Raw genomic sequence first — 55,713 nt, 5'->3', positions numbered from 1 at the left:
ACTGCCAGCAGCAGTGCCAGCACGGCGGCAATCGACAGCAGGCTGTAGGCGAGCAGGGCGATCACCACATGCAGCTTGATCTGCCAGTCGATCGGGGTGGGCGTCGTCGGCGGCGCCAGGAAGACATCCAGCGCCAGCAGCAGCGCGGCCAGCGGAAACACGATCACGCCAAGTCCGGCGACCGGCCGCGACAGGTTCACCAGCAGGGTCAAGGCAGCAACCACGCAGGCGACCAGCGACAGCGCCGCGAAGAAATGCAGGTCAACCCGACCGCCGTGCGCGCCCAGCAGCACGCCGGCATGCAGCAATACCGCCGCGGTCGCGGTAACGAGGCCGAGACGTCGCGGCGTGCGCGGACAACCCGTCAGGGGCGCCGCCAGCAAGGCGGCGGCACCGACGTACAGCACGATGGCGAGGATGGAAGGCAGGATGAGTGACATGGCGTGGAAGTGTCGCACAGCCCCTGCCCGGCGTGCATGCGAAGCAGGTCGATCCGTCCGCTATAATCGAACACTTTCCCGTTTGCCGGTTCCGTCATGTTCGAGTCGCTCAGCCAACGCCTATCCACCACTGTCAATCGCCTGCGCGGCCGCGGCCGGCTGACCGAGGAAAACATCCGCGAAGCCCTGCGTGAGGTGCGCATCGCGTTGCTGGAGGCGGACGTGGCGCTGCCGGTGGTGCAGGCGCTGATCCAGCGGATCAAGGTGCGTGCGGTCGGTCAGGATGTGCTGAAGAGCCTGTCGCCGGGCCAGGCGCTGGTGAAGGTGGTCAGCGACGAGCTGACCGTGGTGATGGGTACGGCCAACACCGAGCTGAATCTGGCCCAGACGCCACCCGCCGTGGTGCTGATGGCAGGCCTGCAGGGCGCCGGCAAGACCACCACGGTGGCCAAGCTGGCGCGCCTGCTGACCGAGCGCAAGAAGAAAAAGGTGATGGTGGTCAGCTGCGACGTCTATCGTCCGGCAGCGATCGAGCAGTTGCGCACGCTGGCCGAGCAGGTCGGGGTGAAGTTCTTCCCGTCCGAGGCAGGGCAGGATCCGGTGCGCATCGCGAAGGACGCCATCGCGGCCGCGCGGCGCGAAGTGGTCGACGTGCTGATCGTCGACACCGCCGGCCGCCTGCACGTGGACGAGGCGATGATGGCCGAAATCAAGGCCCTGCATGCCGCGATCACGCCGGTCGAAACCCTGTTCGTGGTCGACTCGATGACCGGCCAGGACGCGGCCAACACCGCCAAGGCGTTCAACGAGGCGCTGCCGCTGACCGGCGTGATCCTGACCAAGACCGATGGCGACGCCCGCGGCGGCGCGGCGCTGTCGGTGCGCTACGTCACCGGCAAGCCGATCAAGTTCCTCGGTGCGGGCGAGAAGAGCGACGCGCTGGAACCGTTCCACCCGGATCGCCTGGCCCAGCGCATCCTCGGCATGGGCGATGTGTTGTCGCTGGTCGAGGAAGTCGAGCGCAAGGTCGACCAGGACAAGGCGCAGAAGCTGGCCCAGAAGGTGATGAAGGGCAAGCGCTTCGACCTGAACGACATGAAGGATCAGCTGGAACAGATGAACAGCATGGGCGGCCTGGCCGGCCTGATGGACAAGCTGCCCGGTGTGTCGGGCCTGCCGGACAGCGTCAAGTCGAAGGTCAATGATGGCGAAATGAACAAGATGATCGCGATCATCAATTCGATGACCAAGAAAGAGCGCCGTCACCCGGATCTGCTGAACGGCTCGCGGCGTGCCCGCGTGGCCCGCGGCTCGGGCACCCAGCCGGCCGACGTCAATCGCGTGCTGAAGCAGTACATGCAGATGGAAAAGATGATGTCCAAGCTGGGCAAGGGCGGCAGCAAGGGTTTGATGAGGCAGATGCGTGGCGCCATGAAGGGCATGGGCAGCATGGGCGGTTTGCCGCCGATGCGCTGAATGAGCGAGAAGTGAGGGAAGAGGAGTGAGGAGATAGAGAAAAGCGAAACGCCCTCCCTCACTCCTCACTCCTCTTCCCTCACTTCTGCTTCCCAGCCCTTCCATTTTGACGAAAACCCGCTAAAATGCCCCGTTTACCGCGCACGACTCTCGTGTGCCTGCCGCTCATTCGGCAATTCTGGAGTTCTACCATGGTCAAGATTCGTCTTTCGCGCGGTGGCGCCAAGGGCCGTCCGTTCTACCACGTCGTCGTGACCGATCAGCGCAGCAAGCGCGACGGCCGCAACATCGAGAACGTCGGTTATTACAATCCGGTCGCGTCGGGCAAGGACAAGCGCCTTGAGCTGAACGTGGCGCGCGTGCAGGAGTGGGTGGGCAAGGGTGCCCAGCTGACCGACAAGGTCGCCGCCCTGGTCAAGGAAGCCGGCAAGCAGCAGGCTGCCTGAGTACGGTACTTATGAGTGCCGCTGCAGCCAGTCGGCGCGTCCTGATCGGACGCATCGTCGGGCTGTACGGTGTGCAGGGCTGGCTCAAGATCGAATCCTGGGCCGAGCCGCGCATGCGGATCTTCGACTACCAGCCGTGGCTGCTCGGTGCAGCGCCCGGCGAGGAGAGGGAGATCTCGGGTGTGAAAGGTCGTACGCAGGGCAAGGGCATGGTGGCCCAACTGCCGGGAGTGGACGACCGGGAACAGGCAGCGGCGTTGATCGGTACCGACATCCATGTCGCCCGTGAGCAGTTGCCGCCTCCCGCGAAAGATGAGTATTACTGGGTCGATCTCGAAGGAGTCGAGGTTGTCACCACGGAAGACGTGAAGCTGGGGCGGGTCAGTCACCTGTTCGCCACCGGTGCCAACGACGTCGTGGTAGTGAGGGATGGCGAGCGCGAGCGGCTGATTCCTTTCATCCAGGGTTCGTATGTGCGTTCGGTGGACTTGTCCGCAGGGCGCATGGTGGTGGACTGGGATCCCGAATTCTGACGTTGCATCGCATCGCGACAAAGGGTTGAGGGTTCATGCGCATCGATGTCGTCAGCCTGTTTCCCGACTTCGTGCGTCAGAGTGCTGCCGTTGGTGTCGTGGGACGCGCGCAGCAACGCGAGTTGCTGCAGGTGGAAGCCTGGAATCCGCGCGACTACGCCACCGACAAACACCGCAGCGTGGACAGCAGCTCGTATGGCGGCGGTCCCGGCATGGTGATGATGATTGAACCGTTGCGCACGACCCTGGCGGCCATGCGTGACGCTGCACCGGAACCGGTGCATCTGATTTATCTCAGTCCGCAGGGAGCGCGGCTGACGCAGGGCAGGGTGGAAGCGCTGGCGAAGTTGCCGCGCATTGGCCTGCTTTGCGGACGTTACGAAGGTGTGGACGAGCGTCTGCTGGCGCACGAGGTCGACGAGGAGCTTTCCATCGGCGATTATGTGCTGTCCGGTGGTGAGCTGGCTGCTGCGGTGATCATCGACGCGGTGGGACGCTTGCAGGACGGTGCGTTGAACGACGCGCAGTCGGCCGAGCAGGATTCATTCTCGGATGGCCTGCTGGATTGTCCGCATTATGGAAAACCGGTGCATGACGCGCTGGGTGATGTACCGGAGGTGTTGCTGTCCGGTGACCATGCGGCGATCGCCCGCTGGCGCCTCAAGCAATCGCTGGGACGAACCTGGTTGCGCCGCCCGGAGCTGTTGTCACAGTGTGTACTGGATGCCAGGTCCCGTGCATTGCTGGATGAATTCCGCCGCGAACACATGCGGCAAGACGATGCGGTCGAGTGACGGCCGCAGCCCTTGATAGATAGCAATTTAAGTGAACCGAACAGGTGCGCCATGAACAAGATCATTGAACAGTTCGAATCCGAGCAGATCACCCGCCAGTTGCCGGACTTCGGCCCCGGCGACACCGTGGTGGTCAACGTCAAGGTGAAGGAAGGCAACCGCGAGCGCGTGCAGGCGTTCGAGGGTATCGTCATCGCCAAGCGCAGCCGCGGCCTGCATTCGGCCTTCACGGTGCGCAAGATTTCGCACGGCACCGGCGTGGAGCGCGTGTTCCAGGCGCACAGCCAGGCGATCGATTCGCTGACGGTGAAGCGCAAGGGCAAGGTGCGCGGCGCCAAGCTGTATTACCTGCGTGGCCTGGAAGGCAAGGCCGCCCGCATCAAGGAAGACATCGCCGCCGCTGCGGCCGCCAAGGCGGGCGCGAAGGCTGCCGCCGCCAGCGCCGAGTAAGTCCACTCGGCAGCAAGGTGAAAAAAGCCCGCGGAGCGATCCGCGGGCTTTTTGCTGTTCATTGACGCGAGGGTTCATTCGAGCCGTTGCGGCACCTGCAGGAAGTTGCCCTGCACGAAGTCCACGCCGCAGGCGAACAGCAGCGACGTGCTGGTGGCATCCTCGACCCATTCGGCGATGGTTTGCCGCTTCATGTCGTGCGCCTGCTGGCAGATTTCGGCCACCTTCTTCTGGCTGTCCGGGTGTTGCGGCAGATCGGCCATGTGGCTGCGGTCGATCTTGAGGTAGTCCGCGTTGATGTGATTGAGCAACTGGAACGAGTTCAGGCCGGAGCCGAACTGCTCCAGCGCAAAACTGCCGCCGAGCTTCTTCCACGCGTTGACGAATTCCTGGGCCGGACGCAACAGGGTCATCACCTTGCTCTCGGTCATTTCGAGCACCAGATGGCCATGCTTCAACCTGGCCGCACCCAGCCGTTCGGCCAGCCATGGCACCAGCGTGTCGTCCTGCAGCGAGGCTGCGGTGAGCTTGATGAAGAACGTGGTCGGCTGCGCCTGCGCCTCACGCGCCTTCAGCACGCGGATGGCCTGGTCGATCACCCAGCGGTCGATCGCGCCGGTGAGATTGTGCTTCTCGGCGATCGGCATGAAGAAGCCGGGCAGTACCTCGCCCTGCGGGCCATTCATGCGCAGCAGGATTTCCGAGAACTCGCCTTCGGCATCCTGCAGGCTGATCGTCTGCTGGTGATACAGCACCAGGCCGTCGTTGGCCAATGCCTGCTGCAGCAGGTCCAGCCAGTAGCGGTCACGCTCCTCGTCGGCCTTCTCGCGCGCGGCCGGATCGTGCAGCTCCACCTGGCTGCCGCCAAGATTCTGTGCGCTGCGCAAGGCGTGGCTGGCCTGGTTGAGCAGGGTTTCGGCGTTGGCGTTCTTCTCGCCGAGCAGGCTGCCGCCGACGCTGGCGGTGACCGTGATCGAGCGCGTGCCGGCGTCGAAGATCTCGCTGCCGATGCTGTGCTGGAGTTTGGCGATCCATTCGCGGATCGCCTCGTCGGAGCGCGAATCGAGCACCACGCCCAGCGTGTGTTCGGCGAGCATGCCGGCAAGATCGTCGGCGCCGAGCAACATGCGGATCCGGTCGGCAAAGCCGGCCAGCAAGTCGTCGGCCTTGCCCAGGCCGATGCCGCTGACCAGCGAGGCCCAGTTGTCGGGCTCGATCAGCAGCAACGACTGGCCCTTCTTGCCCTTGGCTGCCGCAGTCACGGCGTCGTCCACGCAGGCCAGCATGTGCTGGCGGTTGTACAGGCCGGTGACCGGGTCGCGCTGCAGCTGTTCCAGCACGGCCGGGTCGATCATCTGTCGGCGGAACACGATCTGCAGGCAGCGTTCGCCTTCGAACGTGGCCGGGGCGAACTCGACGGTGGCGTCGAAGCGGCTCTCGTCGGCGCGCCGTGCACGCAGCGTGAGCTGGGCGGGAAACTTGCCCTGGTGTGCCTGGCCCTTCAGCAAGGTCTTCATTTCGTCGGCATTCGCCGCATCGATCATGTCCAGCAAGGGCAGCCCGAGCAGGTCGTCGAAACTGTCGTAGCCGAAGGTGTCGAGGTAGGCCTGGTTGGCGCGCACGTGCATGCCTTCGTGGACATAGGCGATGGCATCGGTGGAGGAATCGAGCAAGGCATCGCAGCGGCGTTCGGTCTCGCGCAGCGCCGTGTGCAGCCAGCGCACCTGGCGCCGCGTGTGCAGCGACTCGAATTCGCGCTTCAGCACGGCAATCAGCTGTTTCGGGTGGCTGCGTGTGGCGACGCCGCGGGCGCCATGCACGAACAGGTCGGCCACCAGTTCGTTGTCCATGTTGCCGACCAGACCGATCAGGGCGAAATCGCGGCCGTAGGCGTCCAGCACCCTCATCGTCTCGCCCAGGTTGAGGCTGGTGACCGCCGGGTCGAACATCACCACGTCGGGTTCGAGTTCGTTCACCGCTGCCTGCAACTGCTCGAGGTTGGTGGCGCGCGCCGGACGCACGGCAATACCGCTGTTGCGCAACAGACTGATGATCTGTTCGGCTTCCTCCAGGGAATTCTCGACGAACAGGATCTTGATGACGAAATCTTTTTTCATGGGGTGCGACGTGGTCCGTGGGTCGGTACTGGCGTGAGAGGGGATTCACATGGTCGGTGGCAATACGTGTTTGTAGCGGATTCCGCCACCGGCCGCCAGCCAAGCGGCACCGTGGCAGGGCCGAGCGCGCTCAAAGTGGCCGTTTGGCGGCATCGCCGGCGACCTCGCGTACGAACCTGGGCACCAGATAGCCTGGCAGGCGCGCCTGCAAGGCCTGCTGCAATTCCAGCGCAAGGCCGTCGCCGACCTCGAAGTGGGTGGCGCCCTGAACCCGATCCAGTTGATGCAGGTAGTAGGGCAGCACGCCGGTGGCAAACATCCGCTCGGACAGCTCCACCAGTGTATCGACATCGTCGTTGATGCCGTGCAGCAGCACCGACTGGTTGAGCAAGGTGACGCCGGCCCCGCGCAGTCTCGCGCATGCCGCGTCCACGCCGGCGTCGAATTCATTGGCATGATTGGCGTGCAACACCACCACTTTCTGCAGGGGAAGCGCGTCCAGCCAGTTGATGAAGGCCTCGTCGATCCGTTCGGGCAGCACCACCGGCAGGCGGGTGTGGATGCGCAGGCGAATCACATGGGGAAGCTCGGCCAGGCCGCGGGTCAACTCCGCCAGTTTGTGGGTGGCCAGGGCCAGCGGGTCGCCGCCGGACAGGATCAGCTCGCGAATGGATGGATCGGCCTTGAGGTGGGCCAGCGCATCGCGCCATTGCGCAGCCGCGGCGATCTCCTCGCCGTAGGGGAAGTGCCGACGGAAGCAGTAGCGGCAGTTGACCGCGCAGCTGCCGCTGGCGATCAGCAAGGCGCGGCCGTCGTATTTGTGCAGGAAGCCTTGCCCGGCCCTGGCCGCCAGGTCGCCCACGGCGTCGACCGTGAAGCCCTCGGCGTGATCGTGTTCGGCCCGCTGCGGCAGCACTTGCAGCAGCAACGGGTCGTTCGGGTCGTTGCGGCGCATCCGCGCCACGAAGCCGCGGGGAACGCGCAGGGCAAAGCCGGCGTCATCCGCCGGCAGCAGGTCGGCGCGGTGACCCAGGCCTACCGCCTGCAACAGTTCGCCGGCATCGGTGATGGCATCCCGCCACAAGTCGCGCCAGTCGGGCGCGGTGGGCGATAGGCGGGAATGGGGGCTTGCGGTTATCATGTCTGGCCTTGAAGCGGGCCGTGATGCCCGTGACAGACCCCCATTTTAGCCGCCCCTCGGGCGAAAACGATTCCGGAGCAGATAGCGCATGGCGACCCTTGGCCTCAACGATGTCAAAACGGGCAAGAAGATCCTTCACAACGGCGACCCCTGGGTCATCACCGAAGCGGACTTCGTCAAGCCGGGCAAGGGCCAGGCGTTCACCCGCATCCGCATCCGCAACCTGAAGGACGGTCGCACCACCGAGCAGACGCTGAAGTCCAGCGACTCGTTCGAAGAGGCGGATGTCACCGACACCGACATGCAGCTTTCCTTCATTGATGGCCTCGGCAAGGATCGGCTGTGGCACTTCATGAACATGGAAACCTTCGAGATGGTGCCGGCGACGCTGGCCGCGATGGGCGACGCCTGGAAGTGGCTGAAGGGTGAGGAAGAGTGCGTGATCACCCTGTTCAACGGCGCCATCGTCGCCGTGCAGCCGCCGAAGTTCGTCGAGCTGAAGATCGCCGAGACCGATCCGGGCGTGCGCGGCGACACCTCGGGCGGCGGCGGCAAGCCGGCCACGCTGGAAACCGGTGCCGTGGTGCGCGTGCCGCTGTTCGTGAACCAGGACGAAGTCATCAAGGTCGATACCCGCACCGGCGAATACGACAGCCGCGTCAAGTGACGAACTGGCGCGCGGGCTTCGCTCGCGCCTTTGCCAGTTCGTCATCCCTGCGAAGGCAGGGATCCAGTGAGGTACTCGTGCGAAGCACGCAAAACCTTTTGCGTTCCGGCGAGGGTAAAGGCACTGGATTCCAGCTTTCGCTGGAATGACGATTCAGAGGGGCGGCTGCCGCAAGGTACCGCCCTTTTTCGTATCCGGATCGACACAGAGTGAGTTGAAGATGAGCGAGATGACCCCACAGCCACAGCCCGTCGACCTGATGATCGAAGCACGCTGGGTCGTACCGGTCGAGCCGCACGCGGTGGTGCTGGAGAATCATGCGGTGGTGGTGCAGGACGATCGTATCGTCGCCTTGCTGCCGGTCGCCGAGGCGCGTGTTGCCTATGCGCCACGCGAGCGCGTCGAGCTGGGCGAGCATGCGCTGATTCCCGGCCTGGTCAACAGCCACACGCACAACCCGATGACTCTGTTGCGCGGGCTTGCCGACGACTTGCCGCTGATGGTCTGGCTGCAGCAGCACATCTGGCCGGCCGAGGCGAAGGTGATCGGGCCGGAATTCGTGCGCGACGGCGTCGAGCTGGCGGTGGCCGAGATGCTGCGTGGCGGTACCACCTGCGCCAACGAAAACTACTTCTTCCCCGACGTGATCGGCGCGACCTATCGCAAGCTCGGCTTCCGCGCCGTGGTCGGCCTGCCGGTGATCGAGTTTCCCACTGCCTGGGCGAAAAGCCAGGATGAATATTTCGATCGCGCCGGTGAGGTGCACGACAGCTTCATCGGCGACCCGCTGATCAGCACCGCATTCGCACCGCATGCACCGTATACGGTGTCGGACGAGAGCTTCGAGCGCATTCGCATGCAGTCCGACCAGCTCGATATTCCGGTACACCTGCACACGCACGAGACCGCACACGAAATCGAGGAAGAAAAGAAGAAGAGCGGCCTGCGCCCGTTCCAGCGTCTGCAGAAGCTGGGTCTGGTCAACGATCGCCTGATCGCGGTGCACATGACCCAGGTCACCGAAGGCGAGATTGCCGCCTGCGCCAGCGCCGGGGTTTCGGTGGTGCATTGCCCGGAATCCAACCTGAAGCTCGCTTCCGGTTTCTGCCCGGCCGAGAAGCTGCGTCAGGCTGGCGTCAATGTGGCGATCGGTACCGATGGCTGTGCCTCCAACAACGATCTGGACATGTTCGGCGAGATGCGCACGGCCGCGTTGCTGGCGAAAGCCGTGGCCGGCGACGCGGCCGCGTTCGACGCGGCGTTCGCGTTGCGCGCGGCCACGCTCAACGGCGCGAAGGCGATCGGACTGGAAGCGAAGATCGGCTCGATCGAGGTCGGCAAGCAGGCCGACTTCGCTGCCGTGCGATTGAGCGAGCTGGAGACCCAGCCGCTGTTCCAGGTGATCTCCCAACTGGTCTATGCCAGCGGTCGGCACCAGGTCAGCGATGTCTGGGTTGCCGGCGTGCGCAAGCTGGCCGGCCGCGAGCTGGTGGGCTTGGACACCGGCGCCATCCTGGCTCGCACGCGCGCCTGGCGCGAGCGCATTGCCTCGGCCTGAAGGAGCGACCATGAACCGATATCTGATCCTGCTGATGCGGCGACCCGATCTCGATCCGACGGTGGTGCCGCAACATCTGGCGTATCTGGACGGCCTGCGGGAGAGCGGCCGGGTTGAACTCTCCGGCGGCTTCAGCGACAAGTCCGGTGGAGCCTACCTGCTGCACGCCAACGACCTGGCCGAGGCCACCGCCATCGTGCACGACGATCCCGCCCATCGCAGCGGCGGCTGGGATATCACGATGCACGAATGGCTGGCGCACTAAACTCCATGGTTGCCACCGAGGATTCGACCATGCACACCCAGAACGCCGGCACCGCGAACGTGAGTGAGGACGAGATCGCCCGTTTCGACAGCCTGGCAGCGCGCTGGTGGGATCCCGATGGCGAGTCGCGCCCGCTGCACGATCTCAACCCGGTACGCGCGGCGTACATCGCGGCGCGTGCTGATTTGCGTGGCGCCCGCGTCGCCGATGTCGGTTGCGGTGGCGGTTTGCTGAGCGAGGCGCTGGTGCGCGCCGGTGCCCGCGTCACCGGCATCGACCTGGGCGAGAAGGTGATCGAGATCGCCAGGCTGCACCTGCACGAGTCGAACCTGGACATCGATTACCGAGTGCAGTCCTCGGCCGACCTGGCGGCCGCCGAGCCGGCCGGTTTCGACGTCGTGTGCTGCATGGAACTGATCGAGCATGTGCCGGATCCGGCCGCCTTGGTCAACGACCTCGCCGCGATGCTGAAGCCGGGTGGTCGCCTGTTCATGTCCACCATCAACCGCACCCCGGCCGCGTTCGGCGCCGCCATCCTCGGTGCGGAGTACGTGATGAAGATGCTGCCGCGCGGTACGCATCACTATGCGCAGTTCCTGAAACCTTCAGAGCTGGCGCGGCTGTTGCGCCAGGCGGGCCTGGAGCTTGAGGACGTCAGCGGCCTGGCCTACAACCCGCTCAACCGCAAGGCTTGGCTGAGCCCGATCACTGCCGTCAACTACGTGCTCAGCGCGCGTGCCGCGGGCACGCCCGAAGGTCGCAAGCCGGCATGAGCCGGCGCCTGCCGCAAGCCGTCGAGGGGGTGCTGTTCGACCTCGATGGCACCTTGCTGGACAGCGCGCCGGATCTGTACGCCGCGCTGCTGGCGCAGTGCGTCGAGGAGGGCATCGAACCGCCGCCTTACCCGCCGGTGCGCCAGGTGGTGTCGCGCGGTGCCCGTGCCGTCCTGCGCTGCGCCTTTGCCGCGCGTGGCGAAGCGGCGGTGGAGGCGTTGATACCCCGCTATCTGCAGCTGTATCAGCAAGTGATGGCGCGGCAGACCGGCGCGTTCGATGGCGTGGACGATCTGCTCGCCCGACTCGAGACGCGTGGCCTGCGCTGGGGCATCGTCACCAACAAGGCGGCCTTCCTCACCGATGAACTGGTCAATCGCATTGGCTGGGCGAGGCGGGCCAGCGCGGTGGTTTCGGGCGACACCTTGCCGGTCAAGAAGCCCGACCCGGCACCGGTGCTGCTGGCTTGCGAACTCGCGGGACTGTCGCCGGCCCATTGTCTGTTCGTCGGCGACGATCTCCGCGATATCCAGGCCGGCGCGGCGGCAGGTCTGTTCACCGTGGCGGTTACCTGGGGTTATCTCGACGGCGGCGATCCGCATGCCTGGGGCGCCGACGCCGTGCTGGATCACCCGGCCGAGCTGGCCGCGCTGCTGCAACTGGAACCGACCGCCGCATGATCGAACGGGTCGAACAAAGCGCTGTTCTGCAGGGCTTCATCGACAAATGGCTGGCGGTGCAGCCGCAGCAACGCATTGCGCTGGCCTTCGTCGATGGCCACCGTTATCCCGGCCATGTCGCCCTGGCCGCACTGGAGCAGGAGCTGCTCGGCGCGGCCTACGGCATCCGCGAGCCGCAGGTGGCGGCGGCAAAACTCGGTTGGTGGGCGGAGGAACTGGCCGGCGCCGCCGCCAGCGGCGGCCGCCATCCACTCACCCAGGTGCTGTTTGACGACGCGCGCGCGCATGCGATCGCCAGCGATCTCTGGCTGGCGCCGGTGCTGGCGGCGATGGCCCAGCTGGAGCAGGGCACCGCCGCGGACTTCCCCGCCCAGCTCGATGCCGCTATGCCGCTGCATGGTGCATTGGCTGCGCTGGAAACCGCCTGGTGGTATGGCAGCGATGCGTCGCCAGTACGGGCGACGCGAATCGCCACGCTCAATCATTTGTTGTACGCATTGTTGCGGCTGGAGCAGGACGCCGAACGCGATCGCCTGCCGTTGCCGATGGCGCGGCTGGCGCGACATGGCCTGAGTCGCACGCAACTACGCGCACCCAGTGAAGCGCGGCAGCAGGCAGTCAAGGCGCAGCTGGACGACTTGCTGGCCAGCTGGCGCGAGTCGGCTGCGTTGGCGGGGCCGCTCAGCGTGTTTCGCGCGCTGGAATCGCGTCATGGCAACCAATTGGCCCGGCGCGCGGCACTCACTGACGATGCGCTGGCGGTGTTGCAGGCGGGACAGCCGCGCACCGGGTTGGCGACGACGCTGCATGCGTGGCAGGCTGCTCGCGCGTGGCGCCGGCAAGTGGTGTAAACCGGTTCACGACGCAGCGTTTCCGCCACGCCACTATTGCACGGTGACCTGCCTGCCCCAAGATCGTCTGCTTCGCGGCGACACACATCGCCGATGCCAGGACCCCACGATGCCGAATCAGGAAAATACCGCCCGCCTTCTCCCCGACGTTGCCGTGCACGCGCAGCCGCATCTGGCCGGCGCGCTGGACTGGGTCGGCATGGCCGATATCCAGGTACCGGTGCTGTTCGATGCGGGCGATGGCGAGGTACAGCGGGCCAGTGCCAAGGTTGGTGCCTTCGTCAATCTGAAGCGACCGGACAAGCGCGGCATCCATATGTCGCGCTTGTACCTGCAGGTCGAGCAGGCGTTGAGCACACAGCTGCTCACGGCGGATTCGCTGCATGCACTGCTGCGCGGCTTTCTCGATTCGCACAAGGACTTGTCTGACCGTGCCTGCCTCAGCGTCCATTTCGAACAACTGGTGCGTCGCCCCGCCTTGCGTAGTGCCAACAGCGGCTGGCGCGCCTATCCGGTGTGCATCGAAGCCAGCCTGACCGGCGACGAGTTCCTGTTCGAATTCGGTACCGAGGTGGTTTATTCCTCCACCTGTCCGGCCTCGGCGGCACTGTCGCGCCAGTTGATTCAGGACCAGTTCGCCAGCGACTTCGATGTCGCCAAACCGCTTGATCACGCGGCCGTGCTGGCCTGGCTCGGCAGCGAGCACGGCATCGTCGCTACCCCACACGCCCAGCGCAGCGTGGCGCGCCTGCGCATCCGTCCCGTGGCCGGCTTCCACCTGATCGATCTGGTCGACCGTGTCGAGCATGCGCTCGGCACGCCGGTGCAGACGGCGGTGAAGCGCGAGGACGAACAGGCCTTCGCGCTGGCCAACGGCGGCAACCTGATGTTCTGCGAGGACGCCGCCCGGCGCATCCAGAAGGCACTCGATGCGGACGCCGCGCTCAGCGACTTTCACGTCCGCGTCGAACATCAGGAGAGCCTGCATCCGCATGATGCGGTGGCATACGCCAGCAAGGGTGTCGAAGGCGGCTACGGATCCGCGTCGTAACCGTTGCTGCGCTGCCGGCACTGCGGCATCCCCTCGGCAACCGTTTCTCGATGCGGCCGCGCAGGTCGGCGCGGCAGCGGCCCTCATTTCATCATTTCAGCCAGTCACGGGGCATCGGGAGAGTCCCCCTGGCAACGGCAGCTGCGGAAATGGAAGTGCGCGGGCACCGGATCCTCGCCGCCTTCACACAACGGTTGACAGCGCAACAGCCGCCAGGTGGTCAGCAGGCTGCCACGCCAGGGCCCGAACCGCGTGACCGCAATCCGTGCATAATCGGAGCAGGTGGGGTGGAAGCGACAGCGCGTGCCAAGCAGAGGGCTGAGCCAGCGCTTGTACAAACGGAGCAACCACAGTATCAATCGGGTCAGGATGTTCACGTTGCCGGAACGGCGTGCGGCGTGTAGTGGTACAAGTATTCCAGAAACACACTTGCCGGTGTGGGATACATCGGCTATAACACGCGGCCGCCACGGCCAACCACGGTGAAGGGATATGGCGAAGACCAAAGCGAGTTCGACCGCCGCCAAGGCGCACAAGGGAAAGACGTCGGCCAAAGCCTCTGCCGGGGCCGGCAAGTCGAAGATTGCCGTGGGCAAGGAGCGGATCGTGAAGAGCGCCAACAAGACATCCGCCAAGCCGGCCGCCAGGCACGCGGCGAAGAAGGCCGCGTCCAGGCCGGCCGCCGCCAAGGCGCCAGCGAAGAAGGCAGCCCCCGCAAAGAAGGTTGCGGCAAAGAACGCGCCTGCGAAGAAAACACCTGCCAAGAAGGTGCCTGCCAAGAAAGCACCGGCGAAGAAGGCGCCGCCAAAGAAAGTCGTCGCCGGGAAATCGGCTGCCAGGAAGCCGTCGCCAGGCAAGGCCGTCGTCAAGAAAGCCGCGCCCAAGACCAGCGCAGCGAAGAAACCGGCGGCAAAGCCGATACCCAAGGCTGTCGCAAAGAAAGCCGCCAGGCCGGCGCCGTCCGCACACAAGGCGCCAACGAAGCCTGCTGCCCAGCCGAAGCCGGCCGTTGCAGCGAGCAATCATTCCACGTCACCTGCCAGCAAGCTCTTCAAGGGCAAGGTGGCGAGCGCTACCGCCATGGTGACGCCCAAGACAGTCCCCGCTGCCGGGCGTCATGCTTCCTCCCACAAGAAATCGAAGAATTCGTCGTCCTCAATGAATAAACTGGCAACAAAACAACTCGACAACGGCATCACCCGTGAAGACGGGCGCTACGCATTGCCTTCCACCAGCAACATCAGCTTGCCCAAGGACTACCGCCCCTCCAGTGACGAGGAGTACATGAATCCGCGGCACCTGGCGTATTTCCGCAACAAGCTGCGTGACTGGCGCGACCAGTTGGTGGAGGAATCGCGCCAGACCATGGACAACCTGCGCGAGGAAGTGCGTGATGTCGGCGACGAGGCCGAGCGGGCCACCCGCGAAACGGAGAACTCGCTCGAATTGCGTACGCGCGATCGTTACCGCAAGCTGATCTCGAAGATCGACAAGGCGCTGCGTCGCATCGAGGAAGGCAGTTACGGCTTCTGCGAAGAGACCGACGAGGAGATCGGCGTCGACCGTCTCGACGCACGACCGATCGCCACGCTGTCGCTGGATGCGCAGGAGCGTCGCGAACATCTGCAGAAGCAGATGGGCGACTGAGTCGCCGCCAGCAGACTGTCGCGGCACAAGACCCCGCCATCGCGCGGGGTCCTGCTTTTTCGATGGCCCGGATGGCGCAGGTCACGGCCGTACGGGCGAAGGGTTGGGGTATCTCCTACGCAGCCGTCGCCGCGTACTCCTTCAGCCTGGCCAGGGTCGCGGCCAGGCCGTTCGAGCGGGTTGGCGACAGATGCTTGGCCAGCCCGATGGTGGCGATGAATTGCGGTTCGGTGGCGACGATCTCGCGGGCGGGACGATCGGAATACACCCGCAACAGCAGGGCGAGCAGGCCGGAGACGATGGCCGAGTCGCTGGTGGCCTCGAAGTGCATGTTGCCGGCATCGCCGCTGGGCACCAGCCACACCATCGACTGGCAGCCGTGCACGCGGTACGCCTCGACCTTGCAGGCTTCGGGAAACGGCGGCAACCGTTTGCCCAGGTCGATCAGGTACTGATAGCGCTCGGACCAGTCGCCGAACAGCGCGAATTCCTCGGCAATGTCCTGCTGGGCCTGCTCGGTGCTGGGGCTGGTGGTCTCATTCATCGCCGCATTATCGCGCAGGAGATGCCCATGCGTGAAACGGCGACTCGAGCGGTCACTGCTTCAATACGCTCCAGCGCGTGCCCTGCGCGCCATCCTCGATCGCGATGTTCATGCCAGCGAGTTCGTCGCGGATCGCATCGGCACGCTTGAAGTCACGCGCGGCGCGCGCGGCGCGGCGTTGCTCCAGCAAGGCCTCGATCCGGGCAGCATCGACGGGCTGCTCGCCGCCGCGTTTGAACCACGCTTCCGGATCCTGCTGCAGCAGGCCGAGCAGGGCGCCGCCGCCAAGCAACCCGGCTTTTGCTGCGGCCGTACCCGACTGACGCGCCGCATCGGCCAGCACCGCCAGTTCGGCCAGGGCCTGCGGTGTGTTGAGATCGTCGCACAAGGCCGTCTCGACGCCTTCCGGTACCGGCAGGTCGCCAGCGGCCACCTCGACGTCGGCCAGATCGCGCAGCACCCGGTACCAGCCATCCAGCGTGCTGATGGCCTGGTTGATGGCCGCTTCGGACCAGTCCAGCGGCTGCCGATAATGGCCGCTGAGCAGGCGCAGGCGCAGCGCCTCGGCCGGTTGGGCCTTCAGCAGTTCGTGCACCAGCAACACGTTGCCCAGCGATTTGGACATCTTGCGGCCGTCGAAGGTGAGCATGCCGTTGTGCATCCACCAGCGCGCGAAAGTCTTGCCACCGTGGGCGCAGGTGGACTGGGCGATCTCGTTCTCGTGGTGCGGAAACAGCAGGTCGACCCCACCGGCATGGATGTCGATCGTCTCGCCCAGCTGTGCGGCACACATCGCCGAGCACTCGATGTGCCAACCGGGGCGGCCGCGGCCCCACGGGCTGTCCCAGCCGGCCAGTTCGGGCGGGGAGGGTTTCCACAGCACGAAGTCGGTCGGGTTCTTCTTGTAGGGCGCGACCTCGACGCGCGCGCCGGCGATCAATTCGTCGGTGTCGCGACCGGAGAGGGCGCCGTAATCCGGGTAGGACGCCACGTCGAACAGCACATGGCCTTCGGCGACATACGCGTGGCCGTCGGCGATCAGTGCCTGGCTCATCGCAATGATCTCGCCGATGTGGGCCGTGGCGTAGGGTTCGATATCCGGCGCGGCGATCCCCAGCCTGGCCATGTCGTCGTGGTAGGCCCGCGCATAGCGTTCGGTGATGGTCGAGATCGGCACGCCTTCGCTGAGCGCGGCGGCGTTGATCTTGTCCTCCACGTCGGTGATGTTGCGTGCGTACAGCACCCCAGGGAAGTGCCGCCTCAGCAGTCGTGCCAGCACGTCGAACACCACCGGGCCGCGCGCATTGCCGATGTGCACGTAGTTGTAGACGGTGGGCCCGCACAGGTACATCGTCACCCGCTCGGGGTCGAGCGGAACGAATGGTTCGGTGCGACGGGTCAGGCTGTTGTAGAGCGAAATCGGCATCGGTCAAATCCGCGAAAGTTGCGTGCTGGCCGGGCGAAGCCGGCGGCGCATCTTAACAAGCCGGGGCTGGCGTCGCGCCGGGCGCTGAAGCTTCGCCCGTCACGCGGCGCGCCGGCGCCGGTCCCGGCCTGTACCGCGTGACGCCTTGCAGGCCGGTTTGGCGGTGCTGGGACTGAACGGATCGCGCCACCCCTAAGCGTGTATTCAGAGTGATTTTGCTGGAATGCTGCCAGTGCGCGCATGGCGCATCGGTTTTGCATCGAGTACGGGAGCGGGTCATGGTCAAGTTATGGGTTTCCGCACTGGTGATGGCGGTGATGGCGATGGGTGCGCAGGCGCAGAATGCGCCGAATCCCAACAATGATGACAATGCCCATTACGGTTGGGCCGATGTACTGCGGGCCGATCCCGTACAGGGCGTCAGCCGCACCAACGTGCCGCAGCAGCAGTGCTATGACCAGCAGGTGGTGCAGCGCGACCCCGGCAACAGTGCGGCCGGTACCGTGCTCGGTGCGGTGATCGGCGGGGTGCTGGGCCATACCGTGGGCAAGGGCGACGGACGGACCGCGGCCACGGTGGCCGGTGCGGTGGCCGGTGGCGCGGTCGGCAACCGGGTCTCCGATCACGGTGGAGACTACGCAACCACGCAGACCCGTTGCCGCGAGGTCAACGCGGTCAGCGAGCAGCGACGGATCATCGGCTATGACGTGGAATATCGCTACCGCGGCGAGGTCTACATGTCGCGGCTGGACTACGACCCCGGCGAGCGCCTGCGGGTGCGGGTGTCGGTCACGCCGGTAGACTGATCCGCGACACCCCGTTGAACCATCGCCGCCTTCGGGCGGCGATGGCATTTTCGGGCCCGGATCGCCACGGGCCGAGATTTTTGTTGCATGGCAGCGAAATTCTCGCCATGATGTCGGCCAGTCACCGGGAACCCGAATGTCTTCAGCCGTCTATACCGCCACCGTACTTACCAGCGCCCGCGCGGCCGCTGGCATGACGTCGCGTGCGCGCCGACCGATGATTCGACATTCGGCCGGGTAGGCTGTCGCGCGCGTTTCATGTGTATCGACGACAAGACCCGGCCATCGCGCCGGGTTTTTTGTGTTTGAGGCTTGGAGAAAATGATGGCACCACGGCATTTCATCACCACCCAGGATTACAGCCGCGCCGAGATCGATGCGCTGCTGGAGCAGGCCGCCGCGTTCAAGCGTACGCCGCGCGGATCGCAACTGGCCGGCAAGTCGGTTGCGCTGCTGTTCTTCAACCCCTCGATGCGCACGCGCACCAGCTTCGAGCTGGGCGCGTTCCACCTGGGCGGCCATGCGATCGTGCTGGCGCCGGGCAAGGATGCGTGGCCGATCGAGTTCGAGGTCGGCAGCGTGATGGACGGCGACACCGAGGAGCACATCGCCGAAGTGGCGCGGGTGCTGTCGCGTTACGTCGACCTGATCGCGGTGCGTGCGTTCCCGAAGTTCCAGGACTGGGCGGTAGATCGCGAGGACAAGGTGATCAAGGCGTTCGCGCAGTACGCCACCGTACCGGTGATCAACATGGAGACGATTACCCATCCCTGCCAGGAGCTGGCCCACGCGCTGGCGATGAAGGAACACCTGGGCAGCTTGCAGAACAAGAAGTACGTGCTGACCTGGACCTATCATCCGAAGCCGCTGAACACTGCGGTGGCGAATTCGGCGCTGTTGATCGCCACGAAGATGGGCATGGACGTGACCCTGCTGTGCCCCACGCCGGACTACGTGCTGGATGAGCGCTACATGGCGTTCGGCGAACAGAACGCGAAAGAGAACGGTGGTTCACTCAAGGTCAGCCACGACATCAAGGAGGCCTACAGCGGCGCCGATGTGGTCTATGCCAAGAGCTGGGGCGCGCTGCCGTTCTTCGGCCGCTGGGAGCAGGAGAAGCCGATCCGCGAGGCGCACAAGCACTTCATCGTCGACGAAGCGAAGATGGCGCTGACCAACCACGGCCTGTTCAGCCATTGCCTGCCGCTGCGCCGGAACATCAAGGCCACCGACGTGGTGATGGATTCGCCCGCCTGCATCGCGATCGACGAAGCCGAGAATCGTCTGCACGTGCAGAAGGCGGTGATGGCTTCGTTGATCGGCACGCACTGAGGACTGACATGTACATGCCAACGGCTTTCCACGAGACGCGTACCGAAGTGCTGCACGGACTGATCCATGCGTATCCGTTTGCCATCGTGGTGACCCATGCGACGGACGGGCTGAGCGCCAATCACCTGCCATTCGAGCTGGTCGGCGATGTATTGCACGGCCATGTCGCGCGTGGCAACGAACTGGTGCGGATGGATGGTGCCGAGGTGCTGCTGATTTTCCGCGGCCCGGACGGCTATGTCAGTCCGAACTGGTATCCGACCAAGCACGAGACCGGGCGCGAGGTGCCGACGTGGAATTACGCGGTGGTGCATGTGCATGGCCGACTGCGGGTGATCGACGATGCCGTTTGGATGCGCGGCCTGCTGCAGACGCTGACCGATCACCATGAGGCCGATCAGCCGCAGCCATGGAAGATCACCGATGCACCCGAAGACCATATCGAAAAATCACTGCGGGCGATCGTCGGCCTGGAGGTCGTGATCGATCGCATCGAAGGCAAGTTCAAGCTGAGCCAGAACCATCCGGCGCGCAACCGTGCTGGCGTGGTCGCTGGTCTGCGTCAGCGCGACGGCGATGGCGATGCGGAGCTGGCTGCACTGATGGCCGAACAGGAACCGAAATCATGACCCACCAGCATCGCTACCGGGTGGACGTGGAGTGGACCGGCAACCGCGGCAGCGGTACCGACGGCTATCGCAACTACGGCCGCGATCATGTGATCCGCATCGACGGCAAGCCACCGATCGACGGTTCGTCCGATCCGACCTTCCGCGGCGACGGTACCCGGCACAATCCCGAAGACATGCTGGTCGCCGCGCTGTCGACCTGCCACATGCTGTCTTACCTGCACATGGCCACCGTCGCCGGCGTGGTGGTGACGGCGTACACCGACGCTGCCGAAGGCACCATGGCTACCGAGGGCGACGGCGGCCGCTTCGTCGAGGTGGTGTTGCATCCCGTGGTGACGATCAGCGCCGCCAGCGATCCGGCCAGGGCCGAGGCCGCGCACGAAACCGCGCACCACGCCTGCTTCATCGCCAATTCCGTGAATTTTCCGGTGCGCTGCGAACCGCGCATTGTTGTCGAGGAGCCGGGATTCGGGATTGGGGATTAGGGATTCGCAACGGCCAAACCTCGCACGTCACACATCTTTCGTTATTACAGGAATCTTCCATGTCGTCCCAGCCTGCTTTTCCGAATCCCGAATCCCCAATCCCCAATCCCGGCAACAAAGACATCGTGCTTGCCTTCAGCGGCGGCCTCGACACCAGCTTCTGCGTGCCTTACCTGCAGGAGCGCGGCTGGGCCGTGCATACCGTGTTTGCCGACACCGGCGGTGTCGATGCACAGGAGCGCGCCTTCATCGAACAGCGCGCGGCGGAGCTGGGCGTCGCCTCGCACGTCACCGTCGATGGCGGCCCGGCGATCTGGGAAGGCTTCGTTAAACCCTTTGTGCAGGCCGGTGAGGGCTATCAGGGTCAGTACCCGCTGCTGGTCTCCGATCGTTACCTGATCGTCGAGGCCGCGCTGAAGCGTGCCGCCGAACTGGGTACCAAGGCGATCGCGCATGGCTGTACCGGCATGGGCAACGACCAGGTGCGCTTCGACCTCACCGTGAAGGCGCTGGGCGACTACGAGATCGTGGCGCCGATCCGCGAGATCCAGAAGGAGCACACGCAGACGCGCGCCTATGAGCAGGCCTATCTGGAACAGCGTGGCTTCGGCGTGCGCGCCAAGCAGCAGGCCTACACGATCAACGAAAACCTGCTCGGCCTGACCATGTCCGGCGGCGAGATCGACCGCTGGCAGGCGCCGGGCGAGGGTGCTGCAGGCTGGTGCAAGCCACGTGCCGAATGGCCGTCCAAACCGCTGCGCGTGAAGATCGGCTTCGTCAAGGGTGAAGCGGTGATGCTGGATGGCGAAAAGATTGCCGGTCACACGATGCTGGCCAAATTGAATGGCTTGTTTGCCCAGTACGGCGTCGGTCGCGGCATCTACACCGGTGACACCACGATCGGTCTGAAGGGCCGCATCATCTTCGAGGCGCCGGGCCTGACGGTGTTGCTCGCTGCGCATCGCGCGCTGGAAGAAGCCGTGCTGTCCAAGCAGCAGAACCGCTTCAAGCCCGAGGTGGCACGCAAGTGGGTGGAGCTGGTCTATGAGGGCTTCTTCCACGATCCGCTGAAGACCGACCTGGAAGCCTTCCTTGCCTCGAGCCAGTCCACCGTCAACGGCGAAGTGACGCTGGAAACCAACGGCGGCATCGTCAACGCCGTCGCAGTCGAGTCAAAGCACATTCTCAATGCCAAGGGAGCCACCTACGCGCAGTCGGCCGACTGGGGCGTGGAGGAGGCCGAGGGCTTCATCAAGCTGTTCGGCATGAGCAGCACACTGTGGGCGGAAGTGAATCGGAGCGGCGACGCATGAGTGTCGCGCTCCGCTCGCACCCTTTCCCCAACCCCTCTCCCAAGGGGAGAGGGGCTCTATGTCGCGAGGTTTCGCAATGAGCGCGTTGCTCGATGCCACGCTGGAGCATCTTAAGGCGCTGGTCGGTTTCGATACGCGCAATCCGCCGCGGGCGATCGGCACCGGCGGCATCTTCGATTATCTGCGTGCGCAGTTGCCCGGTTTCGACGTCAAGGTGACCGACTACGGCGCCGGCGCAGTGACCCTGCATGCGGTACGTGGTCAGCCGAAATACCTGTTCAACGTGCATATGGATACGGTGCCGGATTCGCCGCACTGGAGTGCGAGCCCGCACAAGCTGCGGGTCACCGCGGATCGTGCGATCGGCCTCGGTGCCTGCGACATCAAGGGTGCTGCGGCCGCGCTGCTGGCGGTGGCGAATGCCAGCGACGGCGATATGGCACTGCTGTTTTCCACGGATGAAGAAGCGAATGATCCACGCTGCATCGCCGGGTTTCTGAAGTCCCTTCTCCCTCCGGGAGAAGGTGCCCGAAGGGCGGATGAGGGTGCGGGCGAAGCCAGCCCTTCCGCTTCGGACATACCTTCACCCCAACCCCTCTCCCACAGGGAGAGGGGCTACGAAGCGGTGATCGTGGCCGAGCCGACCAGGGCCGAAGCGGTGCTGGCGCATCGCGGCATCCAGTCGGTGCTGATGCGTTTCGCCGGTCACGCCGGCCACGCCTCAGGCGAGCAGAAGCCCAGCGACAGCGCCTTGCACCAGACCGTGCGCTGGGGCGATGCGGCGTTGGATTTCGTCACCGCGCAATCGCACGAGCGCTTCGGCGGACTCACCGGCTTGCGCTTCAACATCGGTCGCATCGAAGGTGGCATCAAGGCGAACATGATCGCACCGACAGCGGAAGTGCGCTTCGGCTTCCGTCCGCTGCCGACGATGGATCCTGACCAGTTGCTGCAGCGTTTCTCCACACTGGTGGAGCCCGCACCGGTGGAGTTCACCGAGACCTTCCGCGGCGCCTCGCTGCCAGCCGGTGATACCGCGCGAGCCGAGGAACGCCGTCTGGCCGCCCGCGACATCGCCGACGAACTGGAGCTGCCGATCGGCAACGCGGTGGACTTCTGGACCGAGGCCGCGCTGTTCTCGGCTGCCGGCTACACCTCCTTCGTCTACGGCCCCGGCGATATCGCCCAGGCGCACAGCGCCGACGAGTGGGTCGCGCTCGACCAGCTCGAACGCTATGCGCAAACGGTTTATCGAATCATTGAAAAGCCCGGCCAGGGACGGCCGGTTTTTGACTCTCGCGTTCACGGATGAACGCAAGGAATAAACATGGAAACGCATAAGCACACCCGCAAAACCATCGTGCGCCTGCTCTCGAGCATGGGCAGCGCGAAGGAAATCCAGCAATACCTCAAGCGCTTCTCCGAAATCGACGCCAAGCGCTTTGCCGTGGTGAAGGTGGGCGGCGCGGTGCTGCGCGACGAGCTGGCCGATCTCGCCTCGTCGCTGACTTTCCTGCAGCAGGTCGGACTCACCCCGATCGTGCTGCACGGCGCCGGCCCGCAGCTGGATGAGGAACTGTCGGCCGCCGGCATCGAAAAACACACCGTGGGTGGCTTGCGCGTCACTTCGCCGAAGGCGCTCGGCATCGTGCGGCGCGTGTTCCAGCAGCAGAACCTGAAGCTGGTCGAGGCACTGCAGTCGATGGACACGCGCGCCACGTCGGTGGCGACAGGTGTGTTCATGGCCGGCTATCTCGATCGCGACACCTACGGTCTGGTCGGCAAGGTGGAGAGCATCAACCTGGCACCGATCGAGGCCAGCCTGCGTGCCGGCTCGATCCCGGTGATCGCCAGCCTCGGCGAGACCGATGAGGGGCAGATCCTCAACATCAACGCCGACTTCGCCGCCAACGAACTGGTGCGCGTGCTGCAGCCGTACAAGATCGTGTTCCTCACCGGCACCGGTGGCCTGCTCGACGAGCAGGGCAAGCTGATCGACTCGATCAACCTGTCCACCGAGTACAAACACCTGATGGCGCAGCCGTGGATCAACGGCGGGATGCGCCTGAAGCTGGAGCAGATCGCCGATCTGCTGGCCGACCTGCCGCTGACTTCGTCAGTCTCGATCACGCGGCCGGCGGAACTGGCCAAGGAGCTGTTCACCCACAAGGGTTCGGGCACCCTGGTGCGACGTGGCGAGAAAGTGCTGAGATTCGACTCGTGGGAAGGTATCGACCTTGAGCGGATGCGCACGCTGATCGAGTCCAGCTTCGGCCGCACGCTGGTGCCGGATTATTTCGAGCGCACGCGGCCATTGCGCATCTACGTCAGCGAGAACTATCGCACCGCGATGATCCTCATCGAGGAAGGCGGCCTGCCGTACCTGGACAAGTTCGCCGTGCTCGACGACGCGCAGGGCGAGGGCCTGGGGCGTGCCGTATGGCAGGTGATGCGCGAGGAAACCCCCCGGCTGTTCTGGCGCTCGCGCCACGGCAATCCGGTCAACCCTTTCTATTACGCCGAGTCCGATGGCTGCCTCAAGCAGCCACGCTGGAAAGTGTTCTGGTACGGCATCCACGACTTCGACACCATTGCCCGCTGCGTGGCGCATTGCGCGCAGCGGCAGCCAACCTTGACGGACTGAAACATGAGCACGAACAGGAAACGCATCGGTATTGTCGGTGCGCGCGGGCATACCGGCGCGGAGTTGATCCGCTTGATCGCCGCGCATCCGGTGCTGGAGCTGGCCTTCGTCTCCTCGCGCGAGCTGGACGGCCAGCGCGTCGACGCGCATGTGTCCGAATACCATGGCGAGCTGCGCTACAGCGCGCCGGCGCACGAGGACCTGCCGAAGCTGGGCGCCGACGTGGTGATCCTGGCGCTGCCCAACGGCAAGGCCGAAGTCTGCGTGGCGGCATTCGATGCAGCGGGTGCTGATCCGCTGATCATCGACTTGTCGGCCGACTATCGTTTTGACCAGCGCTGGTATTACGGCCTGCCCGAGCTGACCCGCGACAAGTGGCGTGGCGAGCGACGCATCAGCAATCCAGGCTGCTATGCGACCGCGATGCAGCTGTCGATCGCACCACTGAAGGACCTGCTGGCCGCGCCACCGGTGTGTTTCGGCGTGTCCGGTTATTCCGGCGCCGGCACCACGCCATCGGACAAGAACGATCCGGACAAGCTGCGCGACAACCTGATGCCGTACGCGCTCACCGGCCACATGCACGAGAAGGAGGCTTCGTTCCGGCTCGGCGTGCCGGTGGAGTTCATGCCGCACGTGGCACCGCATTTCCGCGGGCTCACGGTCACCACCAATCTTTATCTCACCCGGTCGCTGAAGCGCGAGGAAGTGCTGGCGCGGTTCCGCCATGCGTACGAGAACGAGAAGCTGGTCAGCGTGACTGATGAGGCGCCGTGGGTCAGCCGCATCGCCCATCGCCATCATGCCGAGATCGGCGGTTTTGCGCTCTCCGCCGACGGCAAGCGCGTGGTGATCGTGGCGACGCTGGACAACCTGCTGAAGGGCGCGGCGACCCAGGCCATGCAGAACATCAACCGCGCAATCGGCGTGGACGAATACACGGCTATCCCGGTGGGGCGGGGGTGAGGGGTGAGGGAAGAGGAGTGAGGAGTGAGAGAAAGCTTGCACTCCCCGCACTCTCCGCAAACCCTGGCTCTTGATCTCTCTCACTTCTCACTCCTCTCCACTCACTTCTCGGCTCTCCCATGACCCAACCCCTCTGGCAAAAAACCGGCATCCAGATCGACGCGAAGATCATGAAGTTCCTCGCCGGTGACGACGTATTGCTGGATCGCGAGTTCTTCCTGCATGACATCACCGCCAGCAAGGCGCATGTGGAAGGGCTGGCGAATATCGGTGTGGTCAGCGCCGACGAAGCGACAGCCTTGAAGCACGAGTTGGATGTGCTGGCGGCGGATTTTCGTGCAGGTACGTTCGTGCTCGACGATCGCTACGAGGACGGCCATTCGGCGATCGAGGCGCGGCTCACCGAACGCCTCGGCGATGCCGGCCGCCGCGTGCACACCGGGCGCAGCCGCAACGATCAGATCCTGGTCGCCACGCGGTTGTGGCTGAAGGATCGACTGGCCGCCCTGCAGACGCATTGCCGCACGATCGCGCAGGTCTGCCTCGATCGTGCCGCACAGCCCGCGTTTCCGTTGCCGGGTTACACGCATCTGCAGCGCGCCGTGGTGTCGTCCACGGCGATGTGGTTTGCCGGTTTCGCCGAAGGCTACATCGACAACGCCCTGCGTGCACAGCAGACCTCGACGTGGATCGACGCGAACCCACTCGGCACGGCTGCCGGCTACGGCGTCAACCTCAAGCTGGACCGCGAGCACACCACGCAGGCGCTCGGCTTCTCGCGCATGCAGGTCTCGCCGATCTACGCGCAGCTCTCGCGCGGCAAGTTCGAGATGGCGGTACTGGAGGCGATCGGCAGCGCGCTGCTCGACCTGCGTCGGCTGGCGTGGGACTTGTCGCTGTTCACCACGGCCGAGTTCAACTTCGTGAAGCTGCCGCCCGAATACACCACCGGCAGCTCGATCATGCCGAACAAGCGCAACCCTGATGTGGTCGAGCTGCTACGCGCCAGCTACGCCAGCGTCGCCGCTGCGCGCACCGAGATCGAGCAGCTGCTGTCGCTGCCGTCCGGTTACCAGCGCGACCTGCAGTTCTCCAAGGGCTCGCTGTTCCACGGCGTGCGCCACGGCCTCGGCGCGCTGGAGTTGGTGCCTGATCTGCTCGCGCGGCTAACGTGGAATGCGCCGGCGATGCTCGCCGCGATCGAGCCGGCGATGTATGCGACCGACGTGGCGATCGAGCAGGCCGCCGCCGGCGTGCCGTTCCGCGACGCGTATCGTGCCGCTGCGGAAGCTGCTGCATCGGCCGGGCAGGGACGCACGCCGGAAGGCAGCCTCGCCGCGCGCGTGTCGCCGGGCGCCGGCAACGACTTGCGGCTGGACGAATTGCACGCGCGATTGCGCGCACTCGGCGATTGAGCGGGGATACGGGCATGACGGTGATCGACACGAAAACGACGCGTACCGTTCTGCCCGAACAGGCTTTGCCGCGCTGGCACCGCGCCGTGCTGAAGGTCGGCAGCAACCTGCTCGCCGCCGACGGCGGTGGCCTTACCCCTCGCTATGCCGAAACGCTGGCCGGCTTCATCGCCGCCAGTCATGCGGAGGGACGCGAAGTGGTGCTGGTGTCTTCCGGCGCGGTGGCGGCCGGGCGCGCGCTGTTGCGTCAGCACGTCAACGGCAGTGACGGTCTCGCTGCGCGCCAGGCGCTGGCCGCGCTGGGCCAGGCACCGATGATCGCGCTGTGGCAATCGCTGGTCGCGCGGCCGGTAGCGCAGGTGTTGCTGACTCATGACGATCTGCGCAACCGCCGCCGCTACCTCAATGCGCGTGCCACTCTGCGCGAGTTGTTGCCGCTCGGCGTGTTGCCGGTGATCAACGAGAACGACACCGTCTCGGTGGACGAGCTGAAGCTCGGCGACAATGATAATCTCGCCGCCATCGTGGCCGCCCTGGTCGATGCCGACCTGTTGCTGATCGCCTCCGATGTCGATGCGCTGTACAGCGCCGACCCGCGGCGCGACCCGGCGGCCACGCCAATCGCTCATGTCGCCGCGCTGACCCCCGAGATCGTGGCGATGGCCGGCGACAGCGGTAGCGCTGCCGGCACCGGTGGCATGCGCACCAAGCTGGAAGCAGCGGCGAAGGCGGCTGCGGCCGGCATTCCCACCGCCTTCTTCAACGGTCGCGAGGCGACCACTGTGCAGGCGCTGCAACGCGGGCAGCTGCGTGGCACGCTGATCGCCGCAGCCTCCACTCGCTTGCAAGCGCGCAAATACTGGTTACGCCACGCGCCGGCCTCGCCGGGCCGCATTCGCGTCGACGCCGGCGCAGCGAAGGCTCTGGGCGGCGGGCGCGTCTCGCTGCTGCCGGGCGGCGTGCTTGGCGCCGACGGCGAGTTCCATCGCGGCGACCTGATCGAGATCGCCGATGTCGCCGGCACCGTCATAGCACGTGGACTCAGCCAGTACGGCGCTGCCGAGGTGCGCCGCGTGGCAGGCCGACACAGCCGCGAGATCGGCGACGTACTCGGCTACAGCTACGGCGACGAGGTGGTACATCGTGACGATCTCGTCACGATGAATCGCCCGGTCGTCCCCGGGCAGGAGATCAACGCATGAGCACGATCCGCGAACAGGCCATGGCCTGCCGTGACGCCGCCCAGGTCGTGGCCGCGATGGATACCGCGCGCAAGCGCGCACTGCTGCGTGACATGGCCGCGGCGCTGGAGGCGCGGTCGTCGGCGGTGCTCGCCGCAAACGCCGAGGACATGCGTCACGCCGCGGCGAAGGGCGTGCAGGGCGCGATGCTGGACCGGCTGCGGCTGGATGAGGCGCGCGTGGCCGGCATCGCCAGCGCGCTGCGCGAGGTCGCCGAGCTGCCCGATCCGGTGGGCGTGACGACCCGCCGCGAAACGCGGCCGAACGGGCTGGCGATCGAACGCGTGCGCATCCCGCTTGGCGTGATCGCGATGATCTACGAGGCGCGCCCCAACGTCACCGCGGAGGCCGCAGCGCTTTGCCTGATGGCCGGCAATGCGGTGATCCTGCGCGGTGGCTCCGAGGCGATTCATTCCAATACCGCGATCGCCGCCGCGCTGAAGTCGGCGCTGCGGGCTCATGGCGTTCCCGTCGCCGCGCTGACCCTGGTCGAAGACCTGCGGCGCGAGACGATGGTCGAACTGCTGCAACTCAGCGATATCGTCGACCTGGCCATCCCGCGTGGCGGCGAAGGCCTGATCCGCTTCGTCGCCGAGCATGCACGAGTGCCGGTGATCAAGCACTACAAGGGTGTGTGCCATCTGTATGTCGATGCGCACGCCAACTTGGAGAAGGCGCTGGATATCCTGATCGACGGCAAGGTCTCGCGCCCGTCTGCCTGCAATGCGCTGGAGACACTGCTGGTGCATGCGGACGTCGCCGCGGCCTTCCTGCCGCGTGCGGCAAAGGCCTTGCAGCGGCGCGGGGTGGAACTGCTCGGCGACGAGCGCTCGCGTGCGCTGTGTCCCGGGATGGAGTCCGCCAGCGACGACGATTTCGCCGCCGAGTTCCTCAGCCTCAAGCTGGCGGTGGGCGTGGTGGACAGTCTGGAGGAGGCCATCGCGCATATCCGCTGTTACGGTTCCGACCACACCGAGGTGATCGCCACCGAGGATCCGGACGTCGCCGAACGCTTCGTGCATGCGCTGCGAGCGGCCGTGGTGATGGTGAACACCTCCTCGCGCTTCAGCGACGGCGGCGAGTTGGGCCTCGGCGCCGAGATCGGCATCTCGACTACACGCCTGCATGCGTACGGGCCGATGGGTGCCGAGGCGCTGACGATCGAGCGCTTCGTGTTGCGCGGGGCAGGGCAGGTGCGGCACGCCGAAAGCCGCATGTCCGCGGGACACGCCAGGCTCGAGAGCTGAGAGCGGTCAATTGACCGAACGCACGCGCGCCGGATGCGGCGACCTGCGGCGCGCCACCGATCAGCTTGTGAACACGCTTCTCCAATGCCGCACTGCGCCGGCGGCCACCAGCAGCCAGGCCAGCAGGCTGATGTAGACGCCGATGTCCGACACCGGCTGCAGCAGATCGAGATTGAGGGCCTGCCCCAGCGCATGCGTGCCGACCGTGTACATGCCCAGCGGAAACACGATATCCCAGTCGTCGACCTCGTAACGCAGGCGCACGTGGCGCAACCCGTGGCGCCAGAGTTCGAGGATCGCCAGCAGCGGAATCCACCAGGTCGCGGTGGCCCAGAAGAACAGGGTGAAGCCCTTCACGAACGGCACCAGGTCGCCCAAGGGTGCCTGCGCCGGCGCATGCAGCACGAGCAGGGCGCCGGCCAGGGTGGTGATCGCCAGCGCGCCCATGTTGATCCAGTACGGTGGCGTGAAACCACTGGCGGCGAGCGGCAGGAACAGCAGCCGGTAGAAGATCAGGGTGATCAGGATCAGGTATAGCGCCGCGCCGACGAGGTACAGGCACAGCGCGGCGAACAGCCAGCCGAGTGCAGGCGTCGCCCCGCCGTGCGCCACCAGCAGGGTCAGCGCCACGGCCAGCGACTGGGTCGAGACCACGGCCACCAGCCAGCCGCCGTTGATGCTGCGTCGGAAATCGGGCTTGCGCTGGCCGGTGATCACGGCGAGCAGCAGCAGGTACAACAGGCTGACCCAGCCGATCGCGCCGACCGCGGTCAGTGCGATGGCCCATGCCGGCCAGTACACGACCAGCAGGCATTGACCGGCCAGCACGCAGCTGGCGGCGACGAAGGTGAGGAAGCCCGCGCCGCGTGCCGGGCTGGTGAAGTCGTGAACCATCTCGTTCCGGGCTTGCAGCACCCGCAACAGGCTCAGCAACGCCAGCACTCCATAGGCGGCCAGGTTCAGGGCAAACAGCACGAGCGCCAGCATGGGCATGCCATGCTGGCTGGCGTCGATGGAGACGATGCCGGTGGCCATCACCAGCGCGAAGCTGCCGGGATCCAGCTTGCGCACGTTCGATTGGATGAAGTTCGTCAGCGACATGGTCTTGCTCCGACAGACCGGCGCTCCTGCGTCTCCTGCGCGGGCGACCCCCATGGGGATCGCCCGCCAAGTCGTTGCGCTAGCTGGATGGGTTCAACATCGCCGTCAGCCGGTCGAGTTGCGCACGATAGCCGTCCAGCACCTTGGCAGTGATCGCGGCGTAGCGATTGGCCTCATCCCAGCGCCGTGCCTCGATCGCCTCGCGCACGCCGGGAACGGTTTTCACGCCGTAGCCGGTGAGCATGCCCGGTGCATAGATGAAGTGCTTGAACCAGGGCCGGCCGGGCAGGCCGGCGGCATCGGTCAGCGCCTGTTCCATGTGCCCCATTTGCTGGTTGATCTGCTCCTGTTGCGTGGCCGACAGCTGGAAGCCCGCAGCGGCGCGCCTGGCGTACGCCGCCTGGAAGGCCTGTGCGCTCTTGTCCAGTTGCTTCGCCGCCTGGTCCAGCGGGGCGAGATCGATCGCGGGCACGTCGGATTCGCGCGCCGGCGGAGCGAGCGGGCGGGTGGGGTCGGCATCCAGCGCGTAAGCGTGCATGTCCAGCAGGCGATGCTGTTGCGCCGTAGCCTTGCGCGTGCTGTCGACCAGCTGGTGCAGCTCGCCGACGTAGCGGTCCAGCGTGTTGCTGAAATCGCCGAAGCGCAGCGGCAGCAGGTTGGCGTCGGCCATGCGCAGCACGATGTGGCCGGCCACCTTGGAGAGTGCCACACCGTATTCGAACGTGGGATCGCCGAAGCGGATGTAGTGGTCGAACGAGTCGTAGCGCGAATGGTAAATGCCGCCGTTGTCGTCCTCGCCGCCGAAGCCGAGGTCGAGCGTGGTGATGCCGAGATGCTCCAGGAATGCGCTGTAATCGGAGCCCGAACCCAGCGCCTCGATCGGCAAGTCGCCGCCGGCCGCCGCCAGTTTTGCGTTGACCTTGGCATCGGGTCTGGCGTCCTTGCCGCTGCCCTCGACCATCATGTGCGCGCGCAGGCGTTCGCCCACGCTGACATGGGTTTCCGGATCGGTCACGCCATCGGCGACCTGGTTGACCAGATGCTGCAGGGAATGGCTGCCGCCAGCGCCGAGAAAGCCGCGCCCGTTGGTATCCGAGTTGACGTACAACACGGCCTTGGCCTGCAGCTCCTTCGCATGCGTCTCGGCCCATTCGGTGGAGCCCAGCAGGCCCGGTTCCTCACCGTCCCAGCTGGCATAGACCAGGGTGCGTTGTGGACGCCAGCCCTGCTTGACGAGTGCGCCGATGGCCTTGGCCTCGGCCAGCAGGGCGACATTGCCGGCGAGCGGATCCCAGGCACCGAAGACCCAGCCATCGTGATGGTTGCCGCGGATGATCCACTGGTCCGGGGCGGTCGCGCCCTTGATCGTCGCGATCACGTCGTAGACCGGCTTCTGGCTCCAGTCCGACAGCACGGTCATGTGCGCCTTGGCCGCGCTGGGCCCCACGTGGTAGGTCAACGGCAGCGAACCGCGCCAGCTGGCGGGTGCCACGGGTCCGCTCAGCGAGCGCAGCAGCGGAGTGGCATCCGCATACGAGATCGGCAGCACCGGAATTTTCAGCAGGGTTTTCGCGTCCTTGATCGCCAGCCGCTTGGCGCCGGGCGTGGAGCCGATGCCAGGGGTGAGGGGGTCGCCGGGGTATTGCTGCATGTCGGCCACGGAGCCGCGCTGCACGCCCTCGGCCGGGCGCCAGCCGCCCTTGGGATAGGCGTCGCCCTGCGCGTAGCCATCGTCGTGCGGGTCGGAATAGATCAGGCAGCCCACGGCGCCATGTTCCTGCGCCAGTTTCGGCTTCAGTCCGCGCCAGCCACCGCCGTAGCGAGTGATCACGATCTTGCCGCGTACGTCGATGCCACGGCGGGCCAGTTCCTTGTAGTCGTCGGGCATGCCTTGGTTGACATAGACCAGTTCGGCGGTGACGTCGCCGTCGCCGCCATAGACGTTGTAGGGGGGCAATGCGCCGGGCAGATCGGAGGTGGCGTCACCGGGAATCGGCGGCTCGTGCAACATGGCCGTGAACGGATGCGGCCCGAGCAGTTCCAGCGCCACCTTCTTCGGCGTGGGGTAGAGCACGCTGAAGGTCTCGATATGCGCGTCCCAGCCCCATTCGCGAAACTTCTTCAGCATGAACTCGGCATTCGCCTTGTCGTGCGGCGAGCCGACCTGGTTCGGCTCGGACGACATCTGCTTCATCCAGCGGCGCTGGTCGGCCGGGTCGAGCTGGGCGTCGAAGCGCTGCTCCAGGCTCACTTGCGTGGCTGCATTGGCCGGCGCAAAGCCGAGCATCGCCTGGTCATCGTGAGTGACGTTGCTGCCGGCCGCTGCCGTGCACGTGGCAATCATGCAGGCCAGGGTCAACAACGGGCGTATCTTGTTCAGGGGCATGGGCAGATTCCGTCAGGCAGGTTGAGAGGGATTTGATTCGTTGCGGGTGAGGCAGGTCGCGGCGCCGTGGCTACCCGGCCCGCCCGCGTCAGTCGGTCTTTGCACCATCGCGCCCGTGTTGCAGCACCGGTCGGCAGCGTGGTGGTCATGGTTGTCCGGGCTTGGGCGACCCCTTGTCTTCTGCGGGAACGTCAATCTTCTGCGCAAAAATCTGGTCGTCGTTTTCGTTGTCGATGGTGAGGTTGTAGCGGCCCGGTCGCAGGTAGAGTTCGCCAATGGGCGCTCCCTGACCCTGGCGCACGCGATCGTTGATGGTGGCGTTCAGGGGCACCGGATCGAGCACCATGCGGTCGGCCGGTATGGCATCCGGGCCCTCGTTGGCGTAGCGGGCCTCGACCATGCAGGGGTAATGGTGTTCGCAGCGATCGCCACTGACGAAGAACGGTTGGCGCAGGTCGCCGATGCTGAGCCAGGTCGGCCGCCCCCGGCGCATCTTCTGCGGCGGGAAAACCACGCTGACGTCGTAGCCGGGTCGCAGCGACCAGGGTTTGCCCGCGTCATCCACGAACACGATCGGCGTGGTCGGATGCAACTGCTCGATGATCGCGCTGTAGTCGGGATGGTCGTCGCTCTTCACCGGATGCGGGATCAGCATGGTCTGTTCCACGGACAGGCCATTGATGCGGGACAGCTTGAACAGGTGCTCGGCCATCGATGAGCCGCCCAGGAAGCCACCCGACTTCTGGACGTGGGCATAGCCAGCCTCGACGACCAGTCGTGCGTGCGGGTCTTTCTTGAACACGCTGTTGTAGATGTTGCGTGCCTGCTCGGCCTCGCGAGCGTCCCCGGTGGCGTCGGAGAGGGCCTCGTAACCGAGCACCTTGAATCCCAGTTTCAAGGCGGTGCGAACCATTTCCGCACTGATGGGCTCCTCGGTGTAGAACCCGCTCTTGCTGGTGGGGTAACCGCGCGACTGCAGTTTGGTGTCGGTCTGGTAAATGGTTTCGACGGCGAAATAATCGAAACCTTCCTGGCGAAGTTTGCCGAGCAATTGCACCGTCAGGGTGCGCGTGAGCGGAATGTTGTGCGCCTCGTTGAGATAGACCAATTGGTACTTGCTGGCCAGTTCGGGTATCGCTTCCAGCGCGGGGCGGGCATGCCAGCGGGGATCGGTCAGTGGCGAGGGATAATCGTCCTTGAGCGGGGCCTGCCGGATGGAAAAGCTGGCAGCGGCATCCGGATAGTCGCCGATGAAGGTCTGATACCAGCTGAGGTATTGCCCGAAAATGAGTCGGAACGCGGGCTGTTTGTCGGCTGCGTAGGCGTAACGCATCACCTGGTACTGGGCGAGCAGCCCCCTGTGCTTGTTGGCCTCCCGCATGATCCGCTCGGATTTGTCCGACGCCGCAATCTGCTCGGACTGCCACTGGGCAGGGGATTGGGCATGTGCGGGGATGCCCAGCTGCGCAAGCAGCAACGCGGATCCGAGAACGACAAGTCGCATAGACCGTGACATCGGTTGCTCCAGAGGGCATGTCCGGGCGGGTGTAGGTGCTGTTTTACCAGTGTGTCCCGGCGCTGTCGCGTGCAAGCCTCTCAACTCCCCTCCCCGGGCCGGTGCATCGCTGACCAGACCACCTTTCCGAGCATGCCGCATCGACCATGTCGACGCCCTGTGCCAACCGGCACAGGGCCGCCATCGCGAAATGGGAGCAGACTTGGCAGACATGCCCGCCACTGGAGTACGCCATGCGCCCGACCATGCTTGCCCTGTTGCTGACCCTCGCCCTTCCTGCCACCGCGCCCGCCCAGGTGTCGAACCTGCACAGTGGCGCGATCACTGCTGCGGTGCAAAAAGGGGTCGACGACCCGGCCCGCGAGGCGGACAGGCACGACGATGCGCGGCGCAAGGTCGCCCTGGTGATGACGTTCGCCCAGGTCAAACCCGGCCAGAAGGTGCTGGAACTGGCGCCCGGCAGTGGCTACTGGACGCGCGTGTTCAGCGCCATCGTGGGGCCGACCGGACATGTCTACACGGTCTGGCCGGATGAGATGGCGAAATTCGCCACGAAGAGCCTGGCCAGTTGGCAGCAGCTGGTGACCACGCCGCACTACGCCAATGTCAGCCTGTTGCAACAGCCGGCGGCGCAGTTGAGCGTGCCGGTGCCGGTAGATCTGGTGTTCACCTCGCAGAACTACCACGATTACCACGATCCGTTCATGGGCCCAGTCGACATGGCCCGGTTCGACAAGCAGGTCTACGATGCGCTGAAGCCGGGCGGCCTGTTCGTGGTGATCGATCATGTGGCCCCCGCCGGTTCCGGCATTGCCGACACCAACACCTTGCACCGGATCGATCCCGCCGCGGTGAAACGCGAAGTGGAGGCCGCCGGCTTCGTGTTCGATGGCGAGAGCAACGCGCTGCGCAATCCGGCCGATCCGCACACGGTCAAGGTATTCGACAAGTCGATACGCGGCCACACCGACCAGTTCATCTACCGCTTCCGGAAGCCCGCGAACTAGGGATGCTCTTCGCGAAGCGTGCCGCGGCATGCGGCAGCCTTGAGCTTTGCAGGCGCCGACGGCACCATCAGGCATGGAGGAGGTCGGGCGGTCGCCTCCATGAAGCCACGCCGGACAGCATCTCGTGAAACCCAGCGTTCCCGCGCCGCCGGACGATGATCCGGCCGATCCCGCGCCGCGCCGCCCCGCCGAACCGGACGCGGCCGAATGCTGCGGCGAGGGCTGCGTGCGTTGTGTCTACGACCTTCATGAGGAAGCGATCGAACGCTATCAACGCGCGCTGCAAGCCTGGCGCGCCCGCCACCCCGAATCGTGAGCACGTCGCGAAGCGACCAGGAATCGTCCATGTGGAACGCCATCACCCGCGCCGTCAGTCCATCCCTCGATCGCTGCGAGTTGTCGCACATCGCGCGCACGGGCATCGATATCGCGCTTGCCCGCACGCAGCACCGCGACTACCTGCGTGCGCTTGAATCCGCCGGCTGCCGCGTGATCGTGCTGGCGGAGGAAGCCGAGCTGCCCGACTCGGTGTTTGTCGAGGATGTGGCGGTCGTGCTGGACGAAATGGCGGTGCTGACCCGGCCGGGCGCTCCGTCACGACGTCCCGAGGTGGCCAGCGTCGCCGATCTGTTGCGCCATTACCGGCCGCTTGAGGCGATCGAGGCGCCCGCCACGCTGGATGGCGGGGATGTGCTGCGCATCGATCGCACGCTCTACGTCGGCCAGTCCGCACGCAGCAACCCGGACGGCATCGCGCAATTGCGCAAGCTGCTGGCCGCACATGGTTACGCGGTGCAGGGCGTGGCCATGCGCCACTGCCTGCACCTGAAGTCGGCAGTCACCGCGCTGTCCGATGACAGCGTGCTGCTGCAGCCGGCCTGGGTGGATCGCGAGCGCTTTGGGGACTTCCGCATCATCGAGGTCGATCCGGGCGAGGAACATGCGGCCAACGTGCTGCGCATCGGTGACGCGCTGGTCATGCCGGCCAGCTTCCCGCGCACGCGGCAACGGCTGCTCGATGCCGGTTTCAAGGTGATCGTCGTCGATGTCTCCGAACTGCAGAAGGCCGAGGGCGCGGTGACCTGCTGCAGCCTGGTGTTTCGTTCGGATCCATGAGGCGGTCGTCGCGCATCCGCTTTCGCCTGGGCCAGCCGCAGGATGCGCGCGCCATCGGCGAACTGGCACGAAGGGTGACCCGGCGCTGGATCCTGCCAGGGCAGCCGGCCACTGCGGCGGCCCCCTTGCTGGCCGGCATGCGGGCCTGGGCGATTCGCCGCAAGATGACCGACGGACAGCGCTTTCATCTGGCCTGCCTGGACGACGGGCGCGTGATCGGCGTGGCGGCGATGCGCGACGACTCCCACCTGTTCCAGTTCTTCGTGAGCACGCGCTGGCACGGCTGCGGCATCGCGCGGCAGCTATGGCAGCGCACGTTGCGTGATGCGCAGCGGCGCGCGGGTACCCGCCACTTCACGTTGAACGCGTCGGCGATGGCGGTGCCGGTATATCGTCGCTTTGGTTTCGTGCCGAGCGGCCCGCTGAAGGCAAAAGACACCGGCCTGGTCGTCCAGCCGATGCAGCTGGATCTGCCTTGATGCCCTCGCTCTCTTGCGTGCAACGAGTGCGGCGGCTGGCTTCGCGCTGTTAGGGCGACCTTCCATCGGCGGCAGCGGGGTTTCGTCGGGAGGTGGGGGATTTCCCGTGCCGCGACCACTATTCTCCATCGCGATCCCAAACCAACGGAACCGTCGCCGTGTTCAGAAGCCTGCTGTTCCATGCCCGCCTCGTCATCGCCTGGTACCTGCTGGTGCTGGTGGCCTTCCTGCTGGTCGACTGGATCTGGTCACCGCTGGGCAGGCTGGTGCAGTTGCTCGGGCTGGTGGCGATCATCTTCGTCGTGATCCGCGCACACTCGCACCTGGTGCGGGTGCGGATGATCGCCGGCAAATTGAGTTCCGCGGCGCTGGCCAGTCGGCAGCGACGGCAGATCGAGGTGCCGTTCGAGGCCGAGGAGGCATTCGACCTGCTCGACGCCGCGATCCGCGAACTGCCCGGCGTCGACCGCGTCGACAGTGCGCGCAACCACCTGCAGATACGCGCCACCGCGAGTTACGCCGATCCCTACGATCTCGCGCAGCTGGGTCGCTACAACCCGATGCGCTGGATCGTCAGCCAGCGCAACCGCATCCTGGCAACCGTCAGCCGCGGCGACGGCAGCAGCAGTTTCAACCTGGTCTGCGAACCGCAGAGTGCGCCGTGGAGCGACTGGCTGCAGGTCGACGACGGCGTCAATCTGGAGAATATCCAGGCGATCGCCCGCGCCGTCACCCAGGGCGTGGCCTCGCGCCGCCGTGGCGAGCAGGCGGCAGCGGCGCAGACAGCGACGGAAAAGGAACTGGCGATCGCCAGGCTGAGCCTGCTGCAGGCGCAGGTGGAGCCGCACTTCCTGTACAACACGCTGGCCAGCGCGCAGGTGCTGGTGCGCAGCGATCCGGCCGGCGCCGATGCGATGCTCGGCCACCTGATCCAGTACCTTCGGCACTCGCTGCCGCGTACCGACCGCGCACTGTCGACGCTTGGCGATGAGCTGGAGCGATCGCGCGCCTATCTGCAAATCCTCAAGATCCGCATGGGCGCACGCCTCAATCTGCAGATCGACGTACTCGACGAACTGCTCGCCACGCCGTTGCCGCCGATGCTGCTGCAGACCCTGGTGGAGAACGCGATCAAGCACGGCCTGGAGCCGCGACCAGGCGACGGCACGGTGTGGATCTTCGCGCGCCGCCAGGATGGGCGGGTGGCGGTGACCGTGGCGGACGACGGCAAGGGCTTCGACGCGCAGGCCAGCGGCACCGGCATCGGCCTGAAGAACGCCCGCGAGCGTCTGAAACTGATCTATGCGGGGCAGGCGAGCCTGGTGATCGCCGCGAATTTCCCGCAGGGCGTCGCCGCCACCATCACCGTGCCGGACCATTACAGCGAGGAGCCGTCCCATGGCTAAGGGTGTGATTGCCGAAGACGAAGCGCTGCTGCGGCAGTCCCTGCTGGCCGCGCTGGGCAAGGCCTGGCCGCAACTGGACATCGTCGCCGAGTGCGAGGACGGCGCCAGTGCGCTGGAGGCGATCGTCGAGCATCGACCGGAGGTGGCCTTTCTCGACATCCGCATGCCCGGCCTGACCGGCCTGGAAGTCGCCACCGCGGCAGCCGAGGCCTGTCCTGCCACCCAGGTGGTCTTCGTCACGGCCTACGACCAGTACGCCGTCGATGCGTTCGAGCGCGGTGCGATCGACTACCTGCTCAAACCCATTGCGGATGACCGGCTCGCGGCGACCGTGCAACGGGTGCAGGCCCGCATCGCCGCGGGGCAGGACGGCGCCGCGGGGCTGGCAGAGCTGGTCAGGCAACTCGGCACGAAATCGTGGTCGTCGCGCCGGGAGCCGCCACTGAGCTGGGTCACCGCCAGCACCGGCCGCGAGACCCGGCTCGTGCTGCTCGATGACGTCGCCTATTTCCGCGCGGACAACAAATACACCACGGTGGTCACCGCCGAAGGCGAGGCGCTGTTGCGCACGCCGATCCGCGAACTGCTCGAAGTGCTCGACCCCACCGTGTTCAAGCAGATCCATCGCAGCACGGTCGTCAACATGAAGGCGATCGCGGGGGTCACGCGCGACGACACCGGCAAGGGCATCGTGCGTCTGCGCGATCGGCCGGAAACCCTGAGCGTGAGCCAACCGTTCATGACGCTGTTTCGCAACATGTAACCGTCATGCCCCAGTCTGGACGACAGGAAGGTGAACCATGCACTACCTCATCGCCTTGATCTACTTCGTGCTGGCGCTTTTCGGCCTCGACGGCGCCGGCAGCCATACCATCGTCAGCCGTTCGACCGTCAATGGCATCGACGTGCTCTACAGCAAGGCCCGGATCATTGCGGACGTCGTCGACGTCACTTGCGTCCGCAGTGCAAGCGGGAGTTGCCATTACCGCTTGCTGAAGCACGATTGCGCCACGCCACGAGCGCGCGCGGCGACCGCTTCGACATGCGCGCCGGATGCCGTACGACAGTTCGCCGTGGCCACCGGCGCGAGCAGGCAGCTTGCCGGGCTGCCCGGGAATTTCATGCTGTGTGTCGGGCAGGACAGCAAATCCGCCGGCGCCGATTGCGAGCAGCTGCCGGCGATCGATCCGCCGGCGTGGTGGTAATTGCTGACTGAAGATTGCCGCATCGACACCGTGCCATTTCGAGGTGCGCTGCGTGACGGCTTGCAGCCTTACTTGGTCTTCTTCTTTTCCTGCTTGGCGGCCCGCTTCTCCTTCATCGTCTTGGCCGGTTTCTTCTTTTCGCTTTTCTTCGAATCCATGCCCTTGCTCATGCTTTTCTCCTCGGTGCGATCGGTTGGATGGACATGTGGTACCCGGCAAGTCTATGCGTTTTCGCCGGTGCTGGTGAGGTCGGCTCAGATGCGCTCGCTCGGCGCCAGGTAACGCCATTCGCCAGCGGGCAATTTCGCCAGCGGGATGCGGCCCACGCGCAGGCACTTCATCGCCAGCACGGTGAGGCCGACCGCCTCGCACATGGGCCGGATCTGCGCCGGCTGCAATCGCTTGAACGCGAAGCGCAGGCGGTTATCGCTCTGCCAGCTGACCTTGATCGGCGGCATCGCGTAGTGATTGAACTGCAGGCCATGGTTGAGCAGGGCCAGGCCGTTCGGTATCAGCTCCCCCCGCACTTCGACCACGAATTCCTGTTCGATGCGGTCGATGTCCTCACTGAGCTTGCGCGTGACGCGCCAGTCCTGGGTGAAGATCAGCAACCCGCTGGCATCGGCCGCCAGCGGCAGCGGTGCGCCCAGTCGTTGCAGATGGCGCTTCAGCGGCCGCACCGCGGAAGGGTCTGCAGACCAGCGGGTAGCTGGCGTGACGAGGTTGCGAGCGTCTTCCGGGTCGCAACCGGCCGGCTTGTGCAGCACCAGGGTGGCCGGTTCGGCGGGTGTCGGCGTGGCGCCCGGGGTGAGTTCGACGGCTTGCGCCTCGATCATGAACTGCGGCTCTTCCACCACCACCCCGTCGACCCGTACCCAGCCACCCTCGATGTATTGCTCGGCTTCGCGGCGCGAGCAGCCGGTCAGCGCAACAACGCGTTTGGCCAGGCGGACTGCTTCGGTCATCAGGGATGCCATGGAATGAAGTCGAGGCATTGTAGGCGTTGGCGCCGGGCTTCAGCTGGCAATCGTCGCATTCGCCCCCAGATCGAGGGCTTGCCGCCATGAGAGATCGCGCGATGATTCCGTTTTCCATCCTCGACCTGGCCCCGGTCACCGAAGGCAGCGACGCCAGCCAGGCGTTCCGCAACACGCTGGACCTGGCGCAGCTGGGCGAGCGGCTCGGCTACCGGCGCTACTGGCTGGCCGAGCACCACAACATGCCGGGCATCGCCAGCGCCGCCACCGCCGTGCTGATCGGGCACGTGGCCGGCGGCACCTCGACGATCCGCGTCGGCGCCGGCGGCATCATGTTGCCGAATCACGCGCCGCTGCAGGTGGCCGAGGCGTTCGGCACGCTGGCCTCGCTGTATCCGGGGCGGATCGACCTCGGCCTGGGTCGCGCGCCGGGCACCGACCAGCCCACGGCAAAAGCGTTGCGCCGCTATTTCGACAGCGCCGACGCGTTCCCGCATGACGTGCTGGAACTGCTGGGCTATTTCGAGCCGGCGCAACCGGGCCAGCCGGTGCGTGCGGTGCCGGGTGCCGGCATCGAGGTGCCGGTGTGGCTGCTCGGCTCCAGCCTGTTCAGCGCCCAGCTGTCGGCACAGCTCGGCCTGCCGTTCGCGTTCGCCTCGCACTTCGCGCCGGATGCGATGGACGAGGCACTGGCGCTGTATCGACGGGATTTCAGGCCGTCGGCGCGGCTGCAGCAGCCCTACGCGATGCTCGGCATCAACGTGGTTGCCGCCGACAGCGATACGGAGGCGCGGCGCCTGTTCACCACCCAGCAGCAGAGCTTCATCAACCTGCGCCGCGGCCGCCCGGGCCTGATCCCGCCGCCGATCGACGATATCGAGAGCTACTGGACGCCGCCGGAAAAGCTGATGGTGGAGCGCGCGCTGGCCTGCGCCGTGGTCGGCGATGCCGACACGGTGAAGGACGGTGTCGCCGCCTTCATCGAGCGGCATCGGCCGGACGAGCTGATGATCACCGCCAACGTGTTCGACCACGCGGCGCGACGGCATTCGTTCGAGATGGCCGCGGCGGCGCGGGATCGGCTGCTGACGGTGGGCTGATCGGAAACGCCCGGATAAGGCCGCCAATCGGCCATAATGGGGGTTATTCCACGAACTGTTGAAGCTCCCCCGCGCATGAAAACCCCCAAGGGCCTGCAGGACCTGATCGACGAAGGCGTGATCGACCAGGTGCTGCGACCGCTGAAGAGCGGCAAGGAAGCCTCCGTCTACGTCGTGCGCTCGGGCGATGAGGTGCGCTGCGCCAAGGTCTACAAGGACATGGCCCAGCGCAGCTTCCAGGCGCGCGTGCAATACCAGGAAGGCCGCAAGGTGCGCGGCAGCCGGCAGGCGCGGGCGATGGGCAAGGCCACCAGGTTCGGTCGCAAGGAGGCCGAGGCCGCCTGGAAGAATGCCGAGGTCGACGCGCTGTACCAGCTGACCGCCGCCGGCGTGCGCGTACCCAAACCGTATGGCTATTTCAGCGGCGTGCTGGTGATGGAGCTGGTCACCGATGCGGACGGCCATTCGGCGCCGCGGCTGGGCGAGGTCGAGCTGTCGGCCGACGAGGCGCGCCGCTACCACCGGTTCCTGATGCAGCAGGTCGCCCGCATGCTGTGCGTGGGACTGATCCACGGCGACCTGTCCGAATACAACGTGCTGGTCGGGCCGGACGGCCCGGTGATCATCGATCTGCCGCAGGCAGTCAGTGCGTCGGGCAACAACAACGCGCGCACGATGCTGCGGCGTGACGTGGGCAATATCAGCATCAGCCTGTCGCGCTTCGCGCCGGAACTGCTGGATACGCACTACGGCGAGGAGATGTGGTCGCTATATGAACTGGGCGAGCTGCACCCGGACACCGAGCTCACCGGCCAGTTCGAGTTCGACGAACGCATCGCCGATGTCGACAGCGTGATGCAGTCGATCATCGACGCACGCGAGGAGGCGATGATTCGCCAGCAGGGGCGGGACGAGGCGGCGCTGGCGGATTGACCGCTGGCGCTTTCACCCGCCACGCCCCGGCACCGGCACCGGCACCGGCAACCCGACCTTGCGGCAGAACACGGCGAAACGCGGGTCGCTCTTGTAGCGTTGAATGAATGGATCGTAGAGCAGGGTCGTGATGCCCGAATCGCGAGTATCCCAGGCGCGATCCAGCCACTTGAAGACATTGTCCGGATCCTTGCGCAACGCATACACCTCGGCGATCTGGAACGCCGCCGTGCCGGCGTCATGCGCGATGAGCGTCTGCAGCGCCGAATCCGCGGCAGCGTGATCGGGGCCGATCTGTCGAGCCAATGCCAGCCCGAAGCGCCGCCAGGATGGCCCGCGTTCGCGGAGCGCGAAGTCCAGTGCCGCCTGGAAATTGCCGCGCAACACCGCGATGGATGCCAGTTGCACATAGGTGTCTTTGGCACCCGGCGGCAGCAATGAATTGGCCACCCGGGTAGCCTGCTCGGCCTCGTCCAGTCGTCCGAGGATCAACAGCTGCCAGCGCAGCAAGCGCCACGCACCGGTGTTGCGCGGATCGAGCGACAGCGAGCGCCGCAACAGTCCAATCGCTTCATGTGGGTGGCCCTGCGCGGCGAGCATCCGCGCCAGTGAGTTGACCGCGCCGGAATCGGCGGGCGCGAGTTGAACGGCACGCCGCGCCTCGGCCTCGGCGCCGGCCCAGTTGAAATCGGCGGAAACGAGCAGGGAGGCATGTGCGAGATGTGCATCGGCGAGGTCCGGGTCGAGCGCCAGTGCGGAATCCGCGGCAGCACGGGCATTGGCAATGGCCTGTGTGGCATCGGCCCCGTTCAACCCGCTGTTGTAGAGAGCCGTCCACAGTTTCGACTGGAACGCGTAGGCAGCTGCGTAACCTGGATCGAGTCGTATGGCGCGCTGGAGATCGGCAATGGCGGCCTGGGTGCCACCTTCGCCAGACTTTGCCTGCAGAAATGCCGAGTATGCGGCGAGGTTTCCACTGGGCGGTCGATCACTCTGCGCCACGGCGCCGCTGCTCTCAAGCAGCTTCGCCTGCAAGGCGCTGGCAATGGCGTGGGTGATCTCGTCCTGCAGCGCGAACAGGTTCTTGTATGGCCGGTCGTAATGCTGCGACCACAAGGTGCTGCCGTCGCGAGTGTTGATCAGCTCCGCACTGATGCGCACCTCGTCGCCTTCCCGGCGCACGCTGCCTTCCAGCAGGTGCGTCACGCCGAGCTTGGCGCCGATGGCTTTTGCATCGTCCGTGCTGTTGCGGAACTGGAATGCGGAGTTGCGTCCGATGACCTTCAAGCCCTCGAACTGCGACAGCGCGTTGATGAAGTCCTCCGACAGGCCGTCGGAAAAATACTGCTGGTCCTTGTCGCCGCTGTCGTTGACCAGAGGCAGCACGGCGATGGATTTTTCGGGAATGCTTGCCGTGCTCGACGCATCGACCCGGGCGGCCGTCGCGCCCGGGTTCACATCTTTGCGCCCGACCAGTTGATTGGTCAGCAGCAGCACGACCGCCACGCCGAGAATGCCGATGATCCAGAAATCCAGCTTGCGTGCGGTCGAGTGCGCGATCGGATCAGCGGGCGCGATCTCGCTTTCGCGCCTCAGGCCTTGGGGCGTGAATTCGTAGAACCATGCAAACGCCAGCCAGAACGGGAAGCCGATGACACAGGCAATCACGAACCAGCGTGTCACCCAGTCCGGTGCGCCGAACGCCGGCCCCAACTGTGCGATTCCCTGGGCGAGTGCCCACGTGCCAGCCGCATACAAGGCGCCGGCGCGCGGCACGTTGCGGCGATTGAGTTCGGCCAAGAACGAGCGGCGGGCGTTCACGAAAACGTCGCTACCTGGTCACCAGGGCTGGCGGCCCGGCCCGGTACGGTCTGGGTAACGGAAAAACCTGCTGCATGCCACCGACTCCCCCTGACACCGCGAAAAGTATAGCGAACTTCCGCGGCTGACCGGGCGGTCACGGATCACTTCGGAAGCGTCGAGTGGTGCGGTTGGCGCCAGCGGGAAAACGGTCTAGGGATGCCCTGATCTATTCAGCACAGGCGGCATGATGTCCAGAAGGTTCGCAGGCGGCAGTGCGTGGCGCAGGCAAGGCTGGCCGCCTTGGCAAGCCGCGCGCTGCCGCCTGCGGGCCTTCTGGACATCACCCTTCATCCTTGTTTTCAATCGGTTCGGGCCGGTCATGTCTGCCCACATCTGTGCGGTGCACCGTCTCGACAGGCGGCCAGCCTGCCTTCGCCGGCACGCCACCCAGCTGCAGACAGACATGACCGGTGACGCCTGCGTTGAATAGATCAGGGCATCCCTAGGGCTCAAGGTGTGTTGATGTCCAGCAGTTCCACGTCGAATACCAGCGAGGCGTTCGGCGGAATGTCGTCACCGGCGCCGTTCGCGCCATAGCCGAGCGCAGCCGGGATCAGCAGGGTGCGCTTGCCGCCCACGCGCATGCCGGCCACACCCAGGTCCCAGCCCTCGATCACGTTGCCTGCGCCGAGCACGAACGAGAACGGTTCGCCATGATCGCGCGAGCTGTCGAACTTGCTGCCGTGTTTGTTCCTGGCGCTGTCGTCATACAGCCAGCCGGTGTAGTGCACGGTGACCTTCATGCCGGGCTTGGCTTCGGCGCCGGTGCCGACCGTGGTGTCGATGGTGGTGAGCTTGTCGACATGGCCGGCAGCATGTGCCGGCGGAGCGGCGGTGCAGGCGGCGAGACCGAAAACGGCGAGCAGGGACAGCAACCAGCGCATGGGTGACTCCGTGGCAACGTGGACGAAGCGGCGATTATCCGGCAAACGGGACGCGGCGTCCCGATCGACCCGGCTCAGGCATGCAGATCGATTGCGCCCTGATGCTCGCTGCGCGCCGCCTGCCAGACTTCGCGCGCCGCATCTGCGTTCATCAGCATGATGCCCGCGCCGACGACCATGTCGGGCCAGACCGCATGCGTCATCGCGGTGGCTGCGCCGGCGATCACGATGGCGATGTTCGCGAATACGTCGTTGCGTGCCGACAGAAATGCAGCCCGGGTCAGGCTGCCGCCGTGATGGCGGTAGCGCATCAGCAGCATCGCGCAGCCGAAGTTGACGAGCATCGCGCCGAAGCCGGTAACGGTCAGCGGCAGCGGTGCCGGCGGCGCGGGAAGCTGAAACTTGCTCCACAGCGCCCATAGCGTGGCGAGCGCGGGCACCAGCAGGATGCCGGCCAACCCCATGCCCACGCGCGCTCGAGCTTTCAGGCTCCAGCCGAGCGCGAGCAGGATCAGCAGGTTGACCGAGGCGTCTTCCAGGAAATCGACACTGTCGGCGAACAGCGAGACCGAACCAATCGCCAGCGCCACCGCGAATTCGACGCCGAAATAGCCCAGATTGAGCAGTGCCACGATGCCCACGACGCGGCGCAGCGAGGTGTCATGCGCGGTCGCCGGCATGCCCGTTCAGCTGATCGTTTCGGCGGGTGCCATGCGCCGCAGCGGATCGACGGCGACCGCATCGGCATCGTTCATCACTTGCAACTGGCCATCCTGGATCAGGCACTGCAGGCGCATGCCACGCTGCAGCAACTCGACCAGTTCGGCCACGGTGCCGGCGGGAATGTCGAGCACGGTGAGGTTCCTGTTGCGGTTCAGCGCCGCACCGACCTTGTTCCACCAGATCCCTGCGGCGTTGCCGCCGTAATTGATCACCACGACCTGGCGCGAGCGACCGCAGGCCTTGCGGATGCGTGTCTCGTCGGGCTGGCCGACTTCGATCCACAACTCGATCTCGTCGGTATACGCCTTGCGCCACAGCGCCGGCTCGTCCTCGTCGCTGATGCCCTTGCCGAACTCCAGCCGGTCGTCCGCGTACAGGGCGAACGCCAGCAGCCGGATCATCAGCCGCTCCTCGGTTTCCGAGGGATGCCGCGCCAGGGTCAACGCATGGGTGGCGTAGTAGTGCCGATCCATGTCGCTGACCTGCAGTTCGACCTTGTAGATGGTGGAGTTCAGTGCCATGCGCGGTGCCGTGGGACAACAGCCGCCCATTGTACGCGCTCGCGTTGCCACGGGTTCGGCCCGGGCATGACGCTGCGCGAGCATGCCGCCGCTAGACTGCGGCGATCATGTCCGATTATCCCTTTCGTCGCGACAGCCAGGCCAGCACGGTGCATCTACCGGCGGGCGCGTGGACAAGCGTGCTGGAGGCGCTGTGCGCGCGCTTTCCCGCGATCGGTCGCGAGCAATGGCTGGACCGGATTGCGCGCGGCCGGGTGCTGGATGGACTGGGAGTGGCGATCGTCGCCGACTCCCGCTATCGCGAAGGGATGCGCATCCACTACTACCGCGAAGTCGAGGACGAGACGGAGATACCGTTCACCGAAACCGTGTTGCACGTCGACGAGCATCTGGTGGTGGCCGACAAGCCACACTTCCTGCCGGTGACGCCGGCCGGCGGCTTTGTCGAGCAGACCTTGTTGCGGTGCCTGATCCGGCGTCTGGACAACCCGCAACTGGTGCCATTGCACCGGATCGATCGGGCCACGGCAGGGCTGGTGCTGTTTTCGGCCAACCCGGCCAGTCGCGCGGCCTACCAGGCGCTGTTCCGCGAGCGCCGGATTGAGAAGCGATACGAGGCGTTGGCGGCGCCGTTGCCCGGGCTGGCGTTCCCGTTATGGCGACGCTCGCGCATCGTTCGCGGCGAGCCGTTCTTCCGCATGTGCGAGAGCGCGGGTGAGCCCAATAGCGAAACCTGCATCGACGTTATCGAACGTGGCGCTACGTACTGGCGCTACGCGCTGCAGCCCGTGACCGGACGCAAGCACCAGTTGCGCGTGCACATGGCGGCACTGGGGGCGGCTATCCTGCATGACCGCTGCTATCCCGTGCTGGCGGATACAGCTCCGGATGATTATCGGCGACCACTGAAATTGCTGGCGCAACAGTTGGCGTTCGTCGACCCGTTGTCGGGCGAATCACGTTGCTTCACCAGTGGGTTCACGCTGTAAGCGCGCACTGGAGGCGTGATCAGCGTTACCAGTCTAGGTCGATCACCGTGCTGCCGACGGTTAGTGATGTTTGGCTTTTGGTGGCAGGCAGCTCACGACCCCAAGGAGACGGTGACGAACGGCCGGTTTCGGGCAGGCCAGTTTGCGGCTGCGCTGGGGGGCGAACCGTTGAGCACGCAATGTCACATCAGTAGGACGACATTGGCTGCCCAGCGTCGCCGCGCTGCATTCGCAGGGCGGAATCGTTGCAGCGAGTCCGAACGACGTGGCCACAGCCAACCAGATTATCGTCGCGTATTACGCTGCGTCGGCCGCTCATGACGTAGCCCGCTATCGCAATCTGTGCACGCACAACTACCTGATTCTGGACAGATGTCGGATCTGCAGCAGGACTGATTTCCGAAATCCGCAACGGACAGGCAATCAAACATTAGCGCTATCTGGAAAGCGCGGTGTTGCACCGGCACGCGCAAGGCTGGCAGGTGTTCCTGCTACATTCGACGAAGCTGGCTCCCGGTTCGAAACACACGGCGGAGTAAATCGCATGCTCACGTCCAAGTTACCCATGCTGCTGGCGGCCCTGGCCACGGGGCTGTCGACGTTCGTGTTCGCACAAAGTGCACCGACGCCGCCCGACGCCGAATTGCGTGCCGCGATGGAATGGGCGTTTCCGCTCAATCCACCACCCGCTGCGCATGCGCCGATGCCGGACATGCACAAGCCGCTGCACGTGCCAGGCAGTGCGCGCACGTACACGCTCGCCGACTATGACCACATGTTCGGCGCGCCGGACTGGTTTCCGCAGGATCATCCGCCGATGCCGCGCATTGTCGCGCGGGGACGCAAGCCGGCGTGGGCCTGCGCGTTCTGCCATCTGCCGACAGGACAAGGCAGGCCGGAGAACGCACCACTGGCGGGACTGCCGGCCGCGTACATCATCGAACAAGTGAAGGCGTTTCGCAGCGGCAAGCGCGTCAGCGGAGGACCGGAAATGGCGCGCTTCATGCCGGCCGAGGCGACCCATGTCACGGATGCGGACCTTAAGCAGGCCGCGGGATACTTTTCCAGTCTGCACTACAAACCATGGACGCAGGTGATCGAAACCGCGACCGTGCCGAAGACGCACATGGTGCACTTTATCCTGGTCGCCGACACCGGCAACGCGCGCGAGCCGATCGGTAATCGCATCATCGAGACGTCCACCGACATCGCACGCACCGAGTTGCGTGACACGCGGTTTGGTTTTGTTGCTTACGTGCCGCCCGGCAGCATCGCGCGCGGTGCGGTGATCGCCTCGAAGGGTGCCGGCGAGGCGCTGCCTTGCGAATCCTGCCACGGTTCCGACCTGCGCGGCGTTGGCAACATCCCGCCGCTCGCGAGTCGCTCGCCGACCTACATCATTCGCGAGCTGATCCTGTTTCGGCTCGGCGGGCGCGCCAACACCGCCGCCGCGCCGATGCAGCAGGAAGCCTCACATCTGTCGTTGAGGGACATGATCGCGGCCGCAGCGTATGCCGCCTCGCGCAAGCCTTGAGGGTCGCTTCAGAGTGGACATCGGCGATGAAAAAGGACAGTTTGCGCGGTATCGGCGCTGGCACTTGCGACGAATGGCGGGAACGGCGTTAGGCTCACTTCATGGCCTGGGGTCGGAGAGTGAATTTGACCCCGTCGCGGCATGTTTTGAACGTCAGCTTTGCGTCATGCAGTTGAAGAGGTCGAACGGCAGGAGTTGGCCGAACTGAGACATCGGTTGCTCTGGGAAACCCCGCTCGAAGCTGGATCTGTCACTCCTGGCCCTTCCGCTTTCGCCGCCGCGCAGCGGTGGCGTACCGAGTGCGGGCCAGGATGGCCCGCTGCTCTACCCGGGGCCCCTGTGCGGCGGTGAGTCGGGGTCGACAGGCCGCGCAGCGGGAGTCGACAGGAGGTCGACTCCTTTTCGCCAGCACAGGGACGTGCTGTCGAAAAGCCAGGCCCCGGCTCACGGACTTGCCGCCCATGGATGGGCGGTAAGCGCCAAGCGGGGTGGCCTTCTCTGTTGATTACTTATCTCTTGGCCACGCAAGAGATAAGTAACTCGCGCGCCGAGGGCGCACGAAAGCCCTTGATTTATGCGTCATCAGACAACCACAGCTTGGATTACAACGCACCCTGTGTGCGATTGCCTTTTTTTGCTGCAAGCCAAGAGCATCGCGCACAGGTGCGCTCCTACAGGAGGTGGCATCGAAGAGGTTCCGGGGTTGCCGCTTCGCAAACGCAAGCCACGCAGCGTCGCGCAGGCCCATCACTCGGTCGGCGTCTTGTCCATGTACCGGCACAAATCGCGGATCACGCAATGCGGACAATCCGGCTTGCGCGCCTTGCACACATAACGCCCATGCAGGATCAGCCAGTGATGGGCGTCCTGGCGGAACTCCGCCGGGATCACCTTGAGCAGCTTGTCCTCCACCGTGCGCACATCCTTGCCCGGCGCCAGCCCGGTGCGGTTGGCGACGCGGAAGATATGCGTGTCCACCGCGATGGTCGGTTCGCCGAAAGCGGTATTGAGCACCACGTTGGCGGTCTTGCGGCCCACGCCGGGCAGCGCCTCCAGTGCCTCGCGGCTGCGCGGCACTTCGCCGCCGTGACGATCCAGCAGCTGTCCGCACAGCGCGATCACGTTCTTCGCCTTGGCGTTGAACAGGCCGATCGTGCTGATGTAGCGCTTCAGGCCATCCTCGCCCAGGTCGAGGATCGCCTGCGGCGTGTTCGCCACGGGATAGAGCTTGCGGGTGGCCTTGTTCACGCCCACATCGGTAGCTTGCGCCGACAGCACCACCGCCACCAGCAGTTCGAACGGGCTGGTGTACAGAAGTTCGGTGGTGGGGTGCGGGTCGAGTTCGCGCAGCCGCGTGAACAGCTCGATCACGTCGGCGCGTTTCATGATTTCGGTGCCTGTTGTTTCGCCCTAGCGCGGGCCAGTGCCTCCAGTACCGGGTTGCGCTGCGCGCCGCTGTCGACGGAGGCCTTGCGTGCAGCCAGCTCGGCTTCGCGCGCGGCGTGTTCACGCGCCAGGCGGGCTTCGCGACGCTGGAAATGCGCGCGCGCGGCATCGGTATGAGCGTCGTCGATCTGTGCGGCAGGCATCGGTATCAGTTCGATGCAGTCGACCGGACAGGCCGGCACGCACAACTCGCAGCCGGTGCAGTCGTCGGCAAGCACGGTATGCATCAGCTTCGAGGCACCGACGATCGCATCGACCGGGCAGGCCTGGATGCACTTGGTGCAGCCGATGCAGTCCGCCTCGACGATGCGTGCCAGTGTGCGTGGCTTCTCCGTGCCGTGTGCGGGGTTCAGCGGCAATACCGGTCGTTGCAGCAGCTTGGCCAGCTTCTCGATGCCTGCCGCGCCGCCGGGCGGGCACTGGTTGATCGGCGCTTCGCCATCGGCGATCGCCGCGGCGTATGGGCGGCAGCCGTGATAACCGCACTGTTCGCATTGCGTCTGCGGCAGCAGCGCATCGATCTGCGCCGCCAGCGTGGAAGGTTCGGTGGCCATATGTGCCATATTGTGGCGCAATCCGGTCCGGCATCGACGGCTTGAACTGGCGCGGTTCGCCATTACGTGATGTCACACGGGACCGGATGGCACGGCCGATATCGGCGATCCGGCACGATCAACAAGGAAAGCATGCATGCCCATCAACGACTGCACTATCGCCACACTCGACGATGACGCCAAGCCGGTGCCGCCGGAAAAGCGTCCGCAGCAGATCGAGGAGCGCCTGTTCAAGGCGCGCACCATCCTCATCTACGGCGGCATCGACCAGAAGCTGGCCGAGCGCGTCACCGCGCGCATGCTGGCGCTGCAGTACGAAAGCGACGACCCGATCACCATCTTCATCAACAGCCAGGGTGGCCACGTCGAGTCCGGCGACACCATCTACGACATGATCAAGTTCGTGAAGCCGGAAGTGAAGATCGTCGGTACCGGCTGGGTGGCCAGTGCCGGCGCCCTGATCTATGCCGCGGTCAAGCGCGAAAACCGCTTCAGCCTGCCCAACACGCGCTTCCTGCTGCACCAGCCCTCGGGCGGCGCCGGTGGCTCGGCCAGCGAGATCGAGATCCATGCGCGCGAGATCATCCGCATGCGCAAGCGCCTCAACGAGATCTTCGCGCGGGAAACCGGGCAGACCTACGAGCGCATCGCCAAGGACACCGAGCGCGATTACTGGATGTCGGCCGAGGATGCCAAGGCTTACGGCCTCGTCGGCAGGATCATTGCCAGCGCCGCGGAACTGGGCTGATCGTTCCGGCTTTTGCCATGTCGGCAAACAGGCTCGGCAGACGGAGAACAAAGGATGTCGAAATTGTCTGTGGCGGTTGCGCCGAAGGTCACGATGATCTTCGGCTTGTCGCTGGTGGGGGCCGTGGCGATTGCTTCGCCGCCGAAGGCCTCAATGTCCTGCACGGCGAGCCGTTTCGACAAGGTGGCTTCGTTGGCGCAGGCGGCCCGGGCGATTGTCTGCGATGCGGCCAATCGGCGATTGCTGATCGTCGGCGACTACCACGGCAGCAACGAGATTCCCGATTTCGTGGCGCAACTGGTGAGCGATGCCTCCGCACAGCGGCCGGTCAGGCTTGGCTTGGAAATGGAAACGTTCGAGAAGAAGCCCATTCAGACTTACATGGCTTCACATGGCACGGTGGCCGATCGTGCCGCCCTCTTGCATGATGGTTTCTGGGCGGTAGGGCAGGGGCGCATGAGTAAAGCCATCGTGCGGCTTATCGAAAGTGTGCGGAAGCTGCGCGAACAAGGCCGCGATGTGGACGTGTTCACCACGGTCACTGACTATCCGGGCGATGCTGCGATCAAGCAGGCTGGCGGTGACGATGCCTATCGCAGTACTGCGATGGCACAGATCATCCATGGCGAAGTCCAGCAAGGAGCGGCGGATCATCTGGTTATTGCATTCATGGGTAATGCGCACAGTGCTTTTACAGGTCCCGCACGCGGCAAGGACGCCACGGTGACAGAGCGCTTGCTGGCGGATGCCCCTTACCTAGTGAACCTCGATTTGCATGGCGGCTCGGCATGGAATTGCCAATCCGATGGCTGCGGTCCGCATGAGCTGGCGGAAAAGGCCATGCCTGTCGAGGGTACGAGTCTGCTCCGCAAGGCTCAAGGCCAGTCCGGGGAGCCCACGCAGGTATGGCTGCAGTTCCCGCCAATGACGTCGTCGCCACCTGCGAAAGAGAAAACGCCGAAGGCCTGACCCGGGCGCGGGTCATTCAATGCCAAGCGGCCATCGCTGCTGATTACCGAACCGTGGCCCCTGGTGTCGCACCTTGATCGGCGTCGAGCAGGAACAAATCGCTGCCGCCGTCCCCGGCTGACAAGATCATGCCTTCGGACAGGCCGAAGCGCATCTTGCGGGGAGCGAGGTTGGCGATGAACACCACGTTGCGACCGAGCAGCTTGTCCGGTTCGCCGTAGGCGGCGCGGATGCCGGAGAAGATCTGGCGCTTGCCCAGCGGACCGGCGTCCAGCTCGAAGCGCAGCAGCTTGTCGGAGCCTTCGACGAATTCGCAGGCGATGACCTTGCCGATGCGCAGGTCGAGCCTGGCGAAGTCATCGATGCCGATGGTGGCGGGAGTCGAGACTGGGGAGTCGGGATTCGGAGTGGCAGGCTTGGCGCTGTCGTTCATGGACTTTTTCTTCTTGTCGGCAACGGGAGCATCGGCGGGGGCGCCGAGTGATTCCTTCGAGGCTTCGACCATCGCCTCGATGCGCTTGGGGTCGATGCGGGCCAGCAGCGGTTCGAAGGCATGGACGGTGTGGCCGTGGAGTTCGCGGCGGGCGTCATCGAAGCTGGCGATCGGTGCGGCGAGAAACTGTTCGGCGGCGGCCACGGTGGTCGGCAGCACCGGCTTGAGCAGGCCCGACAACAGGCGAAACCCGTGCAGGGCCAGCGTGCAGACCTGCTGCAGCTCGCCACGGCGATTTTCGTCCTTGGCGATCACCCACGGCGCCTTAGCCGCGATATAGCCGTTGACCAGGTCGGCGATGCTGACGAAGCGACGGGTGACTTCGGCGAACTCGCCCGCCTCGTACAACTGGTCGACGCCGTCGTAGTGCGACAGCAGGGTCTGCCACAACGCGCCTTCCTCGGCCTCGAAGCGATCAGCCAGCTTGCCGTCGAAAAACTTCTGCACGAAGCCGGCGGTGCGGCTGGCGATGTTCACCCACTTGCCGATCAGGTGCGAGTTGATGCGTTCCTCGAATGCCTTGAGGTCGAGGTCCACGTCCACCGGCGCATCGCTCAGCATGGTGGTGAAGTAGTAGCGCAGGAACTCGGGATCGATGCCGGCGTCGAGATAGGTGCGCGCCTGGATGAAGGTGCCACGCGACTTCGACATCTTGGCGCCGTTCACCGTGAGGTAGCCGTTGACGTGCAGTGCGGTCGGCGTGCGCATGCCGGCGCCGTGCAGCATCGCCGGCCAGAACAGGCCGTGGAAATTGATGATGTCCTTGCCGATGAAGTGATGCATCTCGGCGATGCTGTCGGCGCCAAGGAAGTCGTCGAACTTCAGCGTCGAGCCGGGCTGGTCGCATAGCGCCTTGAAGCTGGCCAGGTAACCGACTGGCGCGTCCAGCCAGACATAGAAGAACTTGCCGGGCGCGTCGGGAATCGGAAAACCGAAGTAAGGCGCATCGCGCGAGATGTCCCAGTCCTTCAGGCCGCCGTCCAGCCATTCGCGCAGCTTGGCCGCCACGCCGCTGTTCGCCACCGGCTTGCCATGAGTGAACTTGCCCGCGAACCAGTCGCGCAGCAGCGGCTCGAACTTCGACAGCTCGAAGAAGTAGTGTTCGGAATCGCGCAGCACCGGCGTGGCGCCGGACATCACCGAGTACGGGTCGATCAGGTCAGTGGGCGCGTAGGTGGCGCCGCAGTTCTCGCAATTGTCACCGTACTGGTCCGGCGTCTTGCACACCGGGCACGTCCCCTTGATGTAGCGGTCCGGCAGGAACATCTGCTTTTCCGGATCGAACAGCTGCTTGATGGTGCGCTTGGCGATATACCCGCCATCGCGCAGTCGGGTATAGATCAGCGAGGCCAGCTCGCGGTTCTCGTCCGAATGGGTGGTGTGGTAGTGGTCGAAGCTGAAATGGAAGTCCGCGAAGTCGGCCTCATGCCTGGCGCGGATGTCCGCGATGAACGCTTCCGGCGTCATGCCAGCCTTCTCGGCGGCCAGCATGATCGGCGTGCCGTGCGCGTCGTCCGCCGCCACGAAATGCACCTCGTTGCCCATCATCCGCTGCGCGCGCACCCAGATGTCGGCCTGGATGTAGCCCAGCATGTGGCCCAGGTGCAGCGGACCATTGGCATAGGGCAGGGCGTGGGTGACGAGCAGGCGGCGACTCATGGTGGACAGGCACTCCGGAATGACTGCTGATTATGGCATGCGTGCATGCAGGCGACCGTATGCCGAGGCGTCGGTCCCGGCGGATGTGAGGCGGCTGTGCCGGTGTCGAGGCGCAATGCCGACCTTCGAAAGCGATGCCTTCTACATTGCACGTTTTATCTTGTTTATATACACTTGTGCACGTTTTGAAATCTGGTCCGGAACAATGAATGTGCTGAGTGGGTCCGTACCGGCGGGAAGGCAAGAGCTGGTCATGGCCACCCGCGCCACCCGCTGGATCTTCCTGGTGTCCGGCGTCGGTATGGCCAGTTGGGCGCCGATGGTGCCGGAGGTCAAGGCACGGCTGGGACTGGACGACGCGAGTCTTGGTCTGGTGCTGCTGGCTTTTGGTGGTGGATCGATGCTGTCGATGCCGCTGGTCGGCGTGCTGGCGCATCGCTATGGCAACTGCAGGGTGATCAGCGTGGCCGGGCTGCTGTTGTGCCTGGCGATTCCCGTGCTCGCGATCGTGCCGAATGTGCTGACGCTTGCCGCCACGCTGCTGTACTTCGGCGCGATGCTTGGCGCGGTGGATGTGGCGATGAACGCGCATGCGGTTGAAGTGGAACGGCGCGACGGTCGCGCGTTGATGTCGGGCTTCCACGGGCTTTTCAGTATCGGTGGCCTGGTGGGCGCCGCGCTCATGAGCGCGTTGCTGGCGTTGGGTTTGCCCCTGTCGATCGACGCCGTGGCGATCGCGCTGCTGTTGGCGTTGATCGTGCTCAGTCAGCGCGGCAACCTGCTTTCTCATGTCGACGATGGGGCCAAACAGCCAATCAGGTTCCGTCCGCCCCGTGGCCTGGTGCTGCTGCTTGGTGTGCTGTGCTTCGTCAGTTTCCTGGCCGAGGGTTCGATGCTCGACTGGAGCGCCGTGCTGCTGCGTGACTTCCGCGGCTTCTCCGCGGCATCCGCCGGCATCGGCTATGCGTGCTTTTCGGTAGCCATGGCGGCTGGCCGCCTTGCCGGCGACTGGGTGATCGCGCGGCTGGGGCCGGTATGGACGGTACGCGTCGGTGCCAGCCTGGCGGCGGCAGGGTTCCTGCTGGCAGCCATGGCGCCGTGGTCGCCGGCTTCGTTGCTCGGCTTCGTATTGATCGGCCTGGGCGCGTCGAACATCGTGCCGGT

Annotated in this window: 55 protein-coding genes (2 of these 55 only partly in view); 38 read left to right on the top strand and 17 right to left on the bottom strand. The window is 65.4% G+C overall.

Annotated elements, in window-relative coordinates; all coding sequences use genetic code 11:
* A protein-coding gene (gene ccsA, locus B0E47_RS14855; protein WP_077515050.1) for a cytochrome c biogenesis protein CcsA crosses the window boundary here: on the bottom strand, positions 1-440 show its 5' portion. It extends 361 nt beyond the left edge of the window; only the first 440 of its 801 coding nucleotides appear in the window; its start codon is at positions 438-440; the stop codon falls past the left edge of the window.
* A 96-nt stretch (positions 441-536) separates the two neighbouring features.
* Between ccsA and ffh the strand changes: the two genes are divergently transcribed.
* From ffh to rplS, 5 genes are all read left to right on the top strand, one after another.
* Positions 537-1,916 carry a signal recognition particle protein gene (gene ffh, locus B0E47_RS14850; protein ID WP_077515049.1) on the top strand — a complete coding sequence of 460 codons (1,380 nt, stop codon included), beginning with the start codon at positions 537-539 and terminating at the stop codon, positions 1,914-1,916.
* A 191-nt stretch (positions 1,917-2,107) separates the two neighbouring features.
* Entirely contained in the window at positions 2,108-2,362 is a 255-nt protein-coding gene (gene rpsP / locus B0E47_RS14845; RefSeq protein WP_077515048.1) for a 30S ribosomal protein S16, read from the top strand.
* 11 nt (positions 2,363-2,373) lie between these two features.
* A complete protein-coding gene (gene rimM, locus B0E47_RS14840) occupies positions 2,374-2,895 on the top strand; it encodes a ribosome maturation factor RimM (RefSeq protein WP_077515047.1) in 522 nt (173 codons plus the stop codon).
* Positions 2,896-2,930: 35 nt separating this feature from the next.
* Entirely contained in the window at positions 2,931-3,689 is a 759-nt protein-coding gene (gene trmD, locus B0E47_RS14835; RefSeq protein WP_077515046.1) for a tRNA (guanosine(37)-N1)-methyltransferase TrmD, read from the top strand.
* Positions 3,690-3,740: 51 nt separating this feature from the next.
* Positions 3,741-4,139 (top strand): 50S ribosomal protein L19, encoded by a 399-nt coding sequence (gene rplS, locus B0E47_RS14830; protein WP_077515045.1) that lies wholly within the window; start codon positions 3,741-3,743, stop codon positions 4,137-4,139.
* Positions 4,140-4,213: 74 nt separating this feature from the next.
* On the opposite strand, the gene B0E47_RS14825 is transcribed toward rplS, so the two are convergent.
* Both B0E47_RS14825 and epmB read right to left on the bottom strand, forming a co-directional pair.
* Positions 4,214-6,256, bottom strand: coding sequence for an EAL domain-containing protein (locus tag B0E47_RS14825; protein WP_077515044.1), 2,043 nt, complete (start codon positions 6,254-6,256; stop codon positions 4,214-4,216).
* A 130-nt stretch (positions 6,257-6,386) separates the two neighbouring features.
* Entirely contained in the window at positions 6,387-7,397 is a 1,011-nt protein-coding gene (epmB, locus tag B0E47_RS14820) for an EF-P beta-lysylation protein EpmB (protein WP_077515043.1), read from the bottom strand.
* 88 nt (positions 7,398-7,485) lie between these two features.
* Between epmB and efp the strand changes: the two genes are divergently transcribed.
* The 7 genes from efp to folE2 all read left to right on the top strand — a co-directional run bounded on the left by efp (position 7,486) and on the right by folE2 (position 13,242).
* The gene (gene efp, locus B0E47_RS14815) at positions 7,486-8,064 is read left to right on the top strand and encodes an elongation factor P (RefSeq protein ID WP_077515042.1); all 579 of its coding nucleotides are present in this window, start codon (positions 7,486-7,488) and stop codon (positions 8,062-8,064) included.
* A 220-nt stretch (positions 8,065-8,284) separates the two neighbouring features.
* On the top strand, positions 8,285-9,622 hold the full coding sequence (locus tag B0E47_RS14810; protein ID WP_077515041.1) for a TRZ/ATZ family hydrolase: 1,338 nt from the start codon (positions 8,285-8,287) through the stop codon (positions 9,620-9,622).
* 10 nt (positions 9,623-9,632) lie between these two features.
* Positions 9,633-9,887 carry a YciI family protein gene (locus B0E47_RS14805; RefSeq protein WP_077515040.1) on the top strand — a complete coding sequence of 85 codons (255 nt, stop codon included), beginning with the start codon at positions 9,633-9,635 and terminating at the stop codon, positions 9,885-9,887.
* A 29-nt stretch (positions 9,888-9,916) separates the two neighbouring features.
* The gene (ubiG, locus tag B0E47_RS14800; protein ID WP_077515384.1) at positions 9,917-10,660 is read left to right on the top strand and encodes a bifunctional 2-polyprenyl-6-hydroxyphenol methylase/3-demethylubiquinol 3-O-methyltransferase UbiG; all 744 of its coding nucleotides are present in this window, start codon (positions 9,917-9,919) and stop codon (positions 10,658-10,660) included.
* Positions 10,657-11,340, top strand: a complete 684-nt coding sequence (gph, locus tag B0E47_RS14795) for a phosphoglycolate phosphatase (protein WP_077515039.1) — start codon at positions 10,657-10,659, stop codon at positions 11,338-11,340. The genes ubiG and gph overlap by 4 nt, the downstream gene beginning before the upstream one ends.
* Complete coding sequence (locus B0E47_RS14790) at positions 11,337-12,191, top strand: phytoene synthase (RefSeq protein ID WP_077515038.1); 855 nt, start codon at positions 11,337-11,339, stop codon at positions 12,189-12,191. Before gph ends, B0E47_RS14790 begins: the two co-directional genes overlap by 4 nt.
* 109 nt (positions 12,192-12,300) lie before the next feature.
* A complete protein-coding gene (gene folE2, locus B0E47_RS14785) occupies positions 12,301-13,242 on the top strand; it encodes a GTP cyclohydrolase FolE2 (protein WP_077515037.1) in 942 nt (313 codons plus the stop codon).
* Positions 13,243-13,346: 104 nt separating this feature from the next.
* On the opposite strand, the gene yidD is transcribed toward folE2, so the two are convergent.
* Complete coding sequence (gene yidD / locus B0E47_RS14780; RefSeq protein WP_217318944.1) at positions 13,347-13,613, bottom strand: membrane protein insertion efficiency factor YidD; 267 nt, start codon at positions 13,611-13,613, stop codon at positions 13,347-13,349.
* Between the two features lie 787 nt (positions 13,614-14,400).
* Between yidD and dksA the strand changes: the two genes are divergently transcribed.
* Complete coding sequence (gene dksA, locus B0E47_RS14775) at positions 14,401-14,889, top strand: RNA polymerase-binding protein DksA (RefSeq protein WP_077515036.1); 489 nt, start codon at positions 14,401-14,403, stop codon at positions 14,887-14,889.
* Between the two features lie 115 nt (positions 14,890-15,004).
* Here dksA and B0E47_RS14770 read toward each other — a convergent pair whose 3' ends face one another.
* Positions 15,005-15,433: a SufE family protein gene (locus B0E47_RS14770; RefSeq protein WP_077515035.1), complete on the bottom strand. Its 429-nt coding sequence runs from the start codon at positions 15,431-15,433 to the stop codon at positions 15,005-15,007.
* Positions 15,434-15,485: 52 nt separating this feature from the next.
* Positions 15,486-16,859, bottom strand: a complete 1,374-nt coding sequence (gene cysS, locus B0E47_RS14765) for a cysteine--tRNA ligase (RefSeq protein WP_077515034.1) — start codon at positions 16,857-16,859, stop codon at positions 15,486-15,488.
* 278 nt (positions 16,860-17,137) lie between these two features.
* On the opposite strand from cysS, the gene B0E47_RS14760 reads away from it, so the two are divergent.
* The 11 genes from B0E47_RS14760 (at position 17,138) to B0E47_RS14710 (ending at position 28,940) form a co-directional block, all read left to right on the top strand.
* Positions 17,138-17,665 (top strand): glycine zipper 2TM domain-containing protein, encoded by a 528-nt coding sequence (locus B0E47_RS14760; RefSeq protein ID WP_077515033.1) that lies wholly within the window; start codon positions 17,138-17,140, stop codon positions 17,663-17,665.
* Positions 17,666-17,989: 324 nt separating this feature from the next.
* The gene (locus B0E47_RS14755) at positions 17,990-18,997 is read left to right on the top strand and encodes an N-acetylornithine carbamoyltransferase (RefSeq protein ID WP_077515382.1); all 1,008 of its coding nucleotides are present in this window, start codon (positions 17,990-17,992) and stop codon (positions 18,995-18,997) included.
* 8 nt (positions 18,998-19,005) lie between these two features.
* On the top strand, positions 19,006-19,626 hold the full coding sequence (locus B0E47_RS14750; RefSeq protein ID WP_077515032.1) for an FMN-binding negative transcriptional regulator: 621 nt from the start codon (positions 19,006-19,008) through the stop codon (positions 19,624-19,626).
* Positions 19,623-20,114: an OsmC family protein gene (locus tag B0E47_RS14745; RefSeq protein ID WP_077515031.1), complete on the top strand. Its 492-nt coding sequence runs from the start codon at positions 19,623-19,625 to the stop codon at positions 20,112-20,114. The genes B0E47_RS14750 and B0E47_RS14745 overlap by 4 nt, the downstream gene beginning before the upstream one ends.
* A gap of 59 nt (positions 20,115-20,173) precedes the next feature.
* A complete protein-coding gene (locus B0E47_RS14740; RefSeq protein ID WP_077515030.1) occupies positions 20,174-21,427 on the top strand; it encodes an argininosuccinate synthase in 1,254 nt (417 codons plus the stop codon).
* A gap of 76 nt (positions 21,428-21,503) precedes the next feature.
* Positions 21,504-22,739 (top strand): acetylornithine deacetylase, encoded by a 1,236-nt coding sequence (locus tag B0E47_RS14735; protein ID WP_077515029.1) that lies wholly within the window; start codon positions 21,504-21,506, stop codon positions 22,737-22,739.
* Positions 22,740-22,754: 15 nt separating this feature from the next.
* On the top strand, positions 22,755-24,071 hold the full coding sequence (locus B0E47_RS14730) for an acetylglutamate kinase (protein WP_077515028.1): 1,317 nt from the start codon (positions 22,755-22,757) through the stop codon (positions 24,069-24,071).
* Positions 24,072-24,074: 3 nt separating this feature from the next.
* Complete coding sequence (argC, locus tag B0E47_RS14725) at positions 24,075-25,037, top strand: N-acetyl-gamma-glutamyl-phosphate reductase (protein WP_077515027.1); 963 nt, start codon at positions 24,075-24,077, stop codon at positions 25,035-25,037.
* Between the two features lie 119 nt (positions 25,038-25,156).
* Positions 25,157-26,452, top strand: coding sequence for an argininosuccinate lyase (argH, locus tag B0E47_RS14720; RefSeq protein ID WP_077515026.1), 1,296 nt, complete (start codon positions 25,157-25,159; stop codon positions 26,450-26,452).
* A gap of 14 nt (positions 26,453-26,466) precedes the next feature.
* Positions 26,467-27,654 carry a glutamate 5-kinase gene (gene proB, locus B0E47_RS14715; RefSeq protein WP_077515025.1) on the top strand — a complete coding sequence of 396 codons (1,188 nt, stop codon included), beginning with the start codon at positions 26,467-26,469 and terminating at the stop codon, positions 27,652-27,654.
* Positions 27,651-28,940 (top strand): glutamate-5-semialdehyde dehydrogenase, encoded by a 1,290-nt coding sequence (locus B0E47_RS14710; RefSeq protein WP_077515024.1) that lies wholly within the window; start codon positions 27,651-27,653, stop codon positions 28,938-28,940. The genes proB and B0E47_RS14710 overlap by 4 nt, the downstream gene beginning before the upstream one ends.
* A gap of 60 nt (positions 28,941-29,000) precedes the next feature.
* On the opposite strand, the gene B0E47_RS14705 is transcribed toward B0E47_RS14710, so the two are convergent.
* The 3 genes from B0E47_RS14705 to B0E47_RS14695 all read right to left on the bottom strand — a co-directional run bounded on the left by B0E47_RS14705 (position 29,001) and on the right by B0E47_RS14695 (position 33,943).
* Complete coding sequence (locus B0E47_RS14705; RefSeq protein ID WP_077515023.1) at positions 29,001-30,041, bottom strand: tellurite resistance/C4-dicarboxylate transporter family protein; 1,041 nt, start codon at positions 30,039-30,041, stop codon at positions 29,001-29,003.
* Between the two features lie 79 nt (positions 30,042-30,120).
* Positions 30,121-32,427: a transferrin receptor-like dimerization domain-containing protein gene (locus tag B0E47_RS14700; protein WP_077515022.1), complete on the bottom strand. Its 2,307-nt coding sequence runs from the start codon at positions 32,425-32,427 to the stop codon at positions 30,121-30,123.
* A 145-nt stretch (positions 32,428-32,572) separates the two neighbouring features.
* Positions 32,573-33,943, bottom strand: a complete 1,371-nt coding sequence (locus tag B0E47_RS14695; protein ID WP_077515021.1) for a hypothetical protein — start codon at positions 33,941-33,943, stop codon at positions 32,573-32,575.
* A 233-nt stretch (positions 33,944-34,176) separates the two neighbouring features.
* Here B0E47_RS14695 and B0E47_RS14690 point away from each other — a divergent pair, with 233 nt between their 5' ends.
* The 7 genes from B0E47_RS14690 to B0E47_RS14660 all read left to right on the top strand — a co-directional run bounded on the left by B0E47_RS14690 (position 34,177) and on the right by B0E47_RS14660 (position 39,156).
* A complete protein-coding gene (locus tag B0E47_RS14690) occupies positions 34,177-34,950 on the top strand; it encodes a class I SAM-dependent methyltransferase (protein ID WP_077515020.1) in 774 nt (257 codons plus the stop codon).
* Between the two features lie 124 nt (positions 34,951-35,074).
* Positions 35,075-35,266: an oxidoreductase-like domain-containing protein gene (locus B0E47_RS14685; protein ID WP_077515019.1), complete on the top strand. Its 192-nt coding sequence runs from the start codon at positions 35,075-35,077 to the stop codon at positions 35,264-35,266.
* A gap of 29 nt (positions 35,267-35,295) precedes the next feature.
* Positions 35,296-36,066: an arginine deiminase family protein gene (locus B0E47_RS14680; RefSeq protein WP_077515381.1), complete on the top strand. Its 771-nt coding sequence runs from the start codon at positions 35,296-35,298 to the stop codon at positions 36,064-36,066.
* Positions 36,063-36,545, top strand: coding sequence for a GNAT family N-acetyltransferase (locus B0E47_RS14675; protein ID WP_077515018.1), 483 nt, complete (start codon positions 36,063-36,065; stop codon positions 36,543-36,545). Before B0E47_RS14680 ends, B0E47_RS14675 begins: the two co-directional genes overlap by 4 nt.
* 158 nt (positions 36,546-36,703) lie before the next feature.
* Complete coding sequence (locus B0E47_RS14670) at positions 36,704-37,951, top strand: histidine kinase (RefSeq protein ID WP_077515017.1); 1,248 nt, start codon at positions 36,704-36,706, stop codon at positions 37,949-37,951.
* Positions 37,944-38,714 (top strand): LytTR family DNA-binding domain-containing protein, encoded by a 771-nt coding sequence (locus tag B0E47_RS14665; RefSeq protein WP_077515016.1) that lies wholly within the window; start codon positions 37,944-37,946, stop codon positions 38,712-38,714. The genes B0E47_RS14670 and B0E47_RS14665 overlap by 8 nt, the downstream gene beginning before the upstream one ends.
* Positions 38,715-38,751: 37 nt before the next feature.
* Positions 38,752-39,156 carry a hypothetical protein gene (locus tag B0E47_RS14660; RefSeq protein WP_077515015.1) on the top strand — a complete coding sequence of 135 codons (405 nt, stop codon included), beginning with the start codon at positions 38,752-38,754 and terminating at the stop codon, positions 39,154-39,156.
* A gap of 254 nt (positions 39,157-39,410) precedes the next feature.
* Here B0E47_RS14660 and B0E47_RS14655 read toward each other — a convergent pair whose 3' ends face one another.
* Complete coding sequence (locus B0E47_RS14655; RefSeq protein ID WP_077515380.1) at positions 39,411-40,121, bottom strand: rRNA pseudouridine synthase; 711 nt, start codon at positions 40,119-40,121, stop codon at positions 39,411-39,413.
* 113 nt (positions 40,122-40,234) lie between these two features.
* Here B0E47_RS14655 and B0E47_RS14650 point away from each other — a divergent pair, with 113 nt between their 5' ends.
* Both B0E47_RS14650 and B0E47_RS14645 read left to right on the top strand, forming a co-directional pair.
* The gene (locus tag B0E47_RS14650; RefSeq protein ID WP_077515014.1) at positions 40,235-41,233 is read left to right on the top strand and encodes an LLM class flavin-dependent oxidoreductase; all 999 of its coding nucleotides are present in this window, start codon (positions 40,235-40,237) and stop codon (positions 41,231-41,233) included.
* 75 nt (positions 41,234-41,308) lie between these two features.
* Positions 41,309-42,166 (top strand): PA4780 family RIO1-like protein kinase, encoded by an 858-nt coding sequence (locus B0E47_RS14645; protein ID WP_077515013.1) that lies wholly within the window; start codon positions 41,309-41,311, stop codon positions 42,164-42,166.
* A 12-nt stretch (positions 42,167-42,178) separates the two neighbouring features.
* Here B0E47_RS14645 and B0E47_RS14640 read toward each other — a convergent pair whose 3' ends face one another.
* From B0E47_RS14640 to B0E47_RS14625, 4 genes are all read right to left on the bottom strand, one after another.
* A complete protein-coding gene (locus tag B0E47_RS14640) occupies positions 42,179-43,987 on the bottom strand; it encodes a tetratricopeptide repeat protein (RefSeq protein WP_077515012.1) in 1,809 nt (602 codons plus the stop codon).
* 491 nt (positions 43,988-44,478) lie between these two features.
* Positions 44,479-44,913: an FKBP-type peptidyl-prolyl cis-trans isomerase gene (locus B0E47_RS14635; RefSeq protein WP_077515011.1), complete on the bottom strand. Its 435-nt coding sequence runs from the start codon at positions 44,911-44,913 to the stop codon at positions 44,479-44,481.
* Positions 44,914-44,987: 74 nt separating this feature from the next.
* A complete protein-coding gene (locus tag B0E47_RS14630) occupies positions 44,988-45,593 on the bottom strand; it encodes a cation transporter (protein WP_077515010.1) in 606 nt (201 codons plus the stop codon).
* A 6-nt stretch (positions 45,594-45,599) separates the two neighbouring features.
* Positions 45,600-46,157 carry a YaeQ family protein gene (locus B0E47_RS14625; protein WP_077515009.1) on the bottom strand — a complete coding sequence of 186 codons (558 nt, stop codon included), beginning with the start codon at positions 46,155-46,157 and terminating at the stop codon, positions 45,600-45,602.
* A gap of 107 nt (positions 46,158-46,264) precedes the next feature.
* On the opposite strand from B0E47_RS14625, the gene B0E47_RS14620 reads away from it, so the two are divergent.
* Positions 46,265-47,146, top strand: a complete 882-nt coding sequence (locus B0E47_RS14620) for a pseudouridine synthase (RefSeq protein ID WP_077515008.1) — start codon at positions 46,265-46,267, stop codon at positions 47,144-47,146.
* 265 nt (positions 47,147-47,411) lie between these two features.
* Positions 47,412-48,680, top strand: coding sequence for a hypothetical protein (locus B0E47_RS14615; protein WP_139351476.1), 1,269 nt, complete (start codon positions 47,412-47,414; stop codon positions 48,678-48,680).
* Positions 48,681-49,427: 747 nt separating this feature from the next.
* Here the strand turns inward: B0E47_RS14615 and nth are convergent.
* Positions 49,428-50,066, bottom strand: coding sequence for an endonuclease III (nth, locus tag B0E47_RS14610; RefSeq protein WP_077515006.1), 639 nt, complete (start codon positions 50,064-50,066; stop codon positions 49,428-49,430).
* Positions 50,063-50,680, bottom strand: a complete 618-nt coding sequence (locus B0E47_RS14605; RefSeq protein ID WP_254422951.1) for an RnfABCDGE type electron transport complex subunit B — start codon at positions 50,678-50,680, stop codon at positions 50,063-50,065. Before B0E47_RS14605 ends, nth begins: the two co-directional genes overlap by 4 nt.
* A gap of 136 nt (positions 50,681-50,816) precedes the next feature.
* On the opposite strand from B0E47_RS14605, the gene B0E47_RS14600 reads away from it, so the two are divergent.
* Positions 50,817-51,428, top strand: coding sequence for an ATP-dependent Clp protease proteolytic subunit (locus tag B0E47_RS14600; RefSeq protein ID WP_077515004.1), 612 nt, complete (start codon positions 50,817-50,819; stop codon positions 51,426-51,428).
* A 54-nt stretch (positions 51,429-51,482) separates the two neighbouring features.
* Positions 51,483-52,397 carry a hypothetical protein gene (locus B0E47_RS14595; protein WP_077515003.1) on the top strand — a complete coding sequence of 305 codons (915 nt, stop codon included), beginning with the start codon at positions 51,483-51,485 and terminating at the stop codon, positions 52,395-52,397.
* Positions 52,398-52,440: 43 nt separating this feature from the next.
* Here B0E47_RS14595 and metG read toward each other — a convergent pair whose 3' ends face one another.
* Positions 52,441-54,549: a methionine--tRNA ligase gene (gene metG / locus B0E47_RS14590; RefSeq protein ID WP_077515002.1), complete on the bottom strand. Its 2,109-nt coding sequence runs from the start codon at positions 54,547-54,549 to the stop codon at positions 52,441-52,443.
* A gap of 253 nt (positions 54,550-54,802) precedes the next feature.
* Between metG and B0E47_RS14585 the strand changes: the two genes are divergently transcribed.
* On the top strand, positions 54,803-55,713 hold the 5' portion of the coding sequence (locus tag B0E47_RS14585) for an MFS transporter (protein ID WP_168171077.1). It continues 205 nt past the right edge of the window; the window shows 911 of its 1,116 coding nt (coding positions 1-911); its start codon is at positions 54,803-54,805; its stop codon lies off the right edge, out of view.

The organism is Rhodanobacter sp. B05 (assembly GCF_002001085.1).
In the GTDB taxonomy this organism is placed as follows: Bacteria; Pseudomonadota; Gammaproteobacteria; order Xanthomonadales; family Rhodanobacteraceae; genus Rhodanobacter.
Note: the sequence above shows the minus strand (reverse complement) of the source record. Positions and strands in the feature narration are given on the sequence as shown.

Bases quoted from the DNA above. Each gene is read 5' to 3' on its own strand.
- B0E47_RS14695 (WP_077515021.1), bottom strand. From the start codon at position 33,943: ATGTCACGGTCTATGCGACTTGTCGTTCTCGGATCCGCGTTGCTGCTT.
- B0E47_RS14790 (WP_077515038.1), top strand. From the start codon at position 11,337: ATGATCGAACGGGTCGAACAAAGCGCTGTTCTGCAGGGCTTCATCGAC.
- B0E47_RS14700 (WP_077515022.1), bottom strand. From the start codon at position 32,427: ATGCCCCTGAACAAGATACGCCCGTTGTTGACCCTGGCCTGCATGATT.
- argH (WP_077515026.1), top strand. From the start codon at position 25,157: ATGACCCAACCCCTCTGGCAAAAAACCGGCATCCAGATCGACGCGAAG.
- B0E47_RS14755 (WP_077515382.1), top strand. From the start codon at position 17,990: ATGGCACCACGGCATTTCATCACCACCCAGGATTACAGCCGCGCCGAG.
- B0E47_RS14705 (WP_077515023.1), bottom strand. From the start codon at position 30,041: ATGTCGCTGACGAACTTCATCCAATCGAACGTGCGCAAGCTGGATCCC.
- trmD (WP_077515046.1), top strand. From the start codon at position 2,931: ATGCGCATCGATGTCGTCAGCCTGTTTCCCGACTTCGTGCGTCAGAGT.
- metG (WP_077515002.1), bottom strand. From the start codon at position 54,549: ATGAGTCGCCGCCTGCTCGTCACCCACGCCCTGCCCTATGCCAATGGT.
- B0E47_RS14625 (WP_077515009.1), bottom strand. From the start codon at position 46,157: ATGGCACTGAACTCCACCATCTACAAGGTCGAACTGCAGGTCAGCGAC.
- ffh (WP_077515049.1), top strand. From the start codon at position 537: ATGTTCGAGTCGCTCAGCCAACGCCTATCCACCACTGTCAATCGCCTG.
- rplS (WP_077515045.1), top strand. From the start codon at position 3,741: ATGAACAAGATCATTGAACAGTTCGAATCCGAGCAGATCACCCGCCAG.
- dksA (WP_077515036.1), top strand. From the start codon at position 14,401: ATGAATAAACTGGCAACAAAACAACTCGACAACGGCATCACCCGTGAA.
- B0E47_RS14680 (WP_077515381.1), top strand. From the start codon at position 35,296: ATGTGGAACGCCATCACCCGCGCCGTCAGTCCATCCCTCGATCGCTGC.
- efp (WP_077515042.1), top strand. From the start codon at position 7,486: ATGGCGACCCTTGGCCTCAACGATGTCAAAACGGGCAAGAAGATCCTT.
- B0E47_RS14650 (WP_077515014.1), top strand. From the start codon at position 40,235: ATGATTCCGTTTTCCATCCTCGACCTGGCCCCGGTCACCGAAGGCAGC.
- B0E47_RS14735 (WP_077515029.1), top strand. From the start codon at position 21,504: ATGAGCGCGTTGCTCGATGCCACGCTGGAGCATCTTAAGGCGCTGGTC.
- B0E47_RS14665 (WP_077515016.1), top strand. From the start codon at position 37,944: ATGGCTAAGGGTGTGATTGCCGAAGACGAAGCGCTGCTGCGGCAGTCC.
- B0E47_RS14805 (WP_077515040.1), top strand. From the start codon at position 9,633: ATGAACCGATATCTGATCCTGCTGATGCGGCGACCCGATCTCGATCCG.
- B0E47_RS14635 (WP_077515011.1), bottom strand. From the start codon at position 44,913: ATGCGCTGGTTGCTGTCCCTGCTCGCCGTTTTCGGTCTCGCCGCCTGC.
- B0E47_RS14690 (WP_077515020.1), top strand. From the start codon at position 34,177: ATGCGCCCGACCATGCTTGCCCTGTTGCTGACCCTCGCCCTTCCTGCC.
- B0E47_RS14810 (WP_077515041.1), top strand. From the start codon at position 8,285: ATGAGCGAGATGACCCCACAGCCACAGCCCGTCGACCTGATGATCGAA.
- rpsP (WP_077515048.1), top strand. From the start codon at position 2,108: ATGGTCAAGATTCGTCTTTCGCGCGGTGGCGCCAAGGGCCGTCCGTTC.
- B0E47_RS14710 (WP_077515024.1), top strand. From the start codon at position 27,651: ATGAGCACGATCCGCGAACAGGCCATGGCCTGCCGTGACGCCGCCCAG.
- B0E47_RS14595 (WP_077515003.1), top strand. From the start codon at position 51,483: ATGTCGAAATTGTCTGTGGCGGTTGCGCCGAAGGTCACGATGATCTTC.
- B0E47_RS14655 (WP_077515380.1), bottom strand. From the start codon at position 40,121: ATGACCGAAGCAGTCCGCCTGGCCAAACGCGTTGTTGCGCTGACCGGC.
- rimM (WP_077515047.1), top strand. From the start codon at position 2,374: ATGAGTGCCGCTGCAGCCAGTCGGCGCGTCCTGATCGGACGCATCGTC.
- B0E47_RS14740 (WP_077515030.1), top strand. From the start codon at position 20,174: ATGTCGTCCCAGCCTGCTTTTCCGAATCCCGAATCCCCAATCCCCAAT.
- argC (WP_077515027.1), top strand. From the start codon at position 24,075: ATGAGCACGAACAGGAAACGCATCGGTATTGTCGGTGCGCGCGGGCAT.
- B0E47_RS14620 (WP_077515008.1), top strand. From the start codon at position 46,265: ATGTCCGATTATCCCTTTCGTCGCGACAGCCAGGCCAGCACGGTGCAT.
- B0E47_RS14605 (WP_254422951.1), bottom strand. From the start codon at position 50,680: ATGGCCACCGAACCTTCCACGCTGGCGGCGCAGATCGATGCGCTGCTG.
- folE2 (WP_077515037.1), top strand. From the start codon at position 12,301: ATGCCGAATCAGGAAAATACCGCCCGCCTTCTCCCCGACGTTGCCGTG.
- B0E47_RS14750 (WP_077515032.1), top strand. From the start codon at position 19,006: ATGTACATGCCAACGGCTTTCCACGAGACGCGTACCGAAGTGCTGCAC.
- B0E47_RS14760 (WP_077515033.1), top strand. From the start codon at position 17,138: ATGGTCAAGTTATGGGTTTCCGCACTGGTGATGGCGGTGATGGCGATG.
- ubiG (WP_077515384.1), top strand. From the start codon at position 9,917: ATGCACACCCAGAACGCCGGCACCGCGAACGTGAGTGAGGACGAGATC.
- B0E47_RS14600 (WP_077515004.1), top strand. From the start codon at position 50,817: ATGCCCATCAACGACTGCACTATCGCCACACTCGACGATGACGCCAAG.
- nth (WP_077515006.1), bottom strand. From the start codon at position 50,066: ATGAAACGCGCCGACGTGATCGAGCTGTTCACGCGGCTGCGCGAACTC.
- B0E47_RS14675 (WP_077515018.1), top strand. From the start codon at position 36,063: ATGAGGCGGTCGTCGCGCATCCGCTTTCGCCTGGGCCAGCCGCAGGAT.
- B0E47_RS14825 (WP_077515044.1), bottom strand. From the start codon at position 6,256: ATGAAAAAAGATTTCGTCATCAAGATCCTGTTCGTCGAGAATTCCCTG.
- cysS (WP_077515034.1), bottom strand. From the start codon at position 16,859: ATGCCGATTTCGCTCTACAACAGCCTGACCCGTCGCACCGAACCATTC.
- gph (WP_077515039.1), top strand. From the start codon at position 10,657: ATGAGCCGGCGCCTGCCGCAAGCCGTCGAGGGGGTGCTGTTCGACCTC.
- proB (WP_077515025.1), top strand. From the start codon at position 26,467: ATGACGGTGATCGACACGAAAACGACGCGTACCGTTCTGCCCGAACAG.
- B0E47_RS14645 (WP_077515013.1), top strand. From the start codon at position 41,309: ATGAAAACCCCCAAGGGCCTGCAGGACCTGATCGACGAAGGCGTGATC.
- B0E47_RS14730 (WP_077515028.1), top strand. From the start codon at position 22,755: ATGGAAACGCATAAGCACACCCGCAAAACCATCGTGCGCCTGCTCTCG.
- B0E47_RS14660 (WP_077515015.1), top strand. From the start codon at position 38,752: ATGCACTACCTCATCGCCTTGATCTACTTCGTGCTGGCGCTTTTCGGC.
- B0E47_RS14745 (WP_077515031.1), top strand. From the start codon at position 19,623: ATGACCCACCAGCATCGCTACCGGGTGGACGTGGAGTGGACCGGCAAC.
- B0E47_RS14770 (WP_077515035.1), bottom strand. From the start codon at position 15,433: ATGAATGAGACCACCAGCCCCAGCACCGAGCAGGCCCAGCAGGACATT.
- epmB (WP_077515043.1), bottom strand. From the start codon at position 7,397: ATGATAACCGCAAGCCCCCATTCCCGCCTATCGCCCACCGCGCCCGAC.
- B0E47_RS14630 (WP_077515010.1), bottom strand. From the start codon at position 45,593: ATGCCGGCGACCGCGCATGACACCTCGCTGCGCCGCGTCGTGGGCATC.